The 57671-nt window shown below is 75.8% G+C and carries 33 protein-coding genes, 1 pseudogene and 1 riboswitch (2 of these 35 cut by a window edge); of the genes and pseudogenes, 10 read left to right on the plus strand and 24 right to left on the minus strand.

The window, feature by feature from the left end:
• On the minus strand, positions 1-487 hold the 5' end (the start) of the coding sequence (locus tag ACZ6EM_RS20865; RefSeq protein ID WP_465772965.1) for a DUF362 domain-containing protein. The gene continues 1631 nt to the left of window position 1, outside the view; 487 of the gene's 2118 nt are visible here — the first part of the coding sequence; its start codon is at positions 485-487; its stop codon lies beyond the left edge, outside the window.
• Between the two features lie 236 nt (positions 488-723).
• Between ACZ6EM_RS20865 and ACZ6EM_RS20870 the strand changes: the two genes are divergently transcribed.
• Positions 724-1977 carry a threonine/serine exporter family protein gene (locus ACZ6EM_RS20870; RefSeq protein WP_465772966.1) on the plus strand — a complete coding sequence of 418 codons (1254 nt, stop codon included), beginning with the start codon at positions 724-726 and terminating at the stop codon, positions 1975-1977.
• A gap of 41 nt (positions 1978-2018) precedes the next feature.
• On the opposite strand, the gene ACZ6EM_RS20875 is transcribed toward ACZ6EM_RS20870, so the two are convergent.
• On the minus strand, positions 2019-2732 hold the full coding sequence (locus ACZ6EM_RS20875) for an IclR family transcriptional regulator (protein ID WP_401056597.1): 714 nt from the start codon (positions 2730-2732) through the stop codon (positions 2019-2021).
• A 200-nt stretch (positions 2733-2932) separates the two neighbouring features.
• Positions 2933-3075, minus strand: a riboswitch (SAM riboswitch).
• Between the two features lie 85 nt (positions 3076-3160).
• Complete coding sequence (locus ACZ6EM_RS20880; protein WP_452179981.1) at positions 3161-4234, minus strand: hypothetical protein; 1074 nt, start codon at positions 4232-4234, stop codon at positions 3161-3163.
• Between the two features lie 261 nt (positions 4235-4495).
• Between ACZ6EM_RS20880 and ACZ6EM_RS20885 the strand changes: the two genes are divergently transcribed.
• Complete coding sequence (locus tag ACZ6EM_RS20885) at positions 4496-7747, plus strand: AfsR/SARP family transcriptional regulator (RefSeq protein ID WP_465772967.1); 3252 nt, start codon at positions 4496-4498, stop codon at positions 7745-7747.
• 63 nt (positions 7748-7810) lie between these two features.
• Here the strand turns inward: ACZ6EM_RS20885 and ACZ6EM_RS20890 are convergent, their stop codons facing one another.
• From ACZ6EM_RS20890 to ACZ6EM_RS20975, 18 genes and pseudogenes are all read right to left on the minus strand, one after another.
• Positions 7811-8044, minus strand: coding sequence for a hypothetical protein (locus ACZ6EM_RS20890; protein ID WP_401048750.1), 234 nt, complete (start codon positions 8042-8044; stop codon positions 7811-7813).
• Positions 8045-8189: 145 nt separating this feature from the next.
• Positions 8190-9002: a dimethylargininase gene (gene ddaH / locus ACZ6EM_RS20895; RefSeq protein WP_452179984.1), complete on the minus strand. Its 813-nt coding sequence runs from the start codon at positions 9000-9002 to the stop codon at positions 8190-8192.
• Positions 9003-9066: 64 nt separating this feature from the next.
• A complete protein-coding gene (locus ACZ6EM_RS20900) occupies positions 9067-10362 on the minus strand; it encodes an MFS transporter (RefSeq protein ID WP_465772969.1) in 1296 nt (431 codons plus the stop codon).
• Between the two features lie 6 nt (positions 10363-10368).
• Positions 10369-23727: pseudogene (locus ACZ6EM_RS20905) on the minus strand (non-ribosomal peptide synthetase); the annotation flags it as partial.
• A 66-nt stretch (positions 23728-23793) separates the two neighbouring features.
• On the minus strand, positions 23794-24789 hold the full coding sequence (locus ACZ6EM_RS20910; RefSeq protein WP_359898259.1) for a TauD/TfdA family dioxygenase: 996 nt from the start codon (positions 24787-24789) through the stop codon (positions 23794-23796).
• A gap of 8 nt (positions 24790-24797) precedes the next feature.
• A complete protein-coding gene (locus tag ACZ6EM_RS20915) occupies positions 24798-25010 on the minus strand; it encodes an MbtH family protein (RefSeq protein ID WP_189922088.1) in 213 nt (70 codons plus the stop codon).
• 109 nt (positions 25011-25119) lie between these two features.
• Positions 25120-26304, minus strand: a complete 1185-nt coding sequence (locus tag ACZ6EM_RS20920) for a cytochrome P450 (RefSeq protein ID WP_401044488.1) — start codon at positions 26302-26304, stop codon at positions 25120-25122.
• Positions 26304-27083, minus strand: a complete 780-nt coding sequence (locus ACZ6EM_RS20925) for a thioesterase II family protein (RefSeq protein WP_465772970.1) — start codon at positions 27081-27083, stop codon at positions 26304-26306. Before ACZ6EM_RS20925 ends, ACZ6EM_RS20920 begins: the two co-directional genes overlap by 1 nt.
• Positions 27080-28834, minus strand: a complete 1755-nt coding sequence (locus tag ACZ6EM_RS20930) for a non-ribosomal peptide synthetase (protein WP_452178859.1) — start codon at positions 28832-28834, stop codon at positions 27080-27082. The genes ACZ6EM_RS20925 and ACZ6EM_RS20930 overlap by 4 nt, the downstream gene beginning before the upstream one ends.
• A gap of 9 nt (positions 28835-28843) precedes the next feature.
• Positions 28844-33295: an amino acid adenylation domain-containing protein gene (locus tag ACZ6EM_RS20935; RefSeq protein ID WP_465772971.1), complete on the minus strand. Its 4452-nt coding sequence runs from the start codon at positions 33293-33295 to the stop codon at positions 28844-28846.
• A gap of 32 nt (positions 33296-33327) precedes the next feature.
• Entirely contained in the window at positions 33328-38067 is a 4740-nt protein-coding gene (locus ACZ6EM_RS20940; RefSeq protein ID WP_465772972.1) for an amino acid adenylation domain-containing protein, read from the minus strand.
• A gap of 144 nt (positions 38068-38211) precedes the next feature.
• Positions 38212-39456 carry a glutamate synthase-related protein gene (locus tag ACZ6EM_RS20945; protein ID WP_452178862.1) on the minus strand — a complete coding sequence of 415 codons (1245 nt, stop codon included), beginning with the start codon at positions 39454-39456 and terminating at the stop codon, positions 38212-38214.
• Positions 39457-39506: 50 nt separating this feature from the next.
• Positions 39507-40499 (minus strand): asparagine synthetase A, encoded by a 993-nt coding sequence (locus ACZ6EM_RS20950; protein ID WP_359898265.1) that lies wholly within the window; start codon positions 40497-40499, stop codon positions 39507-39509.
• 134 nt (positions 40500-40633) lie between these two features.
• On the minus strand, positions 40634-41965 hold the full coding sequence (locus ACZ6EM_RS20955; protein WP_401048334.1) for a methylaspartate mutase: 1332 nt from the start codon (positions 41963-41965) through the stop codon (positions 40634-40636).
• Positions 41966-41991: 26 nt separating this feature from the next.
• Positions 41992-42435: a cobalamin B12-binding domain-containing protein gene (locus ACZ6EM_RS20960; protein WP_359898267.1), complete on the minus strand. Its 444-nt coding sequence runs from the start codon at positions 42433-42435 to the stop codon at positions 41992-41994.
• 155 nt (positions 42436-42590) lie between these two features.
• Positions 42591-43865 carry a helix-turn-helix domain-containing protein gene (locus ACZ6EM_RS20965; RefSeq protein WP_401048332.1) on the minus strand — a complete coding sequence of 425 codons (1275 nt, stop codon included), beginning with the start codon at positions 43863-43865 and terminating at the stop codon, positions 42591-42593.
• A 388-nt stretch (positions 43866-44253) separates the two neighbouring features.
• The gene (locus ACZ6EM_RS20970; protein WP_401048330.1) at positions 44254-44688 is read right to left on the minus strand and encodes a DUF7144 family membrane protein; all 435 of its coding nucleotides are present in this window, start codon (positions 44686-44688) and stop codon (positions 44254-44256) included.
• Positions 44689-44840: 152 nt separating this feature from the next.
• A complete protein-coding gene (locus tag ACZ6EM_RS20975; protein WP_452178856.1) occupies positions 44841-46106 on the minus strand; it encodes a hypothetical protein in 1266 nt (421 codons plus the stop codon).
• Positions 46107-46500: 394 nt separating this feature from the next.
• On the opposite strand from ACZ6EM_RS20975, the gene ACZ6EM_RS20980 reads away from it, so the two are divergent.
• A complete protein-coding gene (locus ACZ6EM_RS20980) occupies positions 46501-47004 on the plus strand; it encodes a DUF6325 family protein (RefSeq protein WP_401056028.1) in 504 nt (167 codons plus the stop codon).
• A 70-nt stretch (positions 47005-47074) separates the two neighbouring features.
• Positions 47075-47365, plus strand: a complete 291-nt coding sequence (locus tag ACZ6EM_RS20985) for an SHOCT domain-containing protein (protein ID WP_401056026.1) — start codon at positions 47075-47077, stop codon at positions 47363-47365.
• Positions 47366-47426: 61 nt separating this feature from the next.
• Here ACZ6EM_RS20985 and ACZ6EM_RS20990 read toward each other — a convergent pair whose 3' ends face one another.
• Complete coding sequence (locus ACZ6EM_RS20990) at positions 47427-47963, minus strand: hypothetical protein (protein WP_452178854.1); 537 nt, start codon at positions 47961-47963, stop codon at positions 47427-47429.
• 177 nt (positions 47964-48140) lie between these two features.
• Between ACZ6EM_RS20990 and ACZ6EM_RS20995 the strand changes: the two genes are divergently transcribed.
• A complete protein-coding gene (locus ACZ6EM_RS20995) occupies positions 48141-48494 on the plus strand; it encodes a hypothetical protein (RefSeq protein WP_465772973.1) in 354 nt (117 codons plus the stop codon).
• Positions 48491-49897, plus strand: a complete 1407-nt coding sequence (locus ACZ6EM_RS21000) for a DUF2252 domain-containing protein (RefSeq protein ID WP_401055868.1) — start codon at positions 48491-48493, stop codon at positions 49895-49897. The genes ACZ6EM_RS20995 and ACZ6EM_RS21000 overlap by 4 nt, the downstream gene beginning before the upstream one ends.
• 40 nt (positions 49898-49937) lie before the next feature.
• On the opposite strand, the gene ACZ6EM_RS21005 is transcribed toward ACZ6EM_RS21000, so the two are convergent.
• Positions 49938-51557, minus strand: coding sequence for an MFS transporter (locus ACZ6EM_RS21005; protein ID WP_401055189.1), 1620 nt, complete (start codon positions 51555-51557; stop codon positions 49938-49940).
• Positions 51558-51936: 379 nt separating this feature from the next.
• Between ACZ6EM_RS21005 and ACZ6EM_RS21010 the strand changes: the two genes are divergently transcribed.
• Positions 51937-52767: a YhjD/YihY/BrkB family envelope integrity protein gene (locus ACZ6EM_RS21010; RefSeq protein WP_465772974.1), complete on the plus strand. Its 831-nt coding sequence runs from the start codon at positions 51937-51939 to the stop codon at positions 52765-52767.
• A gap of 147 nt (positions 52768-52914) precedes the next feature.
• Positions 52915-55638: a winged helix-turn-helix domain-containing protein gene (locus ACZ6EM_RS21015; protein ID WP_465772975.1), complete on the plus strand. Its 2724-nt coding sequence runs from the start codon at positions 52915-52917 to the stop codon at positions 55636-55638.
• Positions 55639-55671: 33 nt separating this feature from the next.
• Here the strand turns inward: ACZ6EM_RS21015 and ACZ6EM_RS21020 are convergent, their stop codons facing one another.
• Positions 55672-56535 carry a hypothetical protein gene (locus ACZ6EM_RS21020; protein ID WP_401051694.1) on the minus strand — a complete coding sequence of 288 codons (864 nt, stop codon included), beginning with the start codon at positions 56533-56535 and terminating at the stop codon, positions 55672-55674.
• A gap of 238 nt (positions 56536-56773) precedes the next feature.
• On the opposite strand from ACZ6EM_RS21020, the gene ACZ6EM_RS21025 reads away from it, so the two are divergent.
• Both ACZ6EM_RS21025 and ACZ6EM_RS21030 read left to right on the plus strand, forming a co-directional pair.
• Complete coding sequence (locus ACZ6EM_RS21025; protein ID WP_452178849.1) at positions 56774-57445, plus strand: HEAT repeat domain-containing protein; 672 nt, start codon at positions 56774-56776, stop codon at positions 57443-57445.
• 3 nt (positions 57446-57448) lie between these two features.
• Positions 57449-57671: the beginning of a HEAT repeat domain-containing protein gene (locus ACZ6EM_RS21030; protein ID WP_401051699.1), read on the plus strand. 782 nt of this gene lie beyond the right edge of the window; the window shows 223 of its 1005 coding nt (coding positions 1-223); the start codon lies at positions 57449-57451; its stop codon lies off the right edge, out of view.

The raw sequence follows: 57671 nt of genomic DNA on the forward strand, positions 1-57671 counted from the left end.
TGTTCTTGGCGATGTTGATCCGGAAGCCCGCGTCCAGCCAGCTGCGGGCCATGCCGCTGCCGTGCAGGACGGCGGAGTCGGGGAATTCGGCCGGCCCGACCTCCTCGGACAGGTCCACGACGCGGTAGGCGTTGCCCTGCGGGGTGCGCCCGCCGTAGCCGAGCCGGCGGCAGGCCTGGAGGAGTCCGGGGCCGGCCAGCCAGGTGTCGGGGCCGCAGCGGGCGGCGCCGACGGTGACCTCGCGGTAGCCGCGGTCGTGCAGGAGGTCGATCAGGTGCTCGACCAGGGCGGCGCTGACCGCGGTCGCCGGATCGCCGTACGCGGAGGTGCCCGGGGTCAACAGCACCGGGACCGCCTCCGGATCGCCGTGGGCCCGCTCGGCGAGGAGCTCCCAGAGCCCGGCCCGGGCGACCGCCTCCGCCAGCAGCTCGGCGGCGGTCAGCGGCCGGACCCGGGTGGAGCGGGCTACGGCGGCGACGACGGTCACATCTCCCCCAACGCCGGCGGGCGGTCCTCCTGCGCACGGTCGGGCCGTCGCCGATTCACCGGAAAGCATCCCAAAGAGGTTGAAAGCGATGCTACTGCCCGGGGGCGGATACCGGGGCGGGGCGCGCGCTCGTGTCCCGGGCCGGCCTCCGCCGCCGGCCCGGCCGGGAACGGCGGTAAACCGAACAGACCGGGGCACAGTCGGACCGATTCGGGCGGGATGGGACGATACCTGCCATGCCAAGCAAGTCTCCCCCGGTCCGGGGCACCGACGCCCCGCCCGACCCGCTCCGCCGTCTGCTGCTCGAACTGGGCGAAGCCCTGCTGGGCGGCGGCCTGCCCGTCCATGACGTCGAAGAGGAACTCCACTGGCTGGGGCGGGCGTTGGGGGCGCCGGACGTACGGGTCGCCGCCCTGACCAACGGGCTCTTCGTCGCGCTGGGGCCGGACGACGCCACCCGGTTCCAGCCGGTCGGCACCGCGCTGCGGTTCGAGCAGACGGCCGACGTCCTCCACCTGGTGCACCGGCTGCGGGCGGGCGAGCTCGACGGGCCCCGGGCGCTCGCCGAGCTGGACGGGATCCGGCGGGCGCCGGCCCGCCGGCCCGCGTGGGTGTCGGACCTCGGGGCGCTGCCGGTCGGGGTGGGGGTCTGTCTCTTCCTCCAGCCGGTGGCGGCGAACGTGCTGGCGGCCGGGCTCGGCTCGCTGCTCGTCGTGGGGCTGACCGTGCTCGCCCGGCGGCTGCCGTACCTGCGGCCACTGCTGCCCGTCACCGCCGGTTTCCTGGTCGCGCTGCTGGTCCTCTCGCTCGCCCGGGCCGGGCTGCTGGAGGGCCCGCTGCGGACCATCGTGGCCACGCTGGCGATCCTGCTGCCGGGCGGACTGCTCGTCACCGGGCTGTCGGAGATCGCCGCGGGTGCGGCCAGCGCGGGTACGGCCCGGCTGGTGTCCGGTGCGGTGCAGCTGGCGCTGTTCCTCGCCGGGGTGGCCGCGGCCGCGACGGCGGCCGGCGTGCCGGCCGCCGCGCTGGCCGACGTGCAGGTCGCCAGGCCGAGCTGGTGGGTGATCGCGCTGGGGCTGGCGCTCGCGGTGGCGGGCGTGGTGGTCAGCGTGAACACCCCGCCCTCGGCCGTCCCGTGGATCGTCGTGGTGATCGCGGTCAGCGTCACGGTCCAGGTGGTGGTGGGGTCGGCGCACGGCGCGGCGGTCGGCGGCCTGGCCGGCGCGGTCACCGCCGCGGCCGCGGCCACCCTGGTGCACTGGCTGCCGGGCGGTCCGCTCTGGCAGGTGCTCTACCTCCCGGCGTTCTGGATCGTGGTACCGGGCTCCTTCGGCCTCCTGCACACCGCGCAGATCGAGGTCGGGAACGGCGCGCAGTCGGTGCTGACGGCCGTGTCGGCGGTCTTCGGGGTGTCGATCGGCACCCTGATCGGCTCGGTGATCAGCCGGATCCCGCGTCCCTCCCGCGCCGTGCTGCTGCCCCGGGCCTGAGCCCGGGGCAGGCGGGGCCCCGACGCGGGCGGGGCCCCCGCTCAGGGGTGGCGCAGGGCCTCGGTGAGCCGGTGGGCGGCCTCGACGACGGCCTGGGAGAGCTGGGCGCCGGGGTGCCGGGTGAGGCGTTCGATCGGGCCGGACACCGTGACGGCGGCGACCACCCGGTTGGACTGGCCGCGGACCGGCGCGGAGACGGAGGCGACCCCGAGTTCGCGCTCGCCGACCGACTGGGCCCAGCCCCGGCGCCGTACGCCGCTCAGCGCGGTGGCGGTGAAACGGGCGCCCTGCAGTCCGCGGTGGAGCCGTTCGGGCTCCTCCCAGGCGAGCAGGATCTGGGCGGCGGCGCCGACCTTCATGGGGAGGGTGACGCCCACCGGAACGGTGTCGCGCAGGCCGGTGAGGCGCTCGGCGGCGGCCACGCAGATCCGCACCTCGCCCTGCCGGCGGTAGAGCTGGGCGCTCTCGCCGGTGATGTCGCGCAGCTGGGTGAGGACCGAGCCGGCCGCGGCCAGCAGCCGGTCCTCGCCGGCCGCCGTCGCGAGCTCGCCGACCCGCGGGCCGAGCATGAACCGGCCCTGGGTGTCCCTGCTGACCAGGCGGTGGTGTTCGAGTGCGACGGCCAGCCGGTGGGCGGTGGGCCGCGCCATGCCGGTGGCGGCGACCAGGCCGCCCAGCGTGGCGGGACCGGCCTCCAGGGTGCCGAGGATCGAGGTGACCTTGTCGAGCACGCCGACGCCGCTCGTGTTCTCCATGTGGGGGTACTCCAGTCTCGGGGCCCGGAGCAGCGGACGGTCGCTGCTCACGGCGGCTCCTGGCGGGGAGCCGGGGGGTGTGGTCAGCGAGGACGGGCCGGGGGAAACGGCCGATTGCCTGCGCCGGGCACGAGACGGGTACGCGAAAGCGCCGGGGCGGGAAGCGCCCGGGCGAAGGACAGCACAGAGAGCACCGTGTCTCCTCATCTTTCCCGCGCCACAGTGGCGACAGGCCGGAGTTGGCACTGCCCCCGGACGGCACGGCGCGTACTTCGGACGCCGGGTCGAACGGGGAGTTGCCGGGGCTTCGTAGGGCCGGTCCCTCCACCCCTCTGGATGATTCGCCAGGAACGATACAAGACTTCCCGGGCCGCTCGGCAAGCCCCCCCACCCCCGACCCCCACCCCGGCCGCCGCCCGCGGGCCCGCTCAGCGGTGGCGCGGCTCCGACAGGCCGGTGCACGGGGCCCGGTCCGGGCCGCCGGGGGCGGTGGCGTCCCAGGCGCTCAGGGCGGCGAGGGCGGCGGAGCGTTCGGAGGCCGTCGGCCGGGTGCCCTCGGGGCCGAGCAGGTAGTCGGCGACCGGGGTGAGCAGCAGGGTCGCGTCGCCGGCCGGGAGCAGCAGGGCCTCGTCCCACCGGTGCCGGATGACGGTGCGGCGCAGCAGGGTGCCGTGGCGCGGCCGGAGCGGGCGGTGGCGGCCGCGGCGGCGGCGCCGTTCGGGGGCGACCTCGGTCTCCAGGACGGTGCGCACGTCCCGCAGGGAGCCGAGCGGCACGTGTTCGGCGGCGAGGTCGAGGAGGGCCGCGGCCTCCGGGGCGAGCCGGTAGGCGGCGACCACCGCGGCGGTCTCGACGGCGTCGAAGGGCTGCCCGGCGAGCTGGGCGACGTCGATCACGTCGCCCGCGAGGAAGGCGCGCCCGAGCCCCTCCTCGGCGAGGGCGATCAGGCATTCCACGTGGTCGTCGGCGGCCAGGTAGGGGCGGACCGGGACGGTGGCGAGGTCGCCGGTGAGCGCGGCGGTGGCGACCCGTACCTGGTACCACGGGTCCAGCAGCGGGTCCTCGCCCGGCCAGCGCAGGGTGACGGCGGTGTGCCGGGGCCGCTCGCCGAACAGGGTGACCTCCACGGACTCCACCGGGTGATCGGTGACCAGCCGGTTGACGGCCTGCCAGAGCGTGGCCTCGGTGGGGCTGACGAGGCCGAGCTCGGCCAGCGGCCGGGGCAGGTCGGGCGGGTAGTAGCCGGCCAGTGGCAGGTCGCGGATCGGGCGGACCCCGGTGGCGTCGGCGAGGTCGCGCGCGACGCCCGCGTAGCACTCGGCCCGGTCGCGGGCGCGCTGCAGCTCGGCGCGGGCGTGCCGGCCCATCCGGACGCCGTCCCGGGCGAGCGCGGCGAGCACCAGGTACGGGAGGTGGCGCTCGCCCCGGGCGCGGTGGAGCAGGTCGACCGGTCCGGCGGCCGGGTCGACGTCGAGCAGCCGGTGGAGCAGGTCGGTGTTCATGGGGGTCCGCCTCCGAGAGCCGTGGTGGTCGGCCGGACGGCGGCCGGGCGACCGGGGACGTGGCGGGTCCGGCGGTCGGGGCCGGGCCGACTGCGGGCGCCACACCGTCGATTGTGGTCACGGCCGATCAACGCCGGATCACCACCGGGTCGATGATCCCTCGACATCCCGCGGGGTGCCGTGGGTTGATAGGGGCTCATCGAATCGGGGGGCGGCACGTGCGCGGACGGGGGCGAGCACATGAGGCGGGCAGGTGCAGGGATGGATGATTTCCGGTTCTCGGTGCTGGGACTGATGAGAGCGCAGCGCGGTGCGACCGCGCTGAAGGTGGGCAGCCCCCAGCAGCAGGCGATGCTGGCGGTGCTGCTGCTGCGGCCCGGCCACGGCGCGAGCGCCACCGACCTGATCGACGCCCTGTGGGGCGAGGAGCCGCCGGGCACCGCGATGACGACGGTGCGCACGTACGCCTGGCGGTGGCGCAAGGTGCTGCACGGCGAGGAACCGGACACGCCGACCGTACTGACCTCGGTCGGGGACGGCTACCGGCTGGTGCTGCCCAAGCACGCGGTGGACGCGGCGCAGGCGGAGGAGCTGGCGGCGCAGGCCGAGCGCACGGCGGCCGCCGGGGAGCCGCAGCAGGCGCGTGATCTGCTGAACCAGGCACTGGAGTTGTGGCAGGGCGAGCCGCTGGCCGGCATCCCCGGCCCGTTCGCGCAGCGCCAGCGCCAGCGACTCCAGGAGCTGCGGCTGACCCTGCTGGAGGAACGGATCGCCCTGGACCTGGCGCTCGGCCGCTACTCCCGGTGCATCCCGGAGCTGACCTCGCTGACCACCGAACACCCGCTGCACGAGCGGGCGTACGGGCTGCTGATGCGCGCGCTGTACCAGGCCGGGCGGCAGGCGGACGCGCTGGCGGTGTTCCGCGGCGCGCGTCAGCTGTTCCTGGCCGAGCTGGGCGTGGCGCCCGGGGTGGAACTGGACCTGCTGCACCAGCGGATCCTGGAGGGCGACCCGACGCTGGCCGCCCCGGCGCCGGTCCTCCGGCCGGTGTCCGCCGTGCCCGGGCCGGCCGCGCCCGGGCCCGGCCCGGCGGAGCAGACCGCGCCCGGGGCCGGAACGCCGGAGCCGGCCGGCGGACCCGCGGTACCGGACGCACCCGCCGCCGCCCCGGCCGGGAACGGCGTGCCGGCCCCCAGACCGGCCCAGCTTCCGCCCGACGCGGCCGACTTCACCGGCCGTACGGTGCTGGTGGAGCGGCTGGGCGGAGCCCTCGGCGCGCCCGGCCAGCAGGCGCTGGCGATCGCGACCGTGGTCGGCATGGGCGGGGTCGGCAAGACCGCGCTGGCCCTGCACGTCGCCCACCGGGTGCGCGAGGCCTACCCGGACGGGCAGCTCTACGTCGACCTGCGGGGCGCCGACGCCACCCCGGCCGATCCGGAGGCGGTGCTCAGCGGCTTCCTGGTGGCGCTCGGCGTGCCGGCCGACGCGGTGCCGGACGGACTGGACGCCCGCTCGGCGCTGTTCCGCTCGGTGGTGGACGGCCGGCGGCTGCTGCTGGTGCTCGACAACGTCCACGACACCGCGCAGATCAGACCGCTGCTGCCGGGCGCGGTCGGCTGCGCCGTGCTCACCACCAGCCGCACCCGGCTGTCCGGACTGCCCGCGACCGTCCAGGCCGACCTGGGCGTCTTCGAACCCGAGGAGGCGCTCGAACTGCTGGGCCGCACCATCGGCGCCGAACGGCTGGCCGCCGAGGCCGAGGCCGCCCGGGAGCTGCTGCTCGTCTGCGGCCACCTCCCGCTCGCGGTGCGGATCGTGGCGGCCAGGCTGGCCGCCCGGCCGAGCTGGACGGTGCAGACACTGGGCCGCCGGCTGGCGGTCGAGCGCCGCCGGATCGACGAGCTGCGCATCGGCGACCTGGAGGTGGCGGCCGCCTTCGAACTGAGCTACCGCCAGTTGACGCCCGCCCAGGCCCGGGCGTTCCGGCTGGCCGCCTCGGTGGACGGCCCGGACCTCGGGCTGCAGGCCGCGGCCGCCCTGCTGGACCTCGACGAGTACGACGCCGAGGACCTGCTGGAGGCTCTGGTGGACGTGGCGATGATGGAGTCGCCCTTCCCCGGCCGCTACCGCTTCCACGACCTGCTGCGCGCGTTCGCCCGGCGCCGTCCGGACGATCCCGGCGCGGCGGTGGCGGCCCGCGACCGGATGCTCGACCACCTGCTGGCCACCGCGTGCACGGCCTTCCAGCACGCCGTTCCCGGGGATCCGGCGGCCGGCGCGCTGGGGCCCGCCCGCAGCGCGGGCGTTCCGCTGGACGGCCCGGACGGGGCGCGGGCCTGGGCCGAGGCGGAGGGTTCCGGGGCGATCGCGCTGGCCGCCCAGGTGGCGGGCTGGACCGTCGCGGACGACGCCGCGGCCGCCCCGCCCGCTCCTGCCGACGGCCGTGCGCCGACGCATGGCCCGACACACGGGCCGGGGCAGGGCCCGGGGCCCGAGCCGCTGCGCGCCGCGATCGATCTGCTGATCGCGCTCACGCCGTTCGTCCTCGCCCCGCCCAGCCGCCAACTGGCCACCACCGCGCAGGCCCTGGCCGCCGCCGCGGTCCACCGCGCCGACCACCGGGCAGCTGGCCGGGCGCACTTCCTCCGCGGCAACGTCGCCCTGGCCGCCACCCGGCTGGAGGAGGCGGAGGCGGCCTCCCGGCTGGCGGTGGCCGCCTCCCGCTCGGCGGGCGACACGGTGATCCTGCGCCAGGCGCTGAACGACCTCGGCCTGGTCTGCCAGTTCCTCAGCCGCTACGACGAGGCCGTCGGGCACTACGACGAGGCGCTGCTGCTGGCCCGCGAACTCGGCCACCGCTCCGGGGCGCTGGTGACGACGGTGAACGCGGCGCTGGCCCGGGTGCGCAGCGGGCGGGCCGCCGAGGCGGTGCCGATCTGCCACGAGGCGCTGGCCGAACTGCGGACCCGGCACGACGATCCGGGCCGGGCGTACACGCTGTACGTGCTGGGGCTGGCGCTGCACGGGCTGGGGCGGCACGAGGAGGCGGTCACCTGGTTCGGCGAGTGCCTGGCGGTGGCCTCGGCGGCCGGTCTGCGGGCCCGGGCGGCGCACGCCCGCTACCGGATGGCGGACAGTCTGCGGTCGCTGGGCCGGACGGACGAGGCGCTGGAGCACGCCGGGCAGTCGCTGGAGCTGTGCGAGGAGCTGGGTGCCGAACGGGACCAGGGCCACGCGCTGGTGGTGCTGGGCCGGACCCTGGCCGACCTCGGGCGGGAGGCCGAGGCGGGCGGCCGGCTGCGGGAGGCGCACCGGATCTTCGTCCGGCTGGGGCTGCCGGAGGCGGCGGAGGTGGCGGGGCTGCTGTCCCCACGGGAGGGTTCTGCCGCATCGGCCGCGTCGGCTCCGTCGGCCGCGTCGGCTCCGTCGGTCCCGTCGGCTCCCTCGGTCCCGTCGGCTCCCTCGGTCCCGAAGGGGCGGCGGGCCGCCGACCGGCTGTCGTCGGGCTGCTGAAGAATCGATCCTGCGCCCGGCTTCGGCGCGCTCAGGAACCGGCGTGCACGGGGCCCGGCACGCTCAGGACCCGGTGCTGTTCCAGTCGCCGGTGCTGCCGTGCCCGGTGCTGGTCGGGGTCGGGGTGGGGACGGCCGTCGGCGTCGCGTCGCCGCTCACCACCGTCGCCGTCCCGGCGCCGGCCGACTCCGCCACGGCGACCGTGGCGGAGAGGCCCGCGCCCAGGGCGACGACCACCCCGAGGCCGACCGTGAACAGCCGCAGGCGGGTACGGGCGGTGGCCGGACGCTGCGTCATCTCTGGTGCTCCCTTGGGTCGCTTCCCCGGGGGGAAGGGGTTCCGTCGTGGTGTGGCACCAGTCTGGCCGGGGGCGGTCAACGGCCGATCTACAGCCGAGCACCGGTGGTCACCACTGATCACCGGTGCCCGGCCGAGCCGCTTCTCAGACCTCCGAACGGATCTCCAGGGTGCAGCACTTCACGCTGCCGCCGCCCTTGAGTAGCTCGCTGAGGTCCATCCCGATCGGCCGGAAGCCGCGCTCGCGAAGCCGCGCGGCCAGGCCGACGGCCGCCTCCGGCAGCACCACGTGCAGGCCGTCGCTCACCGCGTTGAGGCCGAACACCGCCGCGTCCTCGCCGCCCACCAGCAGCGCGTCCGGGAACAGCCGCCGCAGGACGGCACGGCTGCCGGCCGAGAAGGCCTCCGGGTTGTACATGATCTCGTCGCCGTCGAGCACGGCGAGCGCGGTGTCCAGGTGGTAGTAGCGCGGGTCGACCAGCTCCAGCCCGATCACCGGCCGGCCGAAGAACTCCTGGGCCTCCGCGTGCCCGTCGGCCACGCTGCGAAAGCCCCGCCCGGCCAGCACGGACCCCGCGGTCAGCAGCAGGTCCCCCTCGCCCTCGTTGACGTGCTCCGGATCGCGCGTCTCGAAGCCCCGGGCGCGGAACCACTCCAGGTAGGCCGGGCCCTCGGCGGCCCGCTCGGCGTTGCGGAAGCGCGCGCCGAGCACCTTGCCGTCCACCACGGTGGCGCCGTTGGCCGCGTAGACCATGTCGGGCAGGCCGGGCAGCGGGTCGATCAGGTCGACCCGGTGGCCGAGCTCGCCGTAGAGGGCGTACAGCCGCTCCCACTGGGCGACGGCGAGGTCGGTGTCCACCGGCTTGGCGGGGTCCATCCACGGGTTGATCGCGTAGCTGACCTCGAAGTGGGTCGGACGGCACATCAGGTAGTGGCGCGGGCGGGCGGTGCGGGTCATCGGGGCCTCCGGGTGAGGGCGGGTCGGGAGGTGGCGCGGGGTGGGGCGGGGCGGGGCGGCGCGGTCAGGCGGCGGGGTCCGACGGCCTGGTCGGGAAGTCGCGCAGGCCGCGCAGCGGGCTGGCCAGCAGCACCCCGCCGGCCGAGAGCAGCACGCCCGCCATCAGCCAGATGGTGCCGCGGGCGCCGATCACCTCGCCGAGCCAGCCGCCGAGCAGGGCTCCCACCGGGATCGCGCTGTAGTTGAGGGTCGCGGAGCTGGCCCTGATCCGGCCGATCATCTCGGGCGGGCAGTAGGCCTGGGAGAAGCTGCCGGCCAGGACGTTGCCCGCCACCACGCCGCAGACCGCGACGGCCCAGGCGAGCGCGCTGACCACGAGCGGCAGCCGCTCGCCCGCCAGCGGCAGCAGCAGGATGAAGGGCGCGACCACCAGCTCGCAGACCAGCAGCCCGCGCGCGGTGCCCAGCCTGCGGGCGATCCGCCCGGCCAGCATCGCACCGGCCAGCCCGCCGACGCTCACCAGCGCGAACACCGCGCCCACCGCGCCCGGTTCGATCCCCACGCTGCGCACCAGGAAGACCGTCTGCACCGCCTGGATGCCGTTCAGTCCCAGGTTGCCGACCGCCGCGAAGCAGGCGAACGTGCGCAGGTAGGGATCGCGCAGCAGGAACCGGACGCCCTCGCCGATCTCGCGCGGGATGCCGCGCCGTTCGGACACCGGCGGGGGGCGCTCCTCCGTCCTGATCCGCCGCAGGCAGAACGCCGACACCAGGTAGGTGAGCGAGTCGGCGAGCATCCCGCTGGCGGCGCCGAAGGCCTGCGCGAGCAGACCGGCCGCGCCCGGGCCGGCGATCTCCGCCGCCGAGGCCCCGGAGCGCAGCTTGACGTTGGCCTCCAGCAGGTCGGCCTTCGCCACCAGGGCGGGCAGCACCGCCCCGTAGGCGGTGGAGAAGAACACCTTCACCGCCCCGGTCAGCAGGGCCACCACCACCAGCTGGGCGAGGGAGAGCGCCCCCAGCCACGCGGACACCGGGACGCTGGCGAAGAGGACGAGCAGCAGCAGGTCGCAGACCAGCATCACCCGCAGCCGGGGCCAGCGGTCCACCCAGGCTCCGGCCGGCAGGCCGAGGAACAGCCAGGGCAGCCAGGCGGCGGCGTTGATCACGCCCACCGCGAAGGGGCCGGCGCCCAGCGTGACCACGGCCACCAGGGACAGCGCCACGCTGCCGACGGCCGTGCCGAGGGTGCTGGTGGTCTCACCGATCCAGAGCCGGCGGAAGTCCCCCTGGGCCCACAGGCCCCACCGGCCGCGCGGCCGCTCCGGCGGCGCCGGCGATTCGATCGGGACGGTGGTGGTCATCGCGGGTCACGCTCCCGGCTTCTGGGTGTGCGGCTTCTCGGTGTGCAGCTTCTCGGTCAGCACGGCGGCGATCCGTGCGAGGGGTTCCGGCCGGGTCAGCTCGCCGTGGGCGCAGGCCAGGCGGTGGCTCTCGATCCGGCCGTCCAGGTACGGCCGCCAGCTCTGCTCGTACGGCCAGTCGGCGGGCTTGCCGGTGGTCGCCCCGAAGAAGACGGCGTCCCCCCGGTAGCGGGCCGGCACGTGCTCGGCCATCAGCTTGCGGTGCCGGTCGAAGACCTCCGGCAGCACGGCCACGGCCTCCCCGAGCACGGCCCGCAGATCGGCGAGGCCCCGGCCGTCCGCCGGGTCGTGGCCGAGCGAGTGCAGCAACTCCGCGAGGGTGTCGGCGGTTTCGACGGGCGGGGCGCCGGCGGTGCGGACCGCCGGGGCGCCGTCGAGCAGGGCCAGCAGGCCGACCTCGGCGCCCTCGGCCCGCAGCCGCACGGCCATCTCCTGCGCGACCACCGCGCCGAAGGACCAGCCCAGCAGGTGGTACGGGCCGTCGGGACGCACCGCGCGGATCTGCCGCACGTAGTCCTCGGCGATCTCGGCGACGCTCGCCGGTGCGTCGCCGCGCAGGCCCCGGGCCTGGAGGCCGTACACCGGCTGCTCGGGGCCGAGGTGGCGCAGCAGCCCGGAGTAGACCCAGCTGATGCCGGCCGCCGGGTGGACGCAGAACAGCGGGGGCCGGTCGCCGCCGGCGCGCAGCGGCAGCAGGACGTCCAGCGCGTCGGGCGCCGGGCCGTGGTCGAGCCGTCGGGCGAGCCCGGCCACGGTGGGTGTCTCGAACAGCGCCCGCATGCCGGGGTCCGTGCCGAGGGCGCCGCGGACCTTGGCGAGCAGCTTCATGGCGAGCAGGGAGTGGCCGCCGAGGTCGAAGAAGTCGTCGTCGATGCCGACGACCTCCAGGCCGAGCACCTCCGCGAACAGCCCGCACAGGATCGACTCCTGCGGCGTCCGGGCGGCGCGGCCGCCGGCGAGCTGCCCGAAGTCCGGTGCGGGCAGCGCCGTCCGGTCGAGCTTGCCGCTGCCGGTGAGCGGCAGCGCGGCCAGCGGGACGACGGCGGCGGGCAGCATGTAGCCGGGCAGGTGGCCGGCGGCGAAGGCGCGCAGTTCGGCGGGGTCGAGCGGGCCGTCGGCCACCACGTGGGCGACCAGGCGCAGCCCGTCCGCGGCGGGCAGCACGGCGGCGGCGCCGACCCGCGGGTGGAGCGTCAGCACGTGCTCGATCTCGCCGAGTTCGATCCGGAAGCCGCGGATCTTCACCTGGTGGTCGGTGCGGCCGAGGTACTCCAGTTCCCCGTCGCGGGTGCGGCGGGCCAGGTCCCCGGTGCGGTACATCCTCCCTCCGTGCCCACCACCGGGCAGGAGGGGCCCGTCCCCGGCCGCGAACGGGTCGGCGACGAAGCGTTCCGCCGTCAGGCCGGGGCGGCCCAGGTAGCCGCGGGCCAGGCCCGGGCCGGCCAGGTACAGCTCCCCGGGCACGCCCGGCGGGACGGGGTTGAGGTACTCGTCCAGGAGGTACGCCCGCACCCCGGCGACGGGGCCGCCGAGACCGGGGCGCTCCGCCCCGCCGAGCGGCCGGCCGAGGGCGTAGACGGTGGCCTCGGTCGGGCCGTACAGGTTGTAGGCGGTGGTGCCCGGCGCCGCGCGCAGGCTCGTCCAGAGCTGCTGGCCGACGGCCTCGCCGCCCAGCACCAGGACGGCCGGGGCGGCGCCCTCCAGCAGGCCCTCGGCGAGGAGCTGCTCGGCGTAGGACGGGGTGACGTCCATGGCGCCGATGCCCTCCGCGCGCACGTACCGCACCAGCGCGGCCGGGTCGCGGCGCAGCTCGTCGCCGATCAGGTGCAGCTCGTGCCCGGCGAACATCCAGAGCAGGCTCTCCAGCGACCCGTCGAAGCAGAGCGAGGCGGTGAGCGCGACGCGCAGTCGGCCGTGCGCGGCCTCGGCGGCGGCGATCGGCCCGGCCCGGTGGACGGCCAGCAGGGCGGCGAGGCTGCCGTGCTGGACGACGACGCCCTTGGGTCGGCCGGTGGAGCCGGAGGTGTAGATCAGGTAGGCGGCGTGGCCGGCCGAGGCGCGCGGGGCCGGGTCGGTGTCCGGCCCGGTGGCCTCGGCGAGGGCCAGCACGGGGGTGCCGGCCAGCGCCTCGGGCCGGGGCCAGCCGTCGTCGGTGAGGACGAGGGCGGGGGCCGCGTCGGCGAGGGTGCGGGCGGTGCGGTCGGCCGGGTGGTCGGCGTCCAGCGGCAGGTAGGCCGCGCCGGCCTTGAGCACGGCCAGGGTCGCGATCACGCTCCCGGCCGAGCGCGGCAGGGCGAGGGCGACCACGGACTCGGGTCCGATGCCCCGCCCGATCAGGTGGTGGGCGAGCCGGTTGGCGCGGGCGTTCAGTTCGGCGAAGGTCAGCCGGACCTCGCCGCAGACCAGCGCGACGGCCTCCGGGGTGCGGGCGGCCTGGGCCGCGAAGGCGGCCGGGACCAGTGGGAGTTCGGCCGGCAGGGCGGCGCCGGCGGTCGGGAGCGCGGCGCGCTCCTCGGCCGACAGCAGCTCGATGCGGCCGATCGGCAGCTCGGGCCGGGCGGCCACCGCCGCCAGCAGCCGGCCGAGGCGCACGGCGATCGCCTCGACCGTCTCCCGGTCGAAGAGGTCGGTGGCGAAGTCGATCGCGCACTCCAGGCCGGCGGGCGCGCCGTCCGCGTCGAAGGACTCGCCGAGGCCCACGCTCAGGTCGAACTTGGCGACCGTCCCGGCGGAGGACACCGCCGAGGCGTCCAGGCCGGCCGCGGCGAGCGGCGCCGAGTCGCCCCGGCCCTCCAGCAGCAGCATCACCTGGAAGAGCGGGTGGCGGGCCAGCGAGCGGGCCGGGTTCAGCTCCTCCACCAGGCGTTCGAAGGGCACGTCCTGGTGGGCGTGGGCGTCGAGTTGGGTCTCCCGGACGCGGGCCAGCAGCTCGGTGAAGCTCGGATCGTCGGACGTGTCGGTGCGCAGCACCAGGGTGTTGACGAAGAAGCCGACCAGCTCGTCCAGCGCCTCGTCGGAGCGCCCGGCCACCACCGAGCCGATCGGGACGTCGGTGCCCGCGCCGAGGCGGGTGAGCAGCGCGGCGAGGGCCGCCTGCACGGTCATGAACATCGTCACCCGGTGCCGGCGCGACAACTCGCCGAGAGCGCGGTGGAGTTCCGCGCCGTACGGGACGACGACCCGCTCGCCGCGGTGCGAGGCGGCCGCGCGGCGCGGCCGGTCGACGGGCAGCGACAGCTCCTCGGGCAGGCCGGCCAGCGCCTCGCGCCAGTGGGCGAGCTGGCGGGCGAGCAGGCTCTCCCCGTCCTCCTCCCGGCCGAGCAGTTCGCGCTGCCAGAGCGCGTAGTCGGCGTACTGGACGGGCAGCGGCGCCCACTGCGGGGCCGCGCCGCCGGTGCGGGCCGCGTAGGCCGTGGCGAGGTCGCGCAGCAGCGGGCCCATCGACCAGCCGTCCCCGGCGATGTGGTGCAGGACGAGGGCGAGCAGGTGCTCCCCGGGCCCGGCCGGGATGACGTGGGCGCGGACGGGCAGGTCGGCGGCCAGGTCGAAGGGGCGGGCCGTGCAGCTCGCCGGCTCGGTGCCGGGCGGCAGCAGCTCGACCCGGACGCGGGCCTGCCCGGCGGGCAGGATCCGCTGGTAGGGGGTGCCGTCGAACTCCTCGATCAGGGTGCGCAGGCTCTCGTGCCGGGCGACCACGTCGCCGAGGGCGAGCTCCAGCGCGGCGGCGTCCAGCTCGCCCGCCACGCGCAGGACGAGCGGCAGGTTGTAGAGGGCGCTGGGGCCTTCCATCCGGTCGATCAGCCACAGGCGCTGCTGGGCGAAGGACAGCGGGACGCGCTCCGGGCGTTCGCCCGCCGCGCTCAGCGCCGGTCGCCGCGAGCCGGTGCCCAGGCGGGCGGCCAGCCCGGCCACGCTCGGCGCCTCGAAGACGTCCCGGATCCCCAACTCGGCACCCAGCGCCGCCCGCACCCGGCTGAGCAGCCTGGTGGCCAGCAGCGAGTGGCCGCCCAGGTCGAAGAAGTCGTCGTCGATGCCGACGCCCTCCAGGCCGAGCACCTCCGCGAACAGCCCGCACAGGATCTCCTCCTGCGGGGTGCGCGCCGCCCGGCCGGCCGACAGCGCCCCGAAGTCCGGTTCGGGCAGCGCCCGGTGGTCGACCTTGCCGCTGCCCGTCAGGGGCAGGGTGTCGAGCAGGACGACGGCGGCCGGCACCATGTAGCCGGGCAGCGCCCCGGCGGCGAAGCGCCGCAGTTCGACGGCGAGTTCGGGCGTCTCCCGGCCCGCCGTGCAGTGGCCCACCGCGCAGTGGGCGACCAGGCGCCGGTCGCCGGTGTCGCTCTCCCGGACGGTGACCACGGCCTGGCGGACGGCGGGGTGGCGGGCCAGCACCTGCTCGATCTCACCGGGTTCGATCCGGAAGCCGCGGATCTTCACCTGGTGGTCGGTGCGGCCGAGGTACTCGACGCCGCCGTCGCGGGTGCGGCGGGCCAGGTCCCCGGTGCGGTAGATGCGCGCGCCCGGCTCGAAGGGGCAGGCGACGAAGCGCTCCGCCGTCAGTCCCGGCCGCGCCAGGTAGCCGCGGGCCAGTCCGGCGCCCGCGAGGTACAGCTCCCCCGGCACTCCCACCGGGACGGGGTTGAGGTACTCGTCCAGGAGGTACGCCCGCACCCCGGCGATCGGGCCGCCGAGACCGGGGCGCCGCGCCGCGTCGAACGGCTGGGTCAGCGCGTAGACGGTGGCCTCGGTCGGACCGTAGAAGTTGTGGCCGGCGGTGTCGGGGTGCTCCCGCAGCCGCTGCCACAGCGCCTGGCCGACGGCCTCGCCGCCGAGCAGCAGGAGGCGCGGCGCGGGTGCGTCCAGCAGCCCCTCCTCGATCAGCTGCTCGGTGTAGGACGGGGTGAGGTGCAGGGCGTCGATCCCGGCGGCGGCCGTGTGGCGGACCAGCGCCGCCGGGTCGCGGCGCAGCTCGTCGCCGATCAGGTGCAGCTCGTGCCCGGCGAACATCCAGAGCAGGGGCTCCAGGGAGGCGTCGAAGCAGAGCGAGGCGGTGAGCGCGATCCGCTGCCGGCCGTGGGCCTCCTCGGTGCCCCGGATCAGGGCGGCGCGGTGGGCGGCGAGCAGGGCGGCGACGGCGCCGTGCGGCACCACGACGCCCTTGGGGCGGCCGGTGGAGCCGGAGGTGTAGATGACGTAGGCGGCGTCGCCCGGGTCGAGGGCGCACCACCCCGGGTCGGGCGCGGCGCCCTCGGCGTCCTCGGCCGGCGGGGCGACGTCGGCCGGCGGGGCGACGTCCAGGACGGGCAGGCCGGCCAGCACCTCGGGCAGCGGCCAGCGGTCGTCGGTGAGGGCGAGCGCCGGGCGGGCGTCGGCGAGCATGTGGGCGGTGCGCTCGGCCGGGTACTCGGCGTCCAGCGGCAGGTAGGCGCCGCCGGCCTTGTGCACGGCGAGCATGGCGACCACCGTCTCCGCCGAGCGCGGCAGGGCGAGGGCGACCACCGACTCCCGCCCGGCGCCCGCGGCCCGCAGGCGGTGGGCGAGCCGCTCGGCCCGGGTGTCCAGTTCGGCGAAGGTCAGCCGGACCTCGCCGCAGACCAGCGCGACGGCCTCCGGGGTGCGGGCGGCCTGGGCCGCGAAGGCGGCGGGCAGCAGCGGGAGTTCGGCCGGCAGGGCGGCGCCGGCCGCCGGGAGCGCGGCACGCTCCTCGGACGACAGCAGCTCGATGCGGCCGATCGGCAGCTCGGGCCGGGCGGCCACCGCCGCCAGCAGCCGCGCGAGGCGCACGGCGACGGCCTCGACCGTCTCCCGGTCGAAGAGGTCGGTGGCGTAGTCGAGGGCGCAGTCGATCCCGGCGGGCTCGCCGTCGGGGCCGAAGGACTCCTCGGCGATCAGGCTGAGGTCGAACTTGGCGGAGCCGTTGCCCGCCGCGAGCGGCTCGACGTGCAGGCCCGCCGTGGCCGGCTCGGCCCGCTCGTTGCTCTGGAGCACCAGCATGACCTGGAACAGCGGGTGGCGGGCCAGCGAGCGGGCCGGCCTGAGCTCCTCCACCAGGCGCTCGAAGGGCACGTCCTGGTGGGCGTAGGCGCCGAGGGCGGTCTCCCGGGCACGGCCGAGCAGTTCGGCGAAGCTCGGGTTCCCGGACGTGTCGGTGCGCAGCACCAGGGTGTTGACGAAGAAGCCGACCAGCTCGTCCAGCGCCTCGTCGGAGCGCCCGGCCACCACCGAGCCGATCGGGACGTCGGTGCCCGCGCCGAGGCGGGTGAGCAGCGCGGCGAGGGCCGCCTGCACGGTCATGAACAGGGTGACCCGGTGGGCCCGGGAGAGCGCGACCAGTTCGCGGTGGCACTCGGCGTCCAGGGTGAGCGCCACCCGGTCGCCGCGGTGGGAGGCGACGGGCGGGCGGGGGCGGTCCAGCGGCAGCGTCGCCTCGTCCGGGAGGTCCGCCAGGGTCTCGCGCCAGTGGGCGAGCTGGCGGGCCGCCAGGCTCTCGGGGTCGCTCTCCTCGCCGAGCAGCTCGCGCTGCCAGAGCGCGTAGTCGGCGTACTGGACGGGCAGCGGCGCCCGGCCGGGGGCGGCGCCCTCGGCGCGGGCCGCGTAGGCGCCGGTGAGGTCGCGGACCAGCGGGCCGAGGGACCAGCCGTCGCTGGCGATGTGGTGCAGCGCCAGGACCAGCACGTGCTCCTCGGCCGCGACCCGCAGCAGGGCGGCGCGGACGGGGAGTTCGGTGCGCAGGTCGAAGGCGTGGCGGCACAGTCCGGCCACCGTGGCGGCCACCTCGTCGGCGGGGCAGTCCCGGGTGTCGAGCGGGACCACGGCCTCCCCGGCCGGAAGGACGCGCTGGTACGGGGTGCCGTCGAACTCCTCGATCAGGGTGCGCAGGCTCTCGTGCCGGGCGACCACGTCGCCGAGGGCGAGCTCCAGCGCGGCGGCGTCCAGCTCCCCCGTCAGGCGCAGCGCCAGCGGCGCGTTGTAGAGGGCGCTGGGGCCTTCCATCCGGTCGATCAGCCACAGGCGCTGCTGGGCGAAGGACAGCGGGACGCGGTCGGGGCGCTCACGGCCCGTACCGAGCGCCGCCCGCTCGGAGCCGGCGCCCAGGCGGGCGGCCAGCCCGGCCACGCTCGGCGCCTCGAAGACGTCCCGGATCCCCAACTCGGCACCCAGCGCCGCCCGCACCCGGCTGAGCAGCCTGGTGGCCAGCAGCGAGTGACCGCCCAGATCGAAGAAGTCGTCGTCGATACCGACGCCCTCCAGGCCGAGCACCTCCGCGAACAGCCCGCACAGGATCTCCTCCTGCGGGGTGCGCGCCGCCCGGCCGGCCGACAGCGCCCCGAAGTCCGGTGCCGGGAGGGCGGACCGGTCCAGCTTGCCGTTGGCGTTCAGCGGCAGCGCGTCCAGCGGCACGATCGCGGCCGGCAGCATGTAGCCGGGCAGCGTCCGGGCGGCGGTGGCGCGCAGCTCGGCCGGGTCGAGCGGGCCGTCGGCGACCACGTACGCGACCAGGCGCAGCCCGTCCCCGTCGGGCAGGACGGCCGCCTGGAGCACCCGCGGGTGGGCGGTCAGGACGCGCTCGATCTCGCCGGGTTCGATCCGGAAGCCGCGGATCTTCACCTGGTGGTCGGTGCGGCCGAGGTACTCCAGCTCCCCGTCGCGGGTGCGGCGCACCAGGTCCCCGGTGCGGTACATGCGCGCGCCCGGCTCGAAGGGGCAGGCGACGAAGCGCTCCGCCGTCAGTCCCGGCCGCGCCAGATAGCCGCGGGCCAGTCCGGCGCCGGCCAGGTACAGCTCCCCCGGCACACCCGCCGGGACGGGGTTGAGGTACTCGTCGAGGACGTGGCAGCGGGTGCCGGCGACGGTGCGTCCGAGGACGGGCCGCCCGGTGGCCTCCAGCGGGTGGGTCAGGGCGTCGACGGTGCACTCGGTCGGGCCGTAGAGGTTGTGGGCGGCGGTGCCCGGGGCCTCGCGCAGCCGCGTCCAGAGCGCCCGGCCGACGGCCTCGCCGCCGAGCAGCACCAGGGCCGGCGCGGGCTCCTCCAGCAGGCCCTCCTCGATCAGCTGCTCGGCGTAGGAGGGCGTCACCTCCAGGACGCCGATGCCCTGCTCGCGCGCGTGGCGGACCAGCGCCCGGGCGTCGCGCCGCACGTCGCCGCCGATCAGGTGCAGCTCGTGGCCGGCGACCAGCCACAGCAGGCCGTCCCAGGAGGCGTCGAAGCAGAGCGAGGCGGTGAGCGCGACCCGCTGCCGGGCGGCCCCGGCCATCACGCCCGCGCGGTGGGCGGCCAGCAGCGCGGCGATGCCGCCGTGCGGCACCACGACGCCCTTGGGGCGGCCGGTGGAGCCGGAGGTGAAGATGACGTAGGCGGCGTCGGCCGCCGTGGCCCGCGGGGCCGGGTCGGTCTGCGGGCCGGCCGGCTGCGCGGCGAGGTCGAGCGCGGGGTGCCCGTCGAGCACCTCGGGCAGCGGCCAGCGGTCGTCGGTGAGCACCAGCGCCGGGCGGGCCTCGGCCAGCATGTGCGCCGTCCGCTCGGCCGGGTACTCGGCGTCCAGCGGCAGGTGGGCGCCGCCGGCCTTGAGCACCGCGAGGACGGCCACCACCGTCTCGGCCGAGCGCGGCAGGGCCAGCGCCACCACGCGCTCGGGGCCGATGCCCCGGGCGATCAGCGCGTGGGCGAGCCGGTTGGCCCGGGCGTTCAGCTCGGCGAAGGTCAGCGAGAGCTCGCCGCAGACCAGGGCCACCGCGTCCGGCGTGGCCGCGGCCTGCGCCTCGAAGACGGCCGGCACCAGGGGCACCGTCGCGGGCAGCGGGGTGTGGTCGCCCGCCTCCGCGGCCCGCCGCCCGGCGGGCAGGACGTCCAGCTCGGCGACGGACCGCCGGGGGTCGGCGGCGACCTGGCGGAGGACCGACTCCAGGGCGGCGGCCAGCTGTTCGGCGCTCCCGCGGTCGAACAGGTCGGTGGCGTACTCCAGGACGCCGGCCAGCCCCGCGGCGGCGCCCTCGGCGCCCTGCCGCTCGACCAGGCGCAGGGTGAGGTCGAAGGTGGCCGTCCCGAAGTCGACCGGCTCCTCCGTCACCGTCACGCCGGGCAGGTCCGGGCCGTCCTCGGCGGCGCCCGCGAAGGCCAGCATCACCTGGAACAGCGGGTGGCGGGCGGTCGACCGGGTCGGGTTCAGCTCCTCCACCAGGCGCTCGAAGGGCACGTCCTGGTGGGCGTGGGCGGCCAGGTCGCTCTCCCGGACCCTCGCCAGCAGCTCGGCGAAGCTCGGGCGGCCGGACAGGTCGGTGCGCAGCACCAGGGTGTTGGCGAAGAAGCCGACCAGCTCCTGCACGGCCTCGTCGAGGCGGCCGGCCAGCGGGGTGCCGATGGGCAGGTCGGTGCCCGCGCCGAAGCGGTGCAGCAGGGTGGCGTACGCGGCCCGCAGGACCATGAAGAGGGTCACGCCGTGCTCGGCGGCGAGCGCGGTGAGCCGGGCGTGCAGGTCGGCGTCGAACTCCAGCGGGACGACCGCGCCGCGGTGGGTGGCGACCGGCGGGCGGGGGCGGTCCAGCGGCAGCGGGAGTTCCTCGGGCGCGCCGGCCAGCGCCTCGCGCCAGTGGGCGAGCTGGCGGGAGAGCGGGCTCTCGGGGTCGTCCTCGTCGCCGAGCAGTTCGTGCTGCCAGAGCGCGTAGTCGGCGTACTGGACGGGCAGCGGCTCCCACGGCGGGGCCTCGCCCGCGAGGCGGGCCCGGTAGGCGTCGGTGAGGTCGCGGTAGAGCGGGCCCAGCGAGGCGCCGTCCCCGGCGATGTGGTGGACGACCAGGACCAGCACGTGCTCCTCGGCCCCCTCGGGCCGCAGGTAGGCGTGGACCGGGAGGTCGGTGGCGAGGTCGAAGGTGTGGCCGGCGAGTTCGCCGCTCGGGCGGTCGGTGACGGTGAGCAGGCCGGTCGCGGGGGCGTCGAGGACGCGCTGGTACGGGGTGCCGTCGTGCTCGCCGAAGACGGTGCGCAGGGCCTCGTGCCGGTGCACGACGTCGCCGAGGGCGGCCTCCAGGGCGGCGGGGTCGAGCGGGCCGCTCAGCCGCAGGGCGAGGGTGACGTTGTAGGTGGCCGAGGGGCCGTCGGCCCGGGCCAGGAACCAGAGCCGGCGCTGGGCGAAGGAGAGCCGCACCCGCTCGGGCCGGGCGACGGGCCGAAGCGACGGGCGGGCCGGGGCGGGGGCGCCGGTCGCGCGGTCGGCGAGCCGGTCGGCGAGCCCGGCGACGGTCGGGGCCTGGAAGAGGTCGCCGATGGCGAGTTCGACGCCGAGCTCGGTGCGGGCCCGGCCGACCAGGCGGGTGGCGAGCAGGGAGTGGCCCCCGAGGGCGAAGAAGTCGTCGTCGATGGTGATGTCGTCGATGCCGAGGAGTTCGCCGTACAGCTCGCAGAGCACCCGTTCGCGCTCGTCGCGGGGGGCGCGCCCGGTGTCGTCGGCGGCGAGGTCGGGGGCGGGCAGGGCGCGGCGGTCGACCTTGCCGTTGGCGTTGAGCGGCAGCGCGTCCAGCAGGACGACCACGGCGGGGACCATGTAGCCGGGCAGCGCGGTGCCGGCGAAGGCGCGCAGCTCGGCCGGGGTGAGCGAGGCCTCGGCGGTGCAGTAGGCGACCAGCCGGGTGTCGCCGGGGCGGTCCTCGCGGGCGATCACGATGACCTGGCGGACGGCGGGGTGGCGGGACAGCGCCGCCTCGATCTCGCCGAGTTCGATCCGGAAGCCGCGCAGTTTGACCTGCCCGTCGATCCGGCCGAGGAACTCCACGGCGCCGTCGGCGCGCAGCCGCACGAGGTCCCCGGTGCGGTACATCCTCTCGCCGGGCGCGTACGGGCAGGCGACGAAGCGTTCGGCGGTCAGGCCGGGACGGCCCAGGTAGCCGCGGGCCAGGCCGGCGCCGGCGAGGTACAGCTCGCCGGGGACGCCGGGCGGGACGGGGCGCAGCCGGGCGTCGAGGACGTAGCTGCGCATGTTGTCGAGCGGGCCGCCGATCGGCACCCGGGGGCCGTCGAGGTCGGCGGGGGCGAGCGGGTGGTGGGTGGCGAAGGTGGTGGTCTCGGTGGGGCCGTAGACGTGGGCGAGCAGCAGCTCGGGGCAGGCCTCCAGGACCCGGCGCAGCAGCACCCCGGAGGCGGCCTCGCCGCCGGTGCAGACGACGCGCAGGGCGGCGAAGGTCTCCGGGGCCTGCTCGGCGACGAGGTCGAACAGGGCCTTGGTGAGGAAGACGGCGGTGACGTCGTGGCGGGTGGTGACGGCGTGCAGGGCGGTGGCGTCGAGGGCGCCGGGCGGGGCGACCACGACGGTGTTGCCGGCCAGCAGCGGCGTCCAGATCTCGTAGGTGGCGGCGTCGAAGGCGTGCGGGGAGTGCAGCAGGACGCGCTGGTGGCGGCCGTCCTGCCAGCGCCGGTCGGCGGCGAGGTCGAGCACGTCGCGGTGGCGCACGGCGACGCCCTTGGGGCGGCCGGTGGAGCCGGAGGTGTACATCGCGTAGGCGAGCTGGTCCGGGTGGACGGGCACGCCGGGGCGGTGGGCCGGGGCGCCGGCCTCGTCGCCGGGGCGGACCACGGCGGCGCCGTGCGGGAAGCCCGGGTCGGCGCGGTCGGTGAGCAGCACGGGGGCGCCGGTGTCGGCGAGCACGCCGGTCATCCGCTCGGGCGGCAGGCCGGGGTGCATGGGGACGTAGCAGCCGCCGGCCTTGAGGACGGCCAGGGTGGCGACGACGACGTCGGCGGAGCGCTCCATCAGCATCGCGACGGGGGTCTCGGGGCCGACGCCGAGGGCGGTGAGGTGGTGGGCGAGGCGGTTGGCGCGGGTGTCGAGTTCGGTGTAGGTCAGGGTGCCGCCGTCGTGGACGAGGGCGGTGGCGTGCGGGGTGCGGTCGGCCCGGCGCTCGAAGGACTCGACGAGGGTGCCGCTCCACCGGGGGGCGTCGGTGGCGTTCCATTCGACGAGGATGCGGGTGCGTTCCTCGGGGGCGAGCACGTCCAGGGTGGCGATGGGCGCCTGCGGGTCGGCGGCGGCGCCGGCCAGCAGCCGGCCGAGCCGGTCGGCGAGGGCGGTGACGGTGGCGCGGTCGTAGAGGTCGGCGGCGTACTCGATCGAGCCGGTGAGCCCGGCGGGGGCGCCGTCCGGGCCGTGCTGTTCGGCGATGCCGATGTTGAGGTCGAACTTGGCGACGCGCAGGCCGATCGGTTCCGGTGCGCTCTCCAGCCCGGGCAGGTCGGGTGCGGCGTCCTGCCCGTGGTTCTGCAGCACCAGCAGGGTCTGGAACAGCGGGTGGCGGCCGAGCGCGCGGGGCGGGTTGAGCTCCTCGACGAGGCGCTCGAAGGGGAGGTCCTGGTGGGCGAAGGCGTCGAGCTGGGCCTCCCGGACCCGGCCGAGCAACTCGGCGAAGCTCGGGTCGCCGGACGTGTCGGCCCTCAGCACCAGGGAGTTGACGAAGAAGCCGACCAGGTCGTCCAGGGCCTCGTCGGCGCGCCCGGCGACGCCGGTGCCGAGCGGGATGTCGGTGCCGGCGCCGAGCCGGGTGAACAGGGCGGCCAGGCCGGCCTGGAGGACAGTGAACAGGGTGGTGCGGTGGGTGCGGGCGAGGGTGAGCAGGGCGGTGTGCAGACCGGCGTCCCAGGCGACGTCGACGGAGTCGGCGGCGCCGGTGGGGGCGGGCGGTCGGGGGCGGTCGGTCGGCAGCTCCAGTTCCTCCGGCAGACCCGCCAACGCGGTTCGCCAGTAGTCGAGTTGACGGACGAGCAGGCTCTCGGGGTCGCGCTCGTCGCCGAGCAGATCGCGCTGCCAGAGCGCGTAGTCGGCGTACTGGATCGGCAGCGGCTCCCACGACGGGGCGTCGCCGGCGAGGCGGGCCCGGTAGGCCTCGGCGAGGTCGCGCAGCAGGGGGCCGAGCGACCAACCGTCGCCGGCGATGTGGTGGAGCACGACGAGCAGCACGTGCTCGGTCGGTGAGAGGGTGAACACCGTGACCCGGATGGGCAGTTCGCGGCTCAGGTCGAAGGTCTCGGCGGCGGCCGCGTCCCGGTGGGCGGGGTAGTCGGCCGGTGCGCGGTCCAGCACCAGGAAGCGCGGCCGCGCCTCCTCGGCGGGCAGGATCCGCTGCACCGGGACTCCCCCGACCACCGGGAACACCGTGCGGAGGGCCTCGTGCCGGGCGACCACGTCCGCCGTCGCGGCGCGCAGCGCGGCGGTGTCGAGCTCGCCGCGCAGGCGCAGGGCGAACGGCAGGTTGTACAGCGCGGTCGGCCCCTCGATCTGGTCGATCAGCCAGAGACGCTGTTGGGCGTACGAAACCGGGATCACGGTGCTTCCTCTACTCACGTCACGGCACGGCACGGGGTGTTCGGGATGGGGACGGTCGGTCGGCGGTCAGACGGCGGCCAGGTCCGGGCGGACGCTGGGCCGGCAGTCCAGGACGTCGACCGGCTGTCCCATCGAGACGGCGATCCTGCGGTCGCCGCGGTACGGGTCCCGGCCGTGTGCGCAGAGCACGTTGTCGACCAGCATCACGTCGCCGACCTGCCACCGCTCGCGAACGGTCGCGGCGTGGTACGCCTCGTTGAGGGCGTCGACGTCGGCGCTTCCGAGCGGTTCGGCGTCACCGAATCCGGTGTTGAACGGCAGGCCGTCCGGGCCGAACTCCTCGGTCATCGCCTCGTGGATGTCCGGGTCGAGCGACCACTCGTTCCAGAACGCGAGGTGGTTGAACCAGACCTCCTCACCCGTGCGCGGGTGGTGGATGGTGGCGGGGCGCAGCTGGCTGGTGCGCAGGTTGCCGTCCGGGCGCCACTCGCAGGTGATGCCGTTCTCCCGGCAGTAGGCCTCGACCTCGGCGGGGTCCTCGGTGGCGAAGGCGGTGCGCCAGCCGAGGGAGACGTAGTCCGAGTAGGCGCGGGTGAGCGTCCAGCCGGAGGTCCGCCCCCGCTCGACCAGGTGTGCCGGCAGGTGGTCGAGCACCTTGCGGCAGTCGGCGGTCGGGGTGGCCCCGCCCTCCTCGGGGGCGATCAGGCAGGCGAAGAGCAGCCGGCCGGGGAACGTGAGGGTGTAGCTGTTCTCGTTGTGCATCCGGATCGGCTGGGCCGGCGGCAGGTCGGTCGAGGAGAAGACCCCGTTGCCGTAGTCGCTGCGCGGCGTGGCCTTCTCGCGGTAGGGGGTGCGCTCGGGGATGAGCACGTCGCGCACGGCCGCGACGTCCTCGGTGCTCGCGACCGGCAGGCCGCGCAGGAAGATCGTGCCGTGGCGGTGCAGGGCGTCGGTGAGCTCGGTCTCGTTCTCCCGCAGCCAGTCGCAGGCCTCGCCCAGGTCGGCGGTGCGCGGGGCGTGGGCGAGGGCCGGGCGGCCGGGGTTCAGTTCCCAGGTCGGCATGGTGGCGCTCACTGGTGGGCGAGGGAGGCGACCAGGCTGGCGGGCCTGATGTCGGTCCAGTTGGCCTCGATGTAGTCGAGGCAGCCCTGGCGGGTGTCCTCGCCGTGGACGGTGGTCCAGCCGGCGGGCACGTCGATCCAGACCGGCCAGAGGGAGTGCTGGTTCTCGTCGTTGGCCAGGACCAGGTAGCCGGCGTTGTCGTCCTCGAACGGGTTGCTCATGGTGTCCTCCTTGGGTTGATTCGAAGGTACGGGCGGCCCGGGGCCCGCAACGGCAGGAGGCGAGGCAGGTACGCGGCAGTTCGGTGCGGGTGGCTGCCGCCGTCGGACGTCAGCGCGGGAGGAGGCGGACCGGGAAGCGGTCCAGGCCGAAGTTGATGATCGAGCGGTTGTGGGTGACCGGCCCGGTCGGCTCGATGACGGCGACGCGTTCCAGCATCGCCGTGAACAGGGCGCCGAGTTCGGCCTTGGCCAGCGGTGCGCCGATGCAGTAGTGGGCGCCGAGGCCGAGGGCGAGGTGCTTGTTGGGGCTGCGGTCGAGCAGGATCTCCTCGGGCCGGTCGAAGACCTCCGGGTCCCGGTTGGCGGACCACACCCAGACGGCGACCCGGTCGCCGCGCCGGATGGTGTGGCCGTCGAGTTCGGTGTCCCGGCTCGCGGTGCGCAGGGTGTGCAGCCCGACCGAGGTCCAGCGCAGGAGTTCGTCCAGGGCCGAGTCCATGCCGACCTCGCCGCGCTGCAGCTTCCGCCACAGTTCCGGGTGCCGGGTGAGGGTGTGCAGGCCCATGGCGGCGGTGTGACGGACCGTCTGGACGCCGCCGACCACGATGTTGTCCAGGTTGAGCACGACGTCCTCGACCGGCAGCAGCTTGCCGCCGACCCGGTAGGTCGCCATCTTGCTGATCAGGTCGTCCCTCGGGTCCGTCCGGCGCAGCATCACCTGGTGCAGCAGGTACGGGATGAGCTGCTGGTGGCCGGCCCGGCGCTCCTCGGGGGTGTTGCCGAGGAACGCGACGTCGCAGACCCGTTCGACCATCTCGCGGTCCTGCTCGGGGACGTCCAGGAGGTCGCACATGACGGACAGCGGGAGGGCGGAGACGGCGTCGACGAGGTCGACCTCGCCCAGTTCGACGGCCTTCTCGACGATCGAGGCGGCGAGGTCGGTGATGCCGCGGGCGGCGCCGCGCACCGGGCCGGGGGCGAAGAACGGGTTGGCGGGGGCGCGCAGTTCGCGGTGCCGGGGCGGGTCGGTGAGGGCCATCATCCGGCCGGAGCCGACCGGGACGTTGCCCTCGCCGGCGCCGAGCAGCGAGCCCTGTTCGGAGCTGTAGAGGGCGGCGTTGCGCAGCACCTCGGCGGAGTGCCGGTAGGAGAGCACCGACCAGACCTGCCCGTCGTCGACGGTGTCGGTGCGGTGGACGGCGGACTCCCGGCGCAGCTCCGCGACCAGCGCGGGGGTGTCGGGGCGGGCCCACAGGTCGGGGTCGGTGAGGTCGACCGCGGTGGTGGTTGGCATCAGTGCTCCGTCGTGGACTGGTGGGCGGCGCCGGGCCGCGCGATGAGGGAGGAGAGCAGGTCGACCGGGCCGGGCCCGTCGACGGTGGCGAGCAGGTGGCCGCCGGGGACGACGTGGTGGCCGGAGCCGCCGCGGGTGTGGGCGGCCCAGCCTTCGAGGCCGCCCACGGCGAGGAGGGGGTCCTCGACGCCGACGACGGTGTGCAGGGCGGAGCCGATCGGCGGGTGGGGCCGGGGCCGGTAGGTGTCGACCACGGCCAGGTCGGTGCGGATGCCGCGCAGCGCGTTCTCCTTCAGGTCGGCGACGCCCTCGACGAGTTCGCCCATCCCGGCCAGCCGCAGCAGTTCGTCGGCGGTGTGCCGGGGGCGGTCCGCCCCGGCCCAGGCGGCGGGCGGCGAGGCGGCGGCGGCGACGACCAGCTCGGGGCGCCGCTCGGCGGGCAGCGCCCGGGCGACCTCGTAGCCGAGGAGGGCGCCGAAGCTCTGCCCGTAGAAGCCGAACCGGCCGGTCAGGTGCGGGGTGAGGGCCTCCAGGACGGCGTCGACCAGCAGGTCGAAGCTCGCGGGCATCGGGTGGCCGAGCCGGCCGCCGCGGGCCGGCGGTCGCAGTGCCCAGACCTCGGCGGCCGGGGCGAGGGCGCGGGCGAGCGGGGTGTAGGCGGTGGCGTCGCCCCCGGCGTGCGGGAAGCAGAACAGCCGGTAGGGGCGGTGGGGTTGGGGCGCGGGGACGAACAGCCAGTCCCCCTCGACGCGGGGCCGTACCCGCAGTGCGGCGGTCATGCGCCGGCCGCCCGGGCGCGGGCGGTCAGGGCGGGCCGGGGGGCGGCGGTGCCGGCCGCGGCGGCCTGCCCGACGGTGGCGGTGAAGGCGGCCAGGTCGGCGGAGTCGAGCAGGTGGCGCAGCTGGAGTTCGATGCCGAGCCGGCGGCGCAGCAGGTGGACGACCCGCAGCGCGGCGATCGAGTGGCCGCCGAGCGAGAAGAAGTCGTCGGTGGGCCGGACGCCGGTGACGCCGAGCACGGTGCTCCAGACCTCGGCGACCTGCTCCGCCAGTCCGCCGGTGCCGGCCGCCGCCTCCTGCGTGGGGGTGGCGGGGGCGGCGGGGACGGGCAGCGCCGCCAGGTCGACCTTGCCGTTGGGGGTGAGCGGCAGGGCGTCCAGCACGGTGATCACCGAGGGCACCAGGTGGGCGGGCACGGTGGCCCGCAGCCGCTCGGTCAGCTCGGCGGCGGTGACGGCGCCGGTGACGTAGCCGGCCAGGCGCCGGTCGCCGGGGGCGGGTTCGTGGACGGTGACGGCGGCGGCCCGGACGCCCGTCAGCCGGGCCAGGGCGTGCTCGACCTCGCCGAGCTCGATCCGGTAGCCGCGCAGCTTGACCTGGCGGTCCACCCGGCCGACGTACTCCAGCCGGCCGCCCTCGCCGCGCCGGGCCTGGTCGCCGGTGCGGTACATCCGGGCTCCCGGCCCGCCGGACGGGTCGGCGACGAAGCGCTCGGCGGTCGGTGCGGGCCGGCCGACGTAGCCGTGGGCGAGTCCGGGCCCGGCCAGGTACAGCTCGCCGACGACGCCGTCGGGGACGGCGGCGAGCTTCTCGTCCAGCAGGTGCAGGCGCACCCCGGGCAGCGGTTCGCCCAGGTGCGGCCCGGGGCCGCTGATCGGCGCGGTGACGGCGTCGACGGTGCACTCGGTGGGCCCGTACAGGTTGAGCGCGTCGATGCCGCCGTCGGCCAGCTCCCGCCAGGTGCGCTCGGGGACGGGCTCGCCGCCCATGAACAGCCGCGGCACCCGGGCGCCGGCGAGCGGCTCGCGCAGCAGCTCCCAGTGCGAGGGGGTCAGGTCGAGGTCGGTGACGGCGTGCTCGGCCAGCAGGGCGGCGACCCGGGCCGGGTCGGCGCGGTGCTCCTCGCCGATGACCAGGACGGTGTCGCCGCGGCAGATCCGGGCCCACTGCTGGACGGAGGCGTCGAAGGAGACGCTGGCGTTCCAGCCGACCACGCCGGGCCCGGCGCGGTAGGCGCCGGTGGCCTCCAGGGCCTCGACCAGGGCGGCGACGGCGCCGCGCGGCACCTCGACGCCCTTGGGACGGCCGGTGGAGCCGGAGGTGTGGATGACGTAGGCCGGGTCGAGCGGGTGCGCCCCGGTCGGCAGGTCGGGCCCGTCGGCGGCGGCGTCCGGGCGCAGCACCGGCACGCCCTCGGCGGCCGGGAGGCCGTCGGCGCTGATCAGGGCGGCGAGCCCGGCGTCGGTGGCCATGAAGGCGAGCCGCTCGGCGGGGTAGGCCGGGTCGAGCGGGACGTAGGCGGCGCCGGCCCGCCAGACGGCGAGCAGGGCGACCGGCAGGTCGGCGGTGCGGCCGAGGTGGACGCCGACCCGGTCGCCGCGGCCGACGCCGAGGGCGCGCAGGGCGCGGGCCAGGGCGGCGGTGCGGCGGTCGAGTTCGGCGAAGTCCAGGCGGTCGGCGCCGGCCAGCACGGCGGTGCGCTCGGGGTGGGCGGCGACGGTGGCGCGCAGGCGGTCCAGCAGATCGGTCATGACGGGTCCTCAGAGGTCTCGGGCGGCGGCGGCCATGGTGTGCAGGGCGGTGGCGTAGGTGTCGATGAACTGCTCGGCGGTGCTGTCGGTGACCAGCGAGCGCTGGTGGTCCACCGCGAGCAGCACCCGCTGGGTGACCGGGTCCTGGATCACCGAGGCGCCGAAGGCGAAGCTGTTGGGTTCGTGGCGCAGGGTCGGCTCGGTGCCGATCCGGCCGTCCACGATGCGGGCCGAGCTGAGCCGGCCGAGGGCGTGGAAGCGCAGGTAGCCGAACTGGCTGTCCAGCGCGGTGTCGGTCATCAGCCGGGCGAGCCGGGCGAAGGGCACCCGGCGGTGCGGCATCATGTCCAGCTCCTCCCGGTGGACCTCGCGGACCAGGGCGAGCAGGTCGCCGGTGGGCTCGCAGCTCAGCGGGACGGTGTTGAGGAACAGCCCGTACACCTCGGTGCCGCCGAGCCGTTCCAGCCGGCCGTTGACGGCCAGGCCGGTGGTGACGCGCTGCTTCCCGGTGACGGCGGCGAGGGCGTGCAGGTGGGCGGCGAGCGCGACCGACTTGACCGGCACGCCGAGCGCGTCGGCGACGGTCCGCAGCTGGTCGGGCGCCTCGGGCAGCACCCGTTCGACGGTGCGCGGCGCCTCGTGCACGGACTCGCTGCCGGGGAACAGCTGGCCGCTGACGCCGGACAGCCGCTCGCGCCAGTAGCCGAGCGAGCGCTCGTCCCGGGCGGCCTGCCGTTCGACGGCCACGAAGTCGCGGAAGGCGGTGCGCGGCGGCGGGGTGGGCGCGCCGAGCGGATCGGCGGCGAGGGCGCCGTGGCGCTCTAGGATCTCGGTGAGCAGCGAGGTGAAGCTCCAGCCGTCGAGGATCGCGTGGTGCTCGGAGACGGTGAGCTGGAAGGCGTCCTCGGCCAGGCGCTGCACGGTGATCCGGAACAGCGGCGGGGCGGTGAGGTCGAAGGGCGTCCACCGGTGGGTGTCGAACACCTCGCGGATCGCGGCGTCCTGGTCCGCTTCGGCCGTGCCGCGCAGGTCGGCGAACTCGACGGGGGCGGGCAGCCGGCCGTGGACGAGCTGCAGCGGTTCGCCGTAGCCGGACAGGTCCAGGCCGGTGCGCAGCACGGCGTGGCGGTCCAGGGCCTCGGCGACGGAGCGGCGGAACGCCTGTTCGTCGAGGTCGCCGGAGATCCGGTAGGAGTTGACGTTGTGGTAGCTGTCGGTGCCGCCGGCGATCTCCATATGGAAGACCATGGAGAGCTGCATGGACACCATCGGGTAGGCGTCGACGACGCCGGGCGGCAGGTCGGCGCGGTCCTCCGGGGTGATCAGGGCGAACGGCTCGTGGGCGTCCGGGTCCTCGGTGACGGGCTTCGCCAGCGGCAGCAGGGCGGCGACGGTGGGGGCGTTGAAGACGTCGCGCAGGCTCAGCCCCCAGCCGCGCTCGTGCAGCGCGCCGGCCAGCTGGACGGCCCGGATGGAGTCGCCGCCGAGGTGGAAGAAGTCGTCGTGGACGCCGATGCCGTCCACCCCGAGGACCTCCGTCCAGACGGCGGCGAAGGCCTCCTCCTCCGGGGTGCGCGGCTCGACGTGGCGGCCCGCGGCGGCGGCGCTGCGCTGCCCGGGGGCGGGCAGGGCGGCGCGGTCCACCTTGCCGTTGACGGTGAGCGGCAGCGACTCCAGCACGGTGAAGGTGGCCGGGACCATGTACGGGGGCAGCGAGCGGCCGAGGAAGGCGCGGACGTCGGCGGGCTCGCGTCCGGTGACGTACGCGGCGAGGCGGTCCTCGTGCACGGTGACGACGCAGGCGTCGACGTCCGGGTGGGCGGCGAGGGCGTTCTCGATCTCGCCGAGCTCGATCCGGAAGCCGCGCAGCTTGACCTGGAAGTCGGCGCGCCCGATGTACTCCAGTCCGCCGCCGGGCAGCCGCCGGGCGACGTCGCCGGTGCGGTAGAGCCGGGCCCCGGGCGGGCCGTACGGGTCGGCGACGAAGCGCCCGGCGGTGAGGCCGGGGCGGCCCCAGTAGCCGTGGGCGAGGCTGCCGCCGCCGATGTACAGCTCGCCGGCCGCGCCGGGCGGCACCGGCCGCAGCCAGTCGTCCAGGACCTGGGCGCTCAGGTGCGGCATGGGCGTGCCGATCAGGCTGCGTTCGAAGCCCGCGCTGCCGGCCAGGTCGTGGGTGGTGACGTGGACGGTGGTCTCGGTGATGCCGTACAGGTTGCAGAGCCGGGCCGGGGGCGGCGGGTCGAGTTCGAACCAGCGCTGGACGACGGCCGGGTCCAGCGCCTCCCCGCCGAGCATGATCCACTTCAGCGCGGGCAGGGCGCGCGGGCTGCGGCGCAGCACCGGCTCCAGCTGGCGCAGCGCCGAGGGGGTGAGGCAGAGGCGGGTGACGCCCTCCTCCTCCAGCAGCTGGGCGAACTCCTCGGGCGAGCGGCTGGTCACGTACGGGACGACGACCAGGCGGGCGCCGTGCAGCAGGGCGCCCCACATCTCCCACACCGTCCAGTCGAAGGCGTAGCTGTGGAAGAGCGTCCAGGTCTCCTGCGGGCCGAAGCCGAAGTGCCGCGCGCCGTCCGCCATCAGCCGGCTGACGTGCTCGTGGGCGACGGCGACGCCCTTGGGGCGGCCGGTGGAGCCGGAGGTGAAGATGACGTAGGCGACGTCGCCGGGGCGGCCGGCGGCCGGCGGGCGGGTGTCCGGCCGGGCGGCCAGGTCGGCGGCCTCGGCGCTCAGGTCGTAGGCCTGCCAGGGGCCGTCGGGCACCCGGTCCGGGCGGTCGGTGACCACCAGGGCGACGCCGGTGTCACCGAAGACCAGGGCGGCCCGGTCGGCGGGGGCGGCCAGGTCGACGGGCACGTAGGCGGCGCCGGTCTTGAGCACGCCGAGGACGGTGACCAGGACGTCGGCGGTGCGCTCCAGCAGCATGCCGATCCGGTCGCCGGGGCCGGCGCCGCGGGCGCGCAGGGCGTGCGCGAGGCGGTTGGCCCGGCGGTCCAGTTCGGCGTAGCTCAGGGTGCGGTCGGGGTCGCCGACGGCGGGCCGGTCGGGGTGGGCGTCGGCGGCCCGCTCGAACAGGTGGTGCAGGCAGTGGCCGGGGGTGTCGGTGGCCGCGCCCGCGTCCACGGGGCGGGTGGTCAGCCGCAGCACGGTGGCGTCGGGGTCGTCCAGGGCCGCGGTGAGCAGGGCGTCGTACTCGGCGGCCAGCCGGCGGACGGTCTGCGGGTCGAACAGCTCGCTGCGGTACTCGGCCTCGCCGCGCAGCTCGCCCCCGGCGTCCCCGCCGTCGAACACGGACCAGGTGAGGTCGAACTTGCTGGTGCCGTTGGAGCGCACCCGGCTGCGGGCGGTGGCCGCCGGGCCGAGCGCCAGCGGGCTGCGGTCCTCGCCGTGGGCGCCGAACACCACCTGGACCAGCGGCGGGTGCTGGGCGCTGCGGGCGGCGCCGAGCCGGTCGACGATCTGGTCGAAGGGCAGGTCGAGGTAGCCGTACGCCTCGAAGGCGACGTCCTGGACGTGCTCCAGCAGGTCCCGGAAGCCCAGCGCCGGCGCCAGCCGCAGGCGCAGCGGCAGCAGGTTCACGAAGTAGCCGAGCAGGTGCTCCAGTTCGGGGCGGTCCCGGGTGGTGACGGGGGTGCCGACCACCAGGTCGTCGGCGCCGGTCCAGCGGTTCAGCAGCAGGGCGAACGCGGCCAGCTGGACGGTGAACGGGGTGACGCCCTCCGCCTCGGCCAGCGCGCGGACCCGCGCCGCCGTCCCGGGCGCGAGGCCGAACTCCTCGGTCCGGCCGGCCGCTCCGCGCTCGGCGGGCCGGGGCCGGTCGGTGGGCAGCTCCAGCAGGGTGGGGGCGCCGTCCAACTGCTGCTTCCAGTAGGTCAGGTGCTCCTCGTAGGAGGTGCCGAGCTCCTCCTCGGCGCAGTCGGCGTACTGCACGGTCAGCTCCGGCAGCCGGGCCCGCCCGCCCCGCACCGCCGCGCCGTACAGCTCGGCGAGCTCGCGCTCGAAGACCTCGGCGGACCAGCCGTCCCAGACGATGTGGTGGACGGTGAACAGCACCGTGGTGCGCTCGTCGGCGAGCCGGAAGGCCTCGGCGCGCAGCAGCGGGCCGGCGGCCAGGTCGAAGGGCTCGGCGCAGCGGGCGGTGAGCAGGTCCTCCAGGCGCTCCTCCTGCCCGGGGCCGCCCAGCGGGCGCAGGTCGGTCACCGCGAGCGGCACGGCGGGGCGGTGGTGCACCTGCTGGCGGGGGCCGTCGGGGTGCAGCGCGAAGGTGGTGCGCAGCGTCTCGTGCCGGGCCGTGACGGCGTCCAGCGCGCGCTGGAGCAGGGCGAGGTCGAGCGGGCCGGTGACGTCGAGGGTCCAGGGGGTGCAGTAGGTGACGGCCCGCGGGTCGAGGCGGTCGAGGAACCAGAGGCCGCGCTGCAGCCCCGAGACGGGCGCGGTGCGCGCCGGGCGGTCGGACGGGCTCACGGCCTCGTTCCCTTCGTGTGCGGTGCGGCCCGTCATCGGGCGGCCAGCCGTTCGGCGATGGCGCTCACGGTCCGGGCCCGGAACACCAGTTGCGGGGGGACGCGGCTGCCGGTCTCCCGGGACAGCCGCATCGCGACCCGGACGGCGGCCAGCGAGTTGCCGCCGATCCGGAAGAAGTTGTCCTCGCGGCCGACCTCGGCGAGGTCGAGCACCTCGCGCATCGCCTCGGCGACCAGGCGTTCGGCCTCGGTCAGCGGGTCGGCGGCCACGGTGGCCCCGGAGCCGTCGGTGGCCCCGGCCGCGTCGGCGGCCCGGCGGCCGGCCGGGGCGGGCAGCGCCTTGCGGTCCACCTTGCCGTTGTGGTTGAGCGGCAGGGCGTCCAGGACGTCGAGGGTCGCGGGCACCATGTGCTCGGGCAGCAGGGCGGCCAGGTGGTCGAGCAGCGCGTCCGGGGCGGGGGCGCCGGCGGCGACGGTCACGTAGGCGGCGAGCCGGCGGTCGCCCGGGGCGGGCTCGTGGACGGCGACGGCGGCCTCCCGGACGGCCGGGTGGCGGGTGAGCGCGTCCTCGATCTCGCCGGGCTCGACCCGGAAGCCGCGGATCTTCACCTGGTCGTCGATCCGGCCGGTGACCTCCAACAGGCCCTCGGCGTTGAGGTGACCGAGGTCCCCGGTGCGGTAGAGGCGCTCGCCGGGGGCGCCGTACGGGGAGGCGACGAAGCGTTCGGCGGTGAGGCCGGGCCGGCCGAGGTAACCGTGGGCGAGACCGTCGCCGGTGGCGTACAGCTCGCCGGTCGCGCCGGGCTCGACGGGGCGCAGCCGCTCGTCCAGGACGAGGACGCCCTTGCCGTTCAGCGGGACTCCGATCGGGACGGAGGCACCGGCGGTGTCGGCGGGGCCGACCCGGTGGCAGGTGGTCAGGCCGAGGCTCTCCACCGGGCCGTAGCCGTTGGCCACCGCCAGGCCCGGGTAGGCCTCCAGGGCCTTGGCCACGTGGGTGACGGAGGCCCGCTCGCCGGCGGTGAAGGCGAGCTTGAGGCCGTCGTAGGTCTCCGGGAACTCCTCCAGCAGGAAGTTGAACAGGCTGGCGGAGAGCTGGAGCTGGGTGACGCCGTGGCGGCGGGTCAGCTCGGCGATGGTCTGCGGGTCCGGGCGCTGGCCGGGCTGGAGGACGCAGGCACCGCCGAAGCAGAGCGCGCCGTACAGCTCCAGAGCGAAGGCGTCCCAGGAGACCGGCGAGCACTGCAGCCAGACCTCCTCGGGGCCGAAGCGGGCGTAGTCCTGGCCGAGGTAGGTGGTGGTGAGCGCGCGGTGCGGGACGGCGACGCCCTTGGGGCGGCCGGTGGAGCCGGAGGTGAACATCACGCAGGCGAGGTCGGCGCCCTCGACCGGCAGGCCGAGGTCGTGCCCCGCGTACCGGGCGAGTTCGGCGGCCGCGGCGTCCAGGTCCACCTGCCGCCCGACCGGGAAGGGCACGACGGCGTGCCGGTGGGTGACCACCGTGGCGGCGCCGGTGTCGGCGACCGCGCCGGCCAGCCGCTCGGACGGGAAGTCCGGGTCGAGCAGGGTGTAGGCGGCGCCGGCCTTGAGGGCCGCCAACAGGGCGACGACCAGCTCCGGCCCGCGCTCGGCCAGCACCGCGACGGTGTCGCCGCGCCCGATGCCGAGGCCCGTCAGGTGCCGGGCGAGCCGGTTCGCGGCGGTGTTCAACTCGCCGTAGCCGACGCTCCGTTCGCCGGAGATCAGGGCGACGGCCCGCGGGTCGCGGGCGGCCCGCGCCTCGAACAGGGCGTGCACCGGCACCTCGACGGCGGCGGCCAGGGTGCCCAGCCACTCCTCGCACAGGCCGGCCATGGTGTCCGGGGCGAAGAGGTCGCTGTCGTACTCGAAGCGGCCGGTGAAGCCGGTGCCCAGGTCGTCCACCGAGACGGACAGGTCGAAGCGGGAGACCGGGTTGGAGTGCAGGGCCCGGGTGACCTCGTGCCCGCCGACCGTGAACGGCCGGGGGTCCAGCGGGTGCAGCTCCAGCAGCACCTGGCAGAGCGGGTTGCGGTCCTCGGGGCGTTCGTCGAGCACGGCGCCCGCGATGTCGTCGAAGGGCACCTCCTGGTGGCGGTAGCCGCCGATCGACACCTCGCGCACGTGCCGGACCAGTTCACGGAAGGAGGCGCCCTCCTCCAGCTTCAGCCGCAGCGGCAGCAGGTTGACGAAGTAGCCGATCAGGCCGTCGAGTTCGGCCCGGCCGCGGACGTTCACCGGCGAGCCGAGCACCAGGTCGCGCTGCCCGGACCGGCGGTGCAGGGCGAGGGCCAGCCCGGCCAGCAGCACCATGAACGGGGTGGCGTCCTCGCTGCGGGCGAGCGCCCGGACGGCCTCGGCCACCGGACCGGGCATGGCGAAGCGGTGGAAGGCGCCGCGGAAGGCCTGCTCCTCGGGCCGGGGCCGGTCCGGCACCAGCGCGTCGGCGGTCGGCGCGTCGCGCAACTGCTCGCGCCAGTAGTCCAGTTGCCGCTCGGCGGTGTCGTCCTGGTACTGCCAGGCGGCGTAGTCGCCGTACTGGACGGCGAGCTCCGGCAGCTCGGCGGGCCGGCCCTCGGCCAAGGCGGCGTACAGCTCCTGGAGTTCGGCCTCCAGCACGGCCAGCGAGCCCTCGTCCCAGACGATGTGGTGCAGGAGCAGCAGCAGCGTGGTCGCCCCGTCGGCCCGGAAGACCCGGGCCCGGACCAGCGGCCCCCACTCCAGGTCGAAGGGCTCCAGCGCGGCCTCGGCGACCAGGGCGTCCACCTCCTCGGCGGTGGTCTCGGTGAGCGTGAACGGCAGTTCCACGGAGGGGTGGACGACCTGCCGCGGACCGTCCTCGGCGAGCTCGAAGGTCGTCCGCAGGCTCTCGTGCCGCTCGACCACCCCGGCCAGCGCCCGCCGCAGCAACTCGGGGTCGACCGGCCCGGAGAAGCGGAACACCCAGGGCACCACGTAGGTCGGCGCGTCCGGGTTCCACTGGTCGAGGAACCACAGCCCGCGCTGGAACTTGGACAGCGGGGCCTGGGCGGCGCCGGAGCGGACCGGGGCCGGGCGCGCGCCGCCGGACGCGGAGGTCACCGCGGCGGCGAACTCGGCCAGCGTCGGCGCGTCGAAGATGGTGTACGGCGACACCATGCCGAAGACGTCGAAGACCCGGCCCACCACCCGCACGGCCGTCAGCGAATCGCCGCCCAGGTGGAAGAAGTTGTCGTCGGCGCCGACCTCCGGCACCCCGAGCACGTCCGCCCAGACCGCCGCGATCAGCTGCTCGGCGGGGGTGCGCGGCGGGCGGCCGGCCGGCTTGCCCTGCGGCACGGTCCGCGGCTCGGGCAGCGCCCCGCGGTCCACCTTGCCGCCGGCCGTCAGCGGGAAGGCGTCCAGCGCGGTGAGCGTCGCCGGGACCATGTGCTCGGGCAGCCGCTCGGCCAGCCAGGCCCGGGCCTCGGCGTACCCCGGCGCGGCGCCGGTGACGTACGCGGCCAGCCGGCCCTCGTGCGCCACCACGACGCATCCGGTGACACCGGGGTGACCGGCCAGCACCTGCTCGACCTCGCCCGGCTCGACCCGGAAGCCGCGGATCTTCACCTGGTGGTCGCCGCGGCCGAGGAACTCCAGCGGGCCGTCCTCGGCGGCGCGGCGCACCAGGTCGCCGGTGCGGTACATCCGGCCCCCCCGGGCCCCGTCGGCCTCCGCGAACGGGTCGGCGACGAAGCGGCCGGCGGTGAGGCCGGGACGACCGAGGTAGCCGGAGGCCAACAGCGGCCCGCCGACGTACAGTTCGCCCGCCTCGCCGGGCGGCACCGGCCGCAGCCGCCCGTCCAGCACGTGGAGGCGGCGCGCGCCGACCCCGGTGCCGATCGGCACCCGGGCGGCGGGCTGCTCCGGCGTGCCGTCGAGCCGGTGGGTGGTGGCGGTGACCACGGTCTCGGTCGGGCCGTAGGCGTTCAGCAGCGGCACCCCGGTCGCCGACCACCAGGCGGCGGCGGTGGCGGGCTCCAGCTTGTCGCTGCCGGAGATCATCAGCCGCAGGGTGCGCGGCACCCGGCCGCCCAGGGCCGCCACCACGTCCTGGAAGTAGCCCGCGGCCAGGTTGGCGACGGTGACACCCTCGGCGTCCAGCAGGTCCAGCAGCGCGGCCGGGGCCAGGAGCCGCTGCTCCGGCAGGACCAGGCAGGCCCCGGCGGACAGCGCGCCGAGCACCTGCTCGACGGCCACGTCCACGGTCGGACGGGCGAACTGCAGCACCACGTCCCGTTCGGTCAGGCCGAAGGTCTCGACGACACCGGCCAGGTGGCCGGCCAGGGCGGCGAGCGGAACGTGCACGCCCTTGGGGCGGCCGGTGGTGCCGGAGGTGTAGATGACGTAGCCGGCGCCGGCGTTCCCGCCCGCCCCTCCGCCGATTTCGGTGAGCTCCTCGCCGTTCAGGGCGAGGTGGGCCCCGGCGTCCTCGGCGATCCAGCGGTTGCGCTCCTCGGGGGCCTCCCCGTCCAGCGGCAGGTAGGTGGCGCCGGCCCGCAGCGCCGCGAGCAGCGCGACCACGTGGTCCAGCCGGTCGCGGCCGGTCACGGCGACCGTCCGGCCGGGGGCGAGCCGGGCGGCGAGGGCGGCGGTCAGGCCGTCCAGCTCCCGGTAGTCGACCGTCCGGCCGCCGGCCCGGACGGCCGGCCGCTCCGGGAAGCGGGCGACGGCGGAGGCGAACGGCGCGAAACCGGGCGCCGTGAATTCGGTGGGGAAACCGCGCGAGGACATCATCCAACCCCAGATCGTGAGAGAAATCGGCGACGAAAGCGACGATAGGGGGAATTCGACGGCCCTATCGGCAGAATGAGCGGAAGGAAATCGGCAGTTTCATCATGCCGCTTTCCAGGCAGGCCAGGGCTACCGGCCGAGGGTGTTTCAGGAATTCTCGGGGGACCAGACGTCCGCCCCGTCCAGGGCCTCGGGGGCGTATTTCCCGAGCGAACTGATCAGCAGTCGGAGTTCCAGCGCCAGGCATTCCGCGAAACGGCGCAGACCGGATTCCCGGTCCTCCGCGACGGCGAGCAGCGCCGCCCGTCCGAGGCCCACCGCACGGGCCCCCAGCGCCAGGCTCTTGACCGCCCGGGCGCCTTCCCAGATCCGCCCGGAGACCAGCAGGGAGGGCGGCGGCGCGGCCGCCAGCCGGCGCAGGCACTCCGCGAGCGGCAGGCCGACGTGCGGCAGGAACACCCCCGGCGCCCAGCCGGTGCCGCCCTCGGCGCCGTCCACCACGACGGCGTCCGCTCCGGCCTCGTGCGCCACCCGGGCGGCCTCGGCCACGTCCCGGCCGGGGTAGAGCTTCACCCAGATCCGCACCCGCGGGTAGTTGTTGCGCATCAGCCGGATCTGCTGGCGCAGGATCTCCGCGGTGAAGGTGCCCGGGGTGGCGGCGCGCAGCACCCGGCCGTCGCCGAACAGCGGGTCCAGCCCGAAGCGGTCGCCGAGCGCGGCGGCGGCTTCCGCGTCCAGCACGGTCATCCCGCCCAGGCCCGGCTTGGCCCCCTGGCCGACCTTCAACTCGAAGGCCAGCCGCCCGGATTCGAGCAGCGGAAGGGCGGCCGGATCGCTGTGGACGAGGTTCCACACCTCGGCGTCGGCGTCCTCGGTGCTCTGCTGCACGGCCACGCCGCCGAGCCCGTCCGGGAGTTGCTCGCCGTAGGCGCGCAGCCGGCCGAGCAGGGTGCGGTCGGCCGCCTCACCGAGCCGGCCGTAGCCGTTGACCGGCACCACGTTCTCGCCGATCACCATCGGGATCCCGAGCGCCCCGGCCTGCCGGCTCAGGGCCAGCCCGAGGTCGCCGCCGGCCGCCCGGGTGGAGCCGGTCGCCGACACGTAGACCGGCAGCGCCGAGGCGAACCCGCCGATGGCGGTGGCGAGTTCGACGTCCCGGTAGTCGGGTTCGCGGCCGAGGTCGATCAGCTTGGCGAGCCGCTGCGGCAGGAACAGCGGCGGGACGATCCGCAGGGCGTCGAGCGCGTCGTTTTGCGCGGGCTCCCCGGGCCGGCCGGCGCCGAACAGCACCCGCCCGTACTCCTCGGCGGGCGGGAACGCCGCGGCCGCCCCGACGCGGGCCCGCCGCCGGACCTCCTCCTCCGGAAAGCCGGGCGCGGTCAGGTCCTTCACGGCGGCGGCGTCCGCCCCGCTCCGCTCGACGGCGGGCTCGCTGCGCTCCCTCACGGTGACACCACCCCGGCGACCTTGGGGAACGCGCTGGCCTGCCAGACGGCGTCCAGCCCGGCGACGTACCGGGTGAGCCGCTCGACCCCGATGCCGAAGCCCGCGCTGGCCGGCACGCCCTCGCGCACCAGGTCCAGGTACCAGCGGTACTTCTGCGGGTTCTCGCCGGTCTCCCGCATCCGGGTGACGATCTCCGCGTAGTCGTTGGTGCGCTGGCTGCCGCTGCACAGCTCGCCGTAGCCCTCGGGCGCGAGCAGGTCGAAGTTCCGCAGCAGGCCCGGGTCCTCCGGGTGCTCGCGGTCGTAGAAGCCGCGCGAGCCCTTCGGGTAGTCGGTGACGAAGAACGGCCGGTCACGCCGGTCCGACAGCAATGCCTCGCCCTCCCAGTCGAGTTCGGCGTCCAGGCTCTGCGGGTGCCCGATGCCGCGCAGTTCGGCCACCGCCTCGGCGTGCCGGACGCGGCCGAACGAGCCCTTCAGGAGCTCGGCGAAGGCCTGCGGGTCCCGGCCGAGTTCGGCGAACTCCTTGGGCAGCTCGCGCACCGTGCTGTCGACCATGTGCACCACCAGCTCCTCGGCCAGCTGGACGGCGTCGTCCCGGCTCGCGCCGGCGACCTCCACGTCCAGCTGGTGGAACTCGGCCAGGTGCCGGCTCGTCCCGGCGGTCTCCAGCGGCTCCAGCCGGACGTTCGGGGCGATGCAGAAGATCTTGTCGAAGGCGAGCAGCGAGGCCTGCTTGTACAGGATCGCGCTGGTCATCAGCTTGTAGCGGTGGCCGTAGAAGTCGATGTCCACCTGCTTGGAGCCACGCGCACCGGGGTCGGTGACCGGGCCGATGATCGGCGGCAGCAGCTCGGTGAAGCCCCGGCCGCGCAGGAACTCGCGGGCGGCGGCGAGCAGCTGCTGCTGGATCCGCAGGGCGCTGCGGGTGGTCGGGGCGGTCAGGTGCCGGCCCGGATCGACCGGGGGCCGGGGCGTGGTGTCGGGCATGATCGGGGTCCTGTTCTCTCGGGTGGTCCGTGGCCCGCCGTCGGAGGCGCGGGCGGTCGTCGGTGGTGGAGCGGCGGGCGGGCGGGGGTGCTTGAACGCCGGGCGGGTCGGGGCCTCGCGGCCCGGCGGGCGGCTCAGCGCGCCACCGGCAGGCCCCGGGCGGCGGACGCCGCCACGGAGGCGGCCGCGTACTCGGCCCGGCCGTCGTAGCCGCGCCGGACGTGGGAGAGGGCGGCCAGCAGCCCGGCCGAGCCGAGGATCGGCGCCCGGCCGCGCTCGACGAGCCCCGCGATCGGCATCGAGCCGACGCCGGACCAGTGCAGCCGGCCGTCCGGGCCCAGCGAACTGCCGGTCCGCCCGGCATTGTCGGGGTGCAGGCAGTACGGCACGTCCAGGTAGCCGGCCGCGAACGCCCGCACCAGGGCCCGCCCGACGTCGGCGTCCAGGTCGAGCACCGCGCCGATCAGCGCCCTGGCCTCGGCCTCGATCCCGGTGTCCGGCGCGGCGACGGGTCGTGGCCGGCCCCGCTCCGCCGCGGCGGCCGCGGCCGCGGTCTCCAGCGCCCGGACGTTCTCGGCGACGGTGGGGATGCGGTGCGCCTCGGCCGTGGTCTTGACGATCAGCCGGGCCGCGCCGCCGCGCACCGCGAGCCGCGCCGCGTCCTCCAGCAGCAGCCGCGCGCCGCCGGGCGAGCGCGGGTACACGCCCATGTACGCGTACACCACGAGGTGCCGGTCGACGTCCGCGAGCAGCTCCCCCGCGATCCGGCCGAGCGCGGCCAGCGCCTCCTCGTCCTGGCGGGCGTTGGCCTGCTGGGCGTAGCTGAGCGAGATGCTGCGCAGCCCGTTCTGACGGAAGAACAGCGCCTCCAGCACACTGATGGCGATCAGCAGCGAGGGCGGGCAGAGCTGTCCCATCATGCAGCCGCCGAACGTCTCCAGGTGCGGCTCGGCGCCGAACTCCCGGACGGAGGCGAGGATTTCGCAGCTGCGCCGCCAGCGCGCCACCGCCTCGTGCAGCGGGGTGCGGCCGTACGGCAGGCAGTAGGAGACCGGTCCGCCCTCGGTGGCGTCCAGGCCGGCCGCCAGCAGCGCCTCGACGATCCGCTCCGGCGCGGCCGAGCCGTGCCGGACCTGCACCGGGAAGCCCGCGTCCGCCACCCCGCGCAGCACCTCCCGGGTGACCTCGACCGGGTGGGTGACGATCGGGTAGCCGTTGAGGCCCGCCCCGGCGGCCAGGGCGCGCCGCGCGGCGTCGAGGTCGCCGGTGCGGGTGTAGCTGTCCAGGGTGATGGTGCCGACGGTGACGGCGGCCGCCCCCCGGGTGGCGAGCAGGCCCTCCCGCATCACGGCCGCCCGCGCCATGCCCATCCGGGGCTGGACCACCAGGGCGCCGGCCTCGGCGGCCTGGGCCACGAACGCGCCGAAGCCCGCCCGGGCGGGACCCGTCACTGCGGGGCCCGTCACCACAGGATCCGTCACCACAGGATCCGTCACAGCAGGACCCCGGAGCGCAGTCCGCCGACGAACTCGCGGAACCCGGCCACTGCGGCGCCCTCCTCGAAGACCGCGTCGAAGCCGGCCGCCAGCAGCGTCCGCTCGCGGTCGGGGTCGTCGGCCCCGGCGATGCCGAGCTTGCCGCCGATGACGGTCGGGGTGCGCCGCAGTTCCGGGCAGGCGCGGAGGGCCTCGATCACCCGCAGGCCCTCCTGGAAGCCGTGCCCGTTGACGCTGCTGATCACGATCAGGTCCGGTTCGATCCGGCGGCATTCGGAGATCAGCAGCGCGTCCGGGACGCATGCGCCCAGATTCGTCACCCGGTGGCCCGTCTCCTCCAGCAGGAACTGGAGGAAGACCAGGTTCCAGGTGTGCGAATCCGAGGCCGTCGTCGTCACGACGACGTCCAGACCGTTCTGTTCGGCGTTTCCGTGCTCCACGACTCAGCCCTCATCGGTAGAGATCCTCGATGGCGTTCCGGCGCGTTCCCGCGGCGGTCCGGCCCCACGGAGAACGCTAGGAACGATCGGGCCCGGCAAGCGGCAGCTCCTGCGGCATTAAGCGGCAGAATCGGCAGCCGTTCGACGCCTCACGGTCAGCCCGCGACGGCCAGCAGCGGGCCGTCCCCCGCCGGCCCCAGCCGGATCCCGGGCTCCTCCCGGACGAGGCGCCGGCACAGGTTGAGCACCGTGAAGCGCACGCCGTCCCGGGCGGGCACGCTGCGGATCAGCCCGCGCGACAGCAGTTCGTGCACCGTGGCCAGGCAGGCCTGCAGCGTCCAGCCGCTGCGGACCACCGCGTCCTCCCCCGACCAGTCCCCCGGCTCGTCCACGAGCACCTCCAGCAGGGCGCGCTGGCGCTCCGTCAGGCGCCGGATCGCCGGCTCCACCTCGTCCCGCAGGTCACCGCGCGCACCGAACACCACGGGCGGCGCCGCCAGCGTGAACGGGACGACCGCCAGCCCGGCCACCAGCTGGGAGGTGGACTGCACCAGCGCCCACCCCGCCGCGCGCTCCAGCGCGCCCGGCAGGCCGTCCAGGCGGCGGCAGAGCTCCGCGACGGCGGGCGCCTCGGAGCGCTCCAGGGTGTAGCCGGGGCGCAGCCGGCACAGGTGCGAGAGCAGCAGCCGGACGGCCCCGACCTGCGCCAGCGCCTCCGGTTCGGCGTCGAGTTCGGGGGCCGGGACGGGCAGCGGCGCGAGCGGGATGACCTGTCCCCCGGGCAGCGGCCGGGCCTCCCGGGCGGTGATCAGCACCCGCAGCCCGGGGCAGCGGTGGAACAACCCGTCCAGCTGCCCGGCGTCCACCCCGCCGTCGGCGCCGTCCAGCACCAGCAGGGCGGGCCGCTCGCCGATGTCCCGGGCGAGGTCGTCCAGCGGCGCGCGCCAGAGGTGCGGGCCGCCGCCGCAGTCCACCCAGCGCACCGACCAGCGGACGGCCAGGTGCAGCCGGCGGGCCACCTCCAGGGCGAGCCGGGTCTTGCCGACCCCGCCCAGGCCCACCAGCGAGACCAGCCGGTCCCCGTGCACGGCGAAGGCGTCGGCCAGCACCTCGGCCTCCATGTCCCGGCCGACGATCGCCCCGCGGGCCACCGGCGGGGCGGCCGGCTCGGCCACCGGCTCGTCCGCGAGCGGGTGCCGGCGGGCGGTCTCCTCGAAGTCCGTCCGGCTGCGGCCCTCCAGCCGCAGCGCGTCCGCCAGCAGCCGGACGGTCTCGTTGCGGGGCCGGCGCACCCGGCCGCTCTCCATGTCCCGGATCGCCCGCACGCTCAGGGTCGCGTGATCGGCCAGGCACTGCTGGGTCAGCCCGACCCGCTCGCGCCGTAGCCGCAGCAGCTCGCCGAAGCCCGCCGCCGTTCTCACCGCTTGCACCGACTGCCCGCCGTCCATGCCTCGTCTGCCCTTCGTGGTCCGGACTCCTCCTGGCGTCGGGACCGGTGGCGGCCTCAGCTCCGGGCGCCCGCACGGCCCGTGGTCCGGCCGTACGGGACCCGGCGATCAGGCTGTGGCCTCCGACCGGCTCCCTCCGGTCCCCGATGCTCCTGGCTCGCCGTCTACGCCCGATCAACGGCCGATCACCGGCCCCACCCACGACCTTCACCCGGGCCTCACAGGCCGTCCCGCCGCCCGTCCGGGCCGGACGGGGACCCCTCCGCGGCGGGACGGCGTCGATGCTCCCGGTGGGCACGCAACGGCCCGGACCTCGGCGGATGCCGGGATCCGGGCCGGTCTAACGGTCAGGGACGGGCCTCCTCGGGGGTCATTCGGCCGCCTGCTTGAGGCCGCCGTGGCACAGCCCCCAGATGACGAGGGCGTCGATCGCGATCAGGACGATCGCCCACGCCGGGTAGTAGGGCAGCCACAGGAAGTTGGCGATCATTCCCAGCCCGGCGAGGGCGACACCGAAGATCCGGGCCCAGAGGGCGCCGCTGAAGACCGCCACGCCCGCCACGACGATCAGGACGCCGAGGATGAGGTGGATCCACCCCCAGCCGGCGCTGTTCAGCGAGTACGCGTAGTTGCGGGTGACGACGACCAGGTCGTCCTTGGCGATGGCGGAGATCCCCTCGAAGACCGCCATGAGACCGCCGGTGATCAGCATGACCCCCGCGAAGATGGTCCACCCGGACGCGTATGGGTGCCGCTGGGGCTGGGGGATCTGGCTGCTGCCGACTCCACTGACGCTGCTCGTCATGACGGTGACTCCTTCGATGGCAACCGCCTCGCGGACCGCGGTAGGCGGGAGGGTGGAACAGAAGTCCTACGTTCACGGTAGAACCGGATCCCCGTCCTGTCGTGGCGCGGACCGGCCGCGGCCGTGGCCCGGACGTCCCTGGTGGAGCCCCTTCAGCTCTCCTCCCGGGGGTTCTCGGCGCCGCCGCCTCCGGACGCCCCGCCGCCTCCGGGCGCGTCGGCCCCGCCGGGCGCACCGCCCCGTCCTGGGCCGGCGACCCGTCCGGAGGCGGCGAGCAGGGCCAGGACGGCGAGGACCACGAGGAGCACCAGGACGAGCAGCAGCACGGTCAGCACCGTCGGGTGGTTCCAGAGGGCGAACACCAGGGCCACGATCAGCAGCGCCGCGAGGGCGAGCCAGCGGCGGTGGGCGTCGGTCCAGGTTCCGGCCCGTCCGGTGTGCACGCCGTGCGCGCCGCTCCAGCCGGCGACCGAGTCGGCGGCGTGGTCGGCCCCGCCGCGCACGGCCCGCGGCAGCCGTCCCGCCCCGGAGAGGTAGGCGCCGAGCGCGACCACCACGCCCAGGACGACGAGGGTGCGCAGGCTGACCTTCAGGAACCTCAGCAGCGTGTCGAAGACCGCGGCCGCGGCATCCCGGGACTGCACGGCGGGCGGCAGGTGGTCGAGGTAGTAGTGCCGGGCGATCACCAGGGCGATCGCCACCACCAGGCCGGCCCCCGCCGCGCCGAGCGCCGTGGACACCAGGGCCCGGCGCCGGCGCCGGGCCAGCAGGACGCCGACCAGACCGATCACCACGGTGATCACCGGCAGCCAGTTGCCCATCACGTCCAGCGCGTGCGCGGCCCCGCGGACCTTGGCCAGCTTGTCGGACTGGAACAGCACCAGATGCTTGTTCACGTCCGGGATCTTCTCGGCCGGTGTCAGCCCCGCGGCCACCAGCTGGTCCTTCAGCTGGTCCACGGCCTTCCCGACGTCGAGGGTGACCGTGCCGTCGCTGACTCCGACCGCGCCGCGGCCGTGTCCGGTCAGGGCCTGGACCACGGCCGTGTGGGCGGCGCGGTTCGCCTGCGTCCAGACGGTGTCGAAGGCGTCGCTCCGCACGACCTTGGTCGCCGCCTTGGAGACCACCTGGTCCACCGCGTCGTCGATCTTGGGCCCCAGCGACTTGACGGCGGACGCGGCCCGGGGCGGCAGGCCCTGCGACTGGAGCCAGGCGGCCAGGTCGGAGGCGACCTCCGGACCGTCCACCTTCACGTCCACCGCCCGGGTGATCCGGTTGACCGCGGCGTCCTGGATCGCGGGGTTCGTGGCCAGCGGCGCGACCGTGCTGACGTACCGGTCGGTGTCCAGCGCGATGTCGTGCACCCAGACGGTGAGCAGCGAGACCGGCACCAGGATGCAGGTCAGCGTGATCAGCACGGCCGAGACGGTGCTCCTGACGATCCGGCCCGCCCGGGAGGGGTGCCGGGGCCCCGCGGTGGCGCCTCCGTTCACCGGCCCGCCCGTCGGGGGCTCGGACGGCTGGGGTTCACTCGGCCCGTTCAACGGCCCTCCCGGCATTCGCTGCGCGGCCACGGCGCCGCTGGACACCATTCACGCCGCAGGGGCCCCCGCCCGGCACCCCGGGCTGGGCCACCCGGACGAGGGGCGCGACCCGGCCGCCCGCCCTCCGCCCGGTCCGGGACGTGCCCGGCACCGGGCCGCCGCCTCACCCCGGGCAGGTGATCCGCCGGCGCGTCGGCGGCCCGTACGGTCGGTATCAGCGCCCGGCCCGCCGGGACGGGCGAGGGACTCCCCCGAAAGGAGCACCGCCATGGCCGAGGACGTCCTCGCCGAGACCGGGCCCATCGACTACGTGGTGGTCGAGTTCCCCGGCAACCGGATGACCGGGGAAGCACTCCCGCTGCTGGTCGACCTGGTGGACCGGAATGTGATCCGCATCCTGGACTTCGCGTTCGTGCGCAAGGACGCCGACGGCACCGTCACGGGCATGGAGATCGCCGATTTCGACGGCGACGGCCGACTGGACCTGGCCGTCTTCGAGGGCGCCGGGTCGGGCCTGCTCGACGCCGGCGACCTGAGCGAGGCCGCCGGGGTCATCGAGCCCGGCAACTCGGCCGGTGTGCTCATCTACGAGAACACCTGGGCCGCCCCGTTCGCCACGGCCCTGCGCCGGGGCGGTGCCCGGCTGGTCGCCAGTGGCCGGGTGCCGATGCCCGAGCTGCTGCGCTCCCTGGACGAGCTGGACGGTGCCGGCGGGAACGAACCGACGGACGCGCCGGGCGGCTCCGCCTCCGGGCCGTCCGCCACCGCGTGAAGCCCCGGCACCTGAAGCCACCGGGACGCGAAGTCGCCGAGACCTGAAGCCACCGAGAGGAGTACGCGTCATGCCTGGACTGCTGCGCGGTGTCGCGCGCACCGCCGTCGTCGCCGGAACGGCGACCGCCGTGTCCAACCGGGTGTCCCGTCGCCAGGCGGGCCGTTGGGCGCAACAGGAGGTGGCGGCCGAACCAGCACCGCCGCCCCCGCCGCCCGCTCCCGCCGCACCCGCCGCACCCGCCCCGACGGGGGTGGACGCGAAGATCTCCCAGCTGCAGCAGTTGGCGCAGCTGAAGGACCAGGGAGTCCTCACCGAGGAGGAGTTCGCCACGCAGAAGCAGCGGCTCCTGGCCGGCTGACACCGCCGGCACGGTACTGAGCACCGTCGGCACGGCGGCGGCCTCACCCGCCGCGGGTGATTCAGTGCCCGACGGCGACCTTGGCCGCCACGATGACCAGGCCCAGGAGCAGGTTGACCACCCCCTCGGCGAGGATCTGGCCCGACGAGGCGCCCGCCCGGCGGGCGCCCAGCGTCGCCCAGGCCACCTGCTGCGCCACGGCGACACCGAGGGCGAGCCAGGCGTTCTCCCCCGCCCCCAGCCACGGGCTGACCAGCACCGCCAGGGCGGGCAGCGCCGACGCCTCGACCAGCGGCCACTCGTGCCGGCCGACCTCGCGCACCTGGCTCCAGGTGACCTGGTGGCCGGCCTCGCGCTCCCCCGCCACCAGCGCGTAGACGTGCGCGATCCAGAACACGATCCCGGTGATCACCAGCAGCAGGATGAGCGACAGCCGGGGGTGCGGTTCGGTGAGGCTGGAGGCCGCGATCACGGAGGCGGCGAGCATCGAGCCGTACACCGCTCCGGCGTAGTCGGTCCGCTTCCGGATTCCGCCCCGGGCCGGGTCGCGCGGGGCCGGGTCGCGCGGGGCGGGGGTACCACCGCGGGACGTTGTCACGACGCCTGCTCCCGTCATCGCCGCGGAGACGGCCGATGGGGTCCGTCGCGGCCATCATCACCCGCACCGCGGGTTCCGGCACGGCCGCGCTCACCCACGCCGGGTGACCCGGGCTCCGGCCACCGCCCCTAGCGTGAGGGGAAGGATGTTTCCCTCCCCCGCAAGGAGGCGAGCCCCGTGCTCGGTACCCACCACCAGGCGTCACGTCCCACCACCACGACCTCACCCGACGAGGTCGGACGTGTCGGATGGATCGTGGTCGGCGCCTCGATGCTCATGGCCGGCGCGATCGGCCACGCGCTGTCCGGCATCCTCGCGATCGCCAGGGAACTCCTGCGCCCCGCGCCGCAGCGCGCGCCCACGCCGGTCCGCCCCGTGCACCCGGCCGACCTCGGCATCGAGGAGAAGGACGGCTGGATCCTCATCACCCTCCTGTTCCTCCTGACCGGCACGATGGCCCACGCCGTCGCGCACGTCGTCGAGACCATCAGACAGGCCACCCGGACCACGCACCGGCAGGTGTCGGCATGACGTCGGCACCGACCGGGGCGCCCGGCCGGCCCCCGGGAGCCGACGACGGTGAGCGGGTGGAGCGGTCGGCCCCCGACTCGGTCTCGGCGGGGCGGCGGGCCCGCCGGAACGTGCCGCGCTCGGCCCACGGGACCTGGACCCCCGGGCCGGACCGCGCGGACCCCGTCGACGTCCTGGAGGCCCAGGCCGCCACCCGCGTCCCGGAGCTCGTGCCGATCCGCTACGGCCGGATGGCGGCCTCCCGGTTCGCCTTCCTGCGCGGTGCGCCCGCCATCATGGCCGCGGACCTCGCCACCGCCCCGAACACCGGCCTCACCGTCCAGCTCTGCGGGGACGCCCACCTGTGCAACTTCGGGCTCTTCGCCTCGCCGGAGCGCGCCCTGCTCTTCGACCTCAACGACTTCGACGAGACCCTGCCCGGCCCCTTCGAGTGGGACGTCGAACGCCTGGCCGCCAGCATCGCCGTGGCCGCACGCGAGAACGGCGAATCCGACGCCTCTGCCCGGGCCGTGGCGCAGTCGTCCGCCCGGGCGTACCGGCTCGCCATGCGACGGCTCGCCGGCCTCGGTGAACTCGACGTCTGGTACGAACGGGTGGACACCGCCGAACTGCTGCCGCTGGTCCAGCAGTCGAAGTACCGCAAGCGCGTCCGGACCACGATCGCCAAGGCACGCGCGCGCACCAGCCTGCAGGCCCTGGCCAAACTCACCGAGCCCGGCCCGGACGGCGAGCCCCGGATCGTCGCCGACCCGCCGCTGCTGGAACCGATGGACCCCGCCGACCTGCCCCACCTGCGGCAGATCCTCCTGGACTACCGGGACACCCTGCCGGAGGAGCGGGCGGCGCTGCTCGACCGCTTCGAACTGATCGACGCGGCCCGCAAGGTGGTCGGCGTGGGCAGCGTGGGCACCCGCTGCCACATCGGCCTGTTCCGCGCGCGCGCCACCGGCGAGCCGCTCTTCCTCCAGGTGAAGGAGGCCGAACGGTCCGTGCTGGAACCGCACCTCGCGCCCAGCGTCCACCGGCACCAGGGCCGCCGGGTGGTCGCCGGACAGCGCCGCCTCCAGGCCGTCAGCGACATCTTCCTCGGCTGGGCCACCGGCCCGGCCGGCCGCGACTTCTACTGGCGCCAGCTGCGCGACATGAAGGGCTCCGCCGTCATCGACGGCATGCCCAAGGGCCTGCTGGACGGGTACGCCGAGCTGTGCGGCCGCACCCTCGCCCGCGGACACGCGCGCACCGGGGACCGCGTCGCCATCGCGGCGTACCTCGGTTCCGGCGACGTCTTCGACCGCGCGATCGCCGACTTCGCCCTCACCTACGCCGACCTGACCGGCGCCGACCACGCCGCGCTCACCGCCGCGATCGACAGCGGCCGGATCACCGCCCGGTCCGGGGTGTGAGGCGGCCCCGGCGAGCCCCCGAGCGGGGACCGGTGCGGCCCTACGCCCCGGCCGTCGCCCCGCCGCCGCCCGTCCCCCCGCGCTCCGGCCCGCTCCCGCGCGGCACCCGCCGCGCGGGCAGGTGACCGGTGAAGGCGAAGGCGGCGAGCGTGATCGCGGCGGCGGCCAGCAGCGACACCTTGAGGCCGTCGAGCTGGGCCGCACTGTAGGAGTCGACGACGGCGGCCGCCTCCTGCGGCGGGACGGTGCTCTGCGCGAGCGCGGTGGCGAGCTGGTCCGCGGGCACGAAGGTGACGCCCGCCTCGATCCGGATGCCCGCCTGCTGCTTCACGGCGTCGGAGATCTCCGGGTGCCCGGCCACGGCGTTGCCGAACGCCACCGTCAGGGCGCCGATCAGGATGGCGCCGATCAGCGCGGTGCCCAGCGACGACCCGAGGTTCTGCGCGGTGTACTGCAGCCCGCCGACCTCGCTGCGGTCCTCCTCCCCGACGCTCGACTGCACCACGTTGCCCAACTGCGAGGCGAGCAGCCCCATGCCGATCCCCAGGGCGGCCATCGCCAGCGCGAACGACAGGTCGTCGAGCTCCGGTTGGACGGTGCCCACCAGCCACAGCGACGAGGCGAACAGCACCAGCAGCCCGATCCGCACCACCGTCCTCGGCGAGGCGAAGCGGGTGAGCAGCGAGCCGGACATGGAGGCGGCGAGCATCGTGATCGACACCGGCAGCAACCGCAGACCGGTCTCGAAGGCGTTCTCGCCCTGGACGACCTGGAGGTAGAGCGGGATGACGAAGAACAACCCGAGGAGGATCAGGTTCTGGCAGAAGAGCATCAGCAGGCCGGACCTCAGCGGTGGGATGCGGAACAGCGCGAACCTGACCAGCGGATGCTCCCGGCGCAGCTCCCACGACCGGAACAGCACCAGCAGCACCCCGCCGAGCGCGACGGCGAAGAGCGTCGGCGAGAATCCGAGGACGGTGAACGGCGGATTGCGCGGCTGGAGCCAGCCCCAGGTGCTGCTCTGCAGCACGGCCAGCACCACCAGCCCCAGCCCGGACACCGACAGCAGCACACCGACCAGGTCGATCCGCTCGTGGTGCTCCGGTACCGGTTGCCGCTCGATCCAGCGCAGTAGGAAGAGGATGACCACCACCAGGACGACCTCGCCGGCGAAGACCAGCCGCCACGTCAGGTAGGTGGTCAGCCATCCGCCGAGCAGCGGCCCCACGGCGATGCCCGCCCCGGACAGGCCGCCGATGACACCGTAGGCGGTCGCGCGGTCCCGTCCCCGGTAGGCGCCGGCCACCAGCGCGGCGAGTGCCGGAAGGACCAGCGCCGCACCCAGCCCCTCGATCACCGACCAGCCGAGCGCCAGCAGCCCCAGGGTGGGCGCCACCGCCGTGATCGCCGATCCCACGGCGTAGACCACCAGCCCCACCATGAACATCCGTCGGCGCCCGAACATGTCGCCGAGCTTGCCGCCGGTGATCATGAACGCCGCCATCACCAGCGTGTAGAGCGTGATCACCGCCTGGATCGCCGTGACCTCGGTGTCGAAGTCCTCGACCAGCTGGCTGATGGACACGTTCATCACCGAGGCGTCGAGCACCATCAGGAACTGCGCCATGCCCAGGACGATCAGCGCTCTCCAGCGTTTCACCGTGACTCCTCCCGCTCACCGGCCCACGCGGTCCGTACGCGCCTGCCTCGTACCCTCGCCCCCTCGTGACCGGGTCGCCCGTCGAGGACGGCCGCCGCGGCCGGTGGTCCCCCCGCGGCGCGCCGACGCGCGGCCCGGTCCCACCGGATCGGCGGGGACCGGCGGGGCAGGAGGGCGCCGGTGCCCGCGGGTTGCGCCGAACGGCGGACCGCCCGGGGTGCCGCACACCGTCCCGTCGCCCAGTCTGGGAATCCTCGGCGCTCGGCCGACGACGGGCCGCGACGGACCGGGGGCAGGCATCGACCGGAGGGAGCCCGGGGTGGCGGCACAGCGTGGTGAGCCCGGCCGCGCCGCATGGATCCGCGCCAGGACCGCCTGGTTGAGGGGGCGGACGGCCACCCTGCGCGACGTCCCGTTCCTGCGCCGGCTCGCGGCCCAGCTGCTCCACGTCCACGTCCTGGACACGGCCACCCGCCTCGCGGCCCAGACCTTCCTGACCGCCATCCCGGTGCTGTTCGTGCTGGCCGCCTTCATGCCCCAGGACGTGCGCAACAGCGTCTCCGAGTCGCTGCGCACCGTCCTGGGGCTCCAGGGCCAATCGCTCGACGAGATCAAGGGGGCGCTCCACCCCAGCGGCCAGGAGTCCACCACCGACGCCTTCGGCGGCATCGGGATCATGGTGACCCTGCTCTCGGCCACGAGCTGCAGCCGCATCCTGCAACGCCTGTGCGAGCGGAGCTGGTACCTGCCCCACCTGGCGGGGCGCCTGGCGGCCTGGCGGTGGCTCGCCTGGCTCCTGGTCTGGCTGACCGCCCTGATCCTCCAGGGCCAGGTGCGGTCCGGGTTCGGGGCGGGCACGGGCCTCGGGGTCCTGTTCTACCTGGTCACCGCCACGCTGCTGTGGTGGTGGACCCAGCACCTGCTGCTCGGCGGCCGGATCCCCTGGCTCCCGCTGCTGCCGGGGGCGGTGCTGACCGGGGCCGCGCTGACCACGCTCGCCTGGGTGTCGCGGCTCTACGTCCCCCGCTCGCTGAACCGCAGCGTGACCCAGTTCGGCCCGCTCGGCCTGGTCTTCACCCTGCTCAGCTGGCTCATCGTGGTGTTCACGGCCATCACGCTCGGCATCGGCATCGGGTACGTGGTGGCGAGCCAGGGACGACTGGCCCGGCTCCTTTCGACTCCGGAGCCGGTCCCGGCGGACGAGGACTGAGGGCCGCCGGAAGGGCACCGCAGGGGCGGACCGCCCCCACCGGTGGGCCGGGAGGCCCCTTTGCCAGGTCGGACGGCGTCGGCCAGGATGGGATCTGTCAGCGATCCGCGCTCACCATGCGCCGTACCCCACCCTGAGGTGAGCACCATGCCCCTCAGCCCAGCCGTCGACTCCCCCGCCCGTCCGGCGGACGCGCCTCGGCACCGCTCCACCCGGCCGACCCGGATACCCGGCGGCAATCCCGTGCTCGCGGCCCGCTTCGCCGTCCCCCCGATTCCGGGGACCTTCGTGCACCGGCCGCGGCTGGCCGAGCGCCTCGGCGACGGTCTCCGGACGTCCCTCCTGCTGGTGAACGCCCCGGCGGGGGCCGGGAAGACCCTGCTCGTCGCCGACTGGCTGGCCAGGACGCGGCTGAGCGGTTCCGCGGTCTGGCTCACCGTGGAACGGGAGGACAACGCGCCGGGGGTCTTCTGGGCCTACCTGCTGGAGGCCCTCCGGCACCACGGCGTCACCCTGCCGGACGACATCGGCACCCCCGCCCGGGCCGACGAGGTCGATCACACGCTGCTGGCCCGGCTGGCCGCCCACCTGAGCCGCCGCGAGGCTCCCGTGGTCCTCGTCCTCGACGAGTTCGACCACGTGTCGTCCGCCGAGGTGGCGTCCGGACTCCACTTCCTGCTCGGCCACGCGGGCCAGGGGCTGCGGCTGGTCCTGATCGGCCGCACGGAGCCGCGCCTGCCGCTCCACCGCTACCGCGCCTCCGGTTGCGCCACCGAGATCCGGGCCGCCGACCTGGCCTTCCGCCCGCGGGAGACCGCCGCGCTGATGCGGCGGCACGGCCTCGCCCTCTCCGCCGGGACCGTCCGGACGCTGACCGAGCGGACCGGCGGCTGGGCCGCCGGTCTGCGACTGTCCGCCCTGGCCGCCCAGGGCGCCGCCGACCCCGAGGCGTACCTGAAGGAGTTCGAGGCCTGCCGCAGCACGGTCGCGGACTTCCTGCTCGCCGAGGTCCTCGACACCCAGCCCGCCGAGACCCAGGACCTCCTGCTGCGCACGAGCGTCCTGGACCAGATCCACCCCGAGCTGGCCGACGCCCTGACCGGCCGGACGGACGGCGCGCGGATCCTCGCCGACCTCGCGCGCGCCGACACCTTCGTCGAACCCGTCGGCCGCTCCTGGTACCGCTGCCACCCGCTGTTCGCCGAGATCCTGCGCGTCCAGCTGGCGGCACGCAGCCCGGGGCTGGACCGGGCGCTCCACCGCAGGGCGGCCCGCTGGCTCACCGCGGCCGGACACCTGACCGACGGGCTGGTGCACGCCGCCGCGGCCGGTGACTGGGAGTTCGCCGCGACGCAGGTCGTCGACCGGCTGGCCATCGGACGGCTGTTCACCGGCCGCGACGCGGACCGGCTCGACCGCCTGTTCGCCGACATGGCGCCCGACGCCCGGGGGCCCGCCCCGGAACTGGTCCGGGCGGCCCGCGATCTCGCCCGCCACGACGTGGACCGCGGACTCGATCACCTCCGGCGCGCCGAGACGATGCTGTCCGAACGCGATGCCGAGGACGTTCCGACGGCCCTGCTCAGCGCGGCCCACCTCCGGGTGCTGGCGGGCCGACTGCTCGGCTCGGCCGACATGGCCCGGGCCGCCGCCGTCCAGGCCGCGCGGCTGGAGGAGGACGTCCCGCCGGGTCTGCTGGGCGAGCACCCGGAACTTCCCGCGCTCCGGCTGACCGACCTCGGATCCGCGCTGCTCTGGAAGGGCAGCCTCGACGCCGCCGGGGCGGCCCTGTCCGCCGCCGCCGCGGCGGCCGACGACCCCACCACGGCCTGCCCGCGCCACGAATCGCTCACCCGACTCGCCCTGATCGACGTGCTGCGGGGCAGGCCGGGGCCGGCGGAGGCCCACCTGCGGAAGGCGGGGGCCGAGGCCGAACGCTCCGGGCTGTCCCCGGAATCCCGCACGGGGGCCGGCCAGCTCGTGCTGGCCGCGCTCGCCGTCGACCGCGACGACCTGCCGACCGCGCGGGCGGCGATCGACCGGGCCGCCCGGTCGGCCGCGGCCGACCACGACCCGGCCGTCACCGCGGGAATCGCCATCGTCCGGGCGAGGACGCTGCTGGCCGAGGGCCACCCCCGCGCGGCCCTCGACCTCCTCGGCGGGCTCGCGGACGGCGGTCCCGCCACCGACCCCCCGCCGCCCTGGGTGCGGGAGGCCGTGGCCGTGGCCGTCTCGGCCGGGCACCTCGCCGAAGGGGACCCGGCCGCCGCGCTGGAGGCGCTGGAGCGCAGTGGCGCGGACGGTCCGGAACACGCCGTCGCCACCGCCCGGGCGCACCTCGCCGCCGGGGAGAACCGAGGCGCCCTGCGGATCCTGGAGGCGGTCCCGGAGCGCGACGGCCACGGGCCCGCGATCACCGTACGGGTCCTGCTGGCCCGGTCCCAGGCGGCCTTCGCGCTCGGCGACGAGGCCGCGGCCCAGCGCCTGCTCGCCCGCGCCCTCGCGGTCGCCCGGCCGGAGCGGCTGCGCCGGCCGTTCCGGGACGCCGGGCCGTGGCTGCGGCACCTGCTGCACGCCCGGCCCGAGCTGGCGGACTCCCACGGCTGGCTGCCCGCCGACCTCCTGCCCGGCCTCCCGGCCGGGGCGTCCGGGGACACCGCCGCGACCGACGCCCTGGTCGAACCGCTGAGCGACCGCGAACTGGACGTCCTGAGACTGGCGGCGCAGATGCTGTCCACGGAGGAGATCGCCGCCGGGCTGTTCCTCTCGGTGAACACCGTCAAGACGCACCTCAAGAGCATCAACCGGAAGCTCTCCGTCACCGGGCGCAACCGGGCCGTGCGGCGGGCGCGCGCACTGGACCTGCTCTGACCTCGCGCCGCCCCCGCGGCGGCCGGCCCGCGCCTACCCCGCCCGGGTGCGCCGGTGCCTCCGGGCACGGAACCAGCGCCAGCCGACGGCCACCGCACTCAGCCCGAGCAGCACGAGGAACATCGCGAGCCACGCGTGGCCGGCGACCCGGGCCCCGGTGAGCAGCACGAACAGCACCCCGCCCGCGGTCGCCAGGCACGCCACCACGGTCCGCAGCGCCACCAGGAGCATGCCCGGACGCAGGATCGACGAGGTCCTCCTCGCCTGGGCCGCCGCGGACGCCGTCAGCCCGAACCGGAGGAGGGCCCGGTCGGCGAGCTCGCCGGTGGCGCGGCAGTACATCTGTCCGCAGGCGGGCACCCACACGAACGGCACCACGGTCCCGACGAGGAGCAGCACGCCCAGGCCGGCCCAGCCGAGCCACTTGCGCACGGCCGAACGCGCCGGGTCCTCGGGGGTCAACAGGCCGATCAGATAGGCCTGGCGGCGGACGACGGACGGCCAGGAGGCCTCGTCCCGCCCCCCGGTTCCGGCCCGCGCCGCCTTCCGCAGGGCCTCCTGCGCCTGCTCCACCGTCGGATGGACCCCCTGCACCACCAGGATCTGTGCCGCCGCGTCGTCGCCGCAGGGGTCGTGGCCGGCCAGGGCCGCGAGCTCCAGCACCATGCGCAGCTGGGCGAGCAGCGCGGCGACGAACGCGACCGGGAGCAGGAGCAGGAACGGGCCCCCGAGGAAGGAACCCTCCACCACGGTCCGGCGCACACCCCGGTCGATGATCTGCTCGGTGGGATCCTGCCGGGCCGTCCCCGCCTGCCCGGGTCCGCGCAGCGCCGCGGCCGTCTCGGCCGCCTGGGGGCCCAGGTAGTCGACCACGAAGGCCGCCAGCCGCTCGGGCATGTGGGAGGGATCCGCCCGGAGCGTCCTCAGCAGTCGTCCCACCACGCCGGGCCGTCGTCGCCGCGCACTCTCCGATCCGCCCATCAGCCGCAGAATAACCCCGCCGGTCGGCAGCCGCCCCGGGGCCGGATCACCCGGCCCGGGTGATCGGGGACGAACCCGCGGCGCGTCCCGCCTCCCGGCCGTTTGACCTTGACACGGTGACAAGGCTTTCACTGCTGCCGAGGAGGTGGTCCTGATGGTCGGGGCGGAAGAGGACACGAACACCCTGCGGGCCCTGCGGGGTCTGGCGCACGACGACTCGTCGGTCCGGCTGCGGGCGGCGATGGCCGTCGGCAGCGACCCGCACCCGCGGTTCGTCGGCGGGCTGGTCGAACGGTGCGCGGTCGAGCCCGAGTTCACCGTGCGCGAGATGCTCACCTGGGCGCTCACCCGGCACGAGGCCGCGGTGACGGTCCCGCTGCTGCTCGACGAGGTGCGCGCGGACGGTGCCCAGGCACGGAGCCAGGCCCTGCACACCCTCTCCAAGATCGGGGACCGGCGGGCCTGGCCGGCGATCACGCCGGCGCTGCTGGCCGACGCCGACGAGGAGGTGGCCCGCAGTGCCTGGCGGGCCGCGGTCGTGCTCGTGCCCGACGGTGGGGAGCGCGAGTTGGCCGTAGTCTTGGCCGCTCAGCTCGGACGCGGCGGACGCGGGACGCGGTTGAGCCTCAGCCGGGCGCTGATCGCGCTCGGGGAGGCGATGCTGCCGGCACTGGACGCCGCGACGGCGGACCCCGACCCCCGGGTGCGCGCCCACGCGCTCGCCACGGAGCGGCTGTGGCGCGACCCGGACGCCGGATTCGAGGTCGCGATCGAGGAGGCGAAGCGCACGGCGGTCCTCGGCGAGGGCCGCCGGGAGGGACGGTAGGCAGTGTTGATCGGCGACGTGGCACGGCGCTCCGGGGTCAGCGCCCGCATGCTCAGACACTACGAGTCGCTCGGACTGGTGCGGCCGACGGGCCGTACCGGCTCCGGCTACCGCCGGTACGCCGACGAGGACATCCGGCGGATCTTCCACATCGAGAGCCTGCGGTCGCTGGGCCTGTCGCTGCGCGACGTCGGGCGGGCCCTCGACGACCCCGGTTTCGCGCCCG

Source organism: Kitasatospora sp. NPDC041917 (assembly GCF_055589745.1).

Bases quoted from the DNA above. Each gene is read 5' to 3' on its own strand.
- ACZ6EM_RS20915 (WP_189922088.1), bottom strand. From the start codon at position 25,010: ATGAGCAACCCGTTCGAGGACGACAACGCCGGCTACCTGGTCCTGGCC.
- ACZ6EM_RS20950 (WP_359898265.1), bottom strand. From the start codon at position 40,499: ATGCCCGACACCACGCCCCGGCCCCCGGTCGATCCGGGCCGGCACCTG.
- ACZ6EM_RS20870 (WP_465772966.1), top strand. From the start codon at position 724: ATGCCAAGCAAGTCTCCCCCGGTCCGGGGCACCGACGCCCCGCCCGAC.
- ACZ6EM_RS21025 (WP_452178849.1), top strand. From the start codon at position 56,774: ATGGTCGGGGCGGAAGAGGACACGAACACCCTGCGGGCCCTGCGGGGT.
- ACZ6EM_RS20910 (WP_359898259.1), bottom strand. From the start codon at position 24,789: ATGCCGACCTGGGAACTGAACCCCGGCCGCCCGGCCCTCGCCCACGCC.
- ACZ6EM_RS20900 (WP_465772969.1), bottom strand. From the start codon at position 10,362: ATGACCACCACCGTCCCGATCGAATCGCCGGCGCCGCCGGAGCGGCCG.
- ACZ6EM_RS20970 (WP_401048330.1), bottom strand. From the start codon at position 44,688: ATGACGAGCAGCGTCAGTGGAGTCGGCAGCAGCCAGATCCCCCAGCCC.
- ACZ6EM_RS20985 (WP_401056026.1), top strand. From the start codon at position 47,075: ATGCCTGGACTGCTGCGCGGTGTCGCGCGCACCGCCGTCGTCGCCGGA.
- ddaH (WP_452179984.1), bottom strand. From the start codon at position 9,002: ATGACCCGCACCGCCCGCCCGCGCCACTACCTGATGTGCCGTCCGACC.
- ACZ6EM_RS20880 (WP_452179981.1), bottom strand. From the start codon at position 4,234: ATGAACACCGACCTGCTCCACCGGCTGCTCGACGTCGACCCGGCCGCC.
- ACZ6EM_RS21000 (WP_401055868.1), top strand. From the start codon at position 48,491: ATGACGTCGGCACCGACCGGGGCGCCCGGCCGGCCCCCGGGAGCCGAC.
- ACZ6EM_RS20925 (WP_465772970.1), bottom strand. From the start codon at position 27,083: ATGACCGCCGCACTGCGGGTACGGCCCCGCGTCGAGGGGGACTGGCTG.
- ACZ6EM_RS20885 (WP_465772967.1), top strand. From the start codon at position 4,496: ATGGATGATTTCCGGTTCTCGGTGCTGGGACTGATGAGAGCGCAGCGC.
- ACZ6EM_RS20875 (WP_401056597.1), bottom strand. From the start codon at position 2,732: ATGGAGAACACGAGCGGCGTCGGCGTGCTCGACAAGGTCACCTCGATC.
- ACZ6EM_RS20940 (WP_465772972.1), bottom strand. From the start codon at position 38,067: ATGATGTCCTCGCGCGGTTTCCCCACCGAATTCACGGCGCCCGGTTTC.
- ACZ6EM_RS21015 (WP_465772975.1), top strand. From the start codon at position 52,915: ATGCCCCTCAGCCCAGCCGTCGACTCCCCCGCCCGTCCGGCGGACGCG.
- ACZ6EM_RS20890 (WP_401048750.1), bottom strand. From the start codon at position 8,044: ATGACGCAGCGTCCGGCCACCGCCCGTACCCGCCTGCGGCTGTTCACG.
- ACZ6EM_RS20920 (WP_401044488.1), bottom strand. From the start codon at position 26,304: ATGCCAACCACCACCGCGGTCGACCTCACCGACCCCGACCTGTGGGCC.
- ACZ6EM_RS21020 (WP_401051694.1), bottom strand. From the start codon at position 56,535: ATGCCCGAGCGGCTGGCGGCCTTCGTGGTCGACTACCTGGGCCCCCAG.
- ACZ6EM_RS20930 (WP_452178859.1), bottom strand. From the start codon at position 28,834: ATGACCGATCTGCTGGACCGCCTGCGCGCCACCGTCGCCGCCCACCCC.
- ACZ6EM_RS20980 (WP_401056028.1), top strand. From the start codon at position 46,501: ATGGCCGAGGACGTCCTCGCCGAGACCGGGCCCATCGACTACGTGGTG.